The organism is Bifidobacterium sp. A11 (assembly GCF_000499185.1).
Taxonomy (GTDB): Bacteria; Actinomycetota; Actinomycetes; order Actinomycetales; family Bifidobacteriaceae; genus Bombiscardovia; species Bombiscardovia mizhiensis.
In genome coordinates this window covers 1-57,671 of record NZ_AWUO01000007.1, presented here as the reverse complement: position 1 = coordinate 57,671, position 57,671 = coordinate 1, and the positions used below count along the sequence as shown (strand labels likewise).

Here is a 57,671-nt window from a genome sequence, read left to right as displayed (position 1 = left end):
TGATAGGACCATGAACATCCAGGGTGCTCAGCCCCATGGTCAGACCGGTCAGGAAAATACCTAGAAGAAGGAACTGGAGCCAGGCGAAGGGTCCGACATGGGCGCTCTCCCTGTCTACTGAGATGATTGCTATGACCCCGAAGATCAGCTCTATAGGCAGCACGATCAGAAAGATGGCTCGCCAGGATAAGGCCTGGATAACAGATCCACCAAAGGTCGGGCCCAGGGAGGGCGCCAGAGCCACCGCCATGCCGGCGCTGCCCACGTATCGACCCTGGATGTGAAGAGGAACCTTCCTCATAATCAGAGAGAACACTAAAGGAAGGGCGATACCAGTGCTGATGCCCTGCAGGAGGCGTCCCGCCATAAGGACAGGAAAGCTTGGAGCAAGAATGCACATCAGGTCGCTGCCCAGGAATATTCCCACGCTGGCCAGAATCAATGTACGAGTCGTAAATGAGTGCTCCAGCCAGGCGGCGGCCAGAACCGTCAGAGCCACTACCAGCAGATAGCCGGTGGTCAGCCATTGGACCGTGCCCAGCCCGGTGCTGAAGTACCGGGTCATCTCCGGAAAGGTGACGTTCAGCGAGGTCTCCAAAAGGACCCCGCAGAAGGCGAGCCCGGCAGTGCCGGTAATCAACAGTTTTGTTCTCTTATCAACATGGTCGACCATGGACCGTCCGCTCCTCATACATCAGACTGTTCGCATAGCCATCACCACGGATCCGTACGGCATGGCATCGTCCGATGCCGCTCTCATTGCTGTTTGCGCAACGGTTATAGCTCTCTGGCTGCGTTGATGACATCTTCGAGGGTGGCGCCGGGCTGACAGCCACATGCTACGGCGAGCCGGTTCGCCTCCACAACTTTTGAAGACCCAGCCAGTGTAGCACCCGCAGACGCACCAATCCGTGTCCACTCCGAACCTAAACCAGTTTCGGTAAAGTTAGTGACATGCAAATCGATATCGTCTCCGTCTTCCCCGAGTATTTTGACGTAACTGGGCTCAGCCTGCTAGGCAAGGCCCAGGAGAAAGGCCTGGTGACCATACGCTCCCACAATCTGCGCGATTGGACCCATGACGTGCATCACTCCGTGGACGATACGCCGGTGGGCGGCGGAGCAGGCATGGTGATGAAACCCGAAGTCTGGGGCCAGTGCCTGGACGACCTGCTGCACATGCCAGACGGATCGACTCAGGAACAACCGTCTACGGACCAGACAGCCGACACCGCTGATGTTATAGAACACAAAGAAGCAATGAAAAGTTCCGACGACACAAGCAACGGCATAGCATCCGAGGCAGATTCATCTGCGGACAGCCACGAGACTGGCGTGACCGAACCAGTCCTGATCTTCCCCAACCCATCTGCCCCCCTGTTCACCCAGGCCGATGCGACTAAGCTGTCACAGGCGAAGAGGTTGGTATTCGGCTGCGGCCGCTACGAGGGCTACGACGCACGTATCCCCGATTACTACCGAAGCAAAGGGGTCGATGTCCGGGAGTACTCCATCGGCGACTACGTGCTCAACGGGGGCGAGGTGGCCGTCTCGGTCATGCTGGAGGCGATCACCCGACTTTTGCCCGGCTTCATGGGCAATCCTGAATCCATTGTGCAAGAGTCCTACACCGGGGATGAGCCGCTGCTGGAATATCGCCAGTACACACGTCCCACCACCTGGCGTGGCATGGCCGTGCCCGAGATACTCACCAGCGGCGACCACGGAAAGGTGGACAGATTCCGACGCGATGAGGCCATCAGGCGAACCAGTCGGATCCGTCCCGACCTGATTGCCCGATTGGACTGCTCAACCCTCGATAAGCATGACCGCCGTCTCTTGGAGGATCTGGGTTGGCGAGCTTCAGCAGCCCATCCGGTCCGACAGGATACGAATGAATAGGAAGACGTTCAGCTGATACAGCAAACTCACACACAGACAATTGCCTTAAAAAAAGATTCATGATCTCGGTAAAAAATCCGTGAGGCAACTTACCCGTAGGTTCCAGGAAGCATAAAACATACAAATTAACATATTTGCTAGGCTGTCTTAGCCCTTTTTCCATCCTGCCTCTGATACCAGTCTGTTTCCAACTCAGAATCATTATCTAGTAAGGCTGATGGTAACCTCGCAACTTGAATTAGTGATCTGCCAGACTAAGACAGCTGTGTATCCGATTGCAGTTACCAGCCCTTGAACTGTTGACAGTCAGGCAGGACAGTCTCTGTCAAAGACGCTATAATAATGTTAAAAATTGTTCTTTTTTGGGTTCCCTCGATACTTGTTGTGAGCCGTAAAAAGCAATGCCCGCCCTCAGGAACAGCGTAAAGCCAATGCAGTCAAGGCCTTAGAGAGAGCCTTATAGCATCCGCTGTCGAAGAAGTCCTTCCAGATATTGTTGCTCTGTCAGACAGCTTCCTTTTCTTTCCCTTGCAACATCATGGCGTGCAGACCTGTTATCTGCACATACATGCACACGTTAACCAAGTCGCCGACTATCATTTCGACATTATCGTATATTTTGATCGCATTCTAGCGAGTTGCTGCCTCTTTGGTGGATATAGCGGTACAACCTGGACTTGGTGCATTTGCTCGCAGACCATACCCCCCCTGTATAAGGTCCGCAAGTCGGCTTTATGACAACGATAATTACTTAACTCTACTATCCCTATCTGCACCCCATGCGTAAGCACCCCTAGAAGTGTTCATTTTCAAATACCGATCTCCTCCCCCCCCTGGTGTCCAATCAACATCAGCCGAGACTCTATTACGGTAATGTCGCCAGGTCTGGAAACCTGACTATTCAACCGAAATTAGGACCATCGCCTTACCAGCGATACATCAACCAGCGATACATCAAAAGGCTTCGTCTTATATTCTGTTTCGATTTCAGAACCTCCGTTATTAGCTACGGCTACGGAAATGACTGACCCCTCTCCTCAAAGGCGCTTTCCCTTCGCGCACGAGATTAAAGGAACAGAGTATCGTGTTGTGAAAGATTGTGATATCTTTAACAAGTAATCACAGTAAAGGAGCTGTAATGGATATAAAGCAACATAGAATTTCTGACATCGAAGCCGTCGGAGCTTTTCTCATTGTGCGGAAATCATCTGCGGAGTCAGCTTATGCGATTGCAAGCACCGCTATCGACAGTGGCTTACGAGCAGTTGAAATCGCCTACGGGACACCCGATGCCTTAGGAGTAATCGAAAAGTTAGCGAATAAGTACCCGTCCGAGGATGTGCTGATTGGAGCAGGGACAGTTATTGACCACCATGGTGCCGCTGCGGCTGTTGATCACGGAGCAAAACTCCTGGTGAGCCCGTATTCGGTTCCTGAAGTCATGGAAGTGGCTGAACGGTTCCAATGTGTGTCGATAGGAGGAGCCTTTACTCCGACGGAAATGATGAAGGTGCTGGCTATGGGCGGGGACATAGTCAAACTTTTCCCTGCAGAATCCTTGGGACCCGCTTATGTCAAATCCATCCATGCCCCACTTCCCCAGATACCAATCTCGCCAACAGGCAAGGTTAACGCGGACAATATCGGGCAATGGCTTGATGCAGGAGCTGTCTGCGCCGGCATAGGGGGGTACATCACCAACGCGGCATCCTTGGACGAAGCTTCACGCGCAACAAAGCGAATCATTACCGCAGTCAAAGAGTGGAGAGCAAAAGAGGAAGAGCAGAACAGCCAACAATAGCCATCGATGCGTATGGAACTTGCGATCACTGATGACTGTAATGTTCCAACACCAATGAAGGAATAGATGGATCCGCGGGGGAATTCCACATTGCTAATTTCATAAGGAAGTGAAAGAAAGCATGCAAAACCAAAATCACCAGCCTGCCGCACTAGCAACAGACAAAATATCCGGTGCGCAGATAGATGTTCAAGCAAAACGCAGAAAACTCGAAACCTACGGATGGTGGATGGTGGCCATCATTACCCTGGGCGGAGTCATCAACTACCTTGATCGTTCCACTCTATCCATCGGCAACACAACCATTCAGGGCCAGCTAGGTTTCACAACCATCCAGATGGGCCTGCTCCTATCGGCATTTTCATGGCCATACGCCTTGGCCAACCTACCTGGAGGTTTCCTTATTGATAGATTCGGCCCCAAAAAGGTATTTCTTGGGTGCCTTGCTGGATGGTCAATCGTTGCTATTTTGACTGGATTCGTCTCTAATTTCGTTTCCTTCTATATCGCTAGGGTCTTCCTAGGTATTGCCGAGGCTCCCTTCTTCGCCGCGGGGCTGAAAGCGGCTCAGTATTGGTTCAATGCCAAGGACAGATCCATGCCAGTTAGTGTGATCAATACTGGCTCTCAGATCGGCAACGCAATCGGCCCGCCCTTGCTGACCGCCCTTCTAGTCACTTTCAGCTGGAGAACCATGTTCATCATCGTAGGCGTGGCAGGACTGGTGGTTGCCATACTTTGGTGGTTTTTCTATCGGGACCCCTCCGAAGCAGAAGAGAAAATCATCATGTCAGGTTCAGAGGAAGAGGATGAGGCAGAGACACCCGCAAAGAGCAAGCATGCCGTCAGGGAGTGGCTATCCCTGTGGAAACTGCCCAATACCTGGTATATGACCATTGGCTGCTTCATGATTTTCTACACAGTATGGGTCTATATAACTTGGCTTCCTGGCTATCTGGAAAAGGCCCGTGGTCTCTCTCTAAAGGGTACCGGATGGGCTGCCGCTGTTCCTTATATCTTTGGCATTCTTGGCGTTCTCTTTGGCGGCTGGATAAGCAAACGATTCATCACAAGAGGGATGAAACCCATTGTCGCAAGGAAAATTCCCATTGTTGGCGGAGCCGTGCTTTCAGCTTGCGCCGTGGCACCAATCGCATACGTTGATTCCTTCGGGCTATCAATGGTTCTTCTCTGCATCGGATACTTCGGAGCCCAGGTTCCCATCGGGTGCATCTGGACTCTCGCGGCTGACGTGGCGGACAGCAACCAGGTTGCCTCTTTGGGATCTATACAGAATTTCGGCGGCTTCCTAGGAGCTGCTGTTGCACCAATCGTAACTAGCTACATACTGACTAAAACTGGCGGCAGCTTTAACCTTGTCTTCGTTGTAGGAGCCATCGCATTGATTCTCGGAGCCTTCTTCTACGGGGTTATGGTCAAAGACCGTCGCACAGCATCTGTTGCAGGAAAGTGAAGCGACGATGACCAAGGCCGTTTTCATTCTCGGGAGAGCTTGTTCAGGTAAGACAACTCTGGCTCTTGCTATGGCTCGTAAAGCCAGAGCTGTTTACCTGGACAAGGACACTATGGTGAGCGAATTCACCCGACGCATAATGATCCTGGCCGGCGAGCCCGAATACGCCCGAGACGAGAGCCATTACTATACCAATGTGGTCAGGCCACTCGAATACTCGTCTCTGTTGGCAGTGGGCTCATCCAACCTTCAAATTGGCCAAGATGTCATATTTGACGCACCGTTCACACCATATTTGAAAGACAGAGAGTTTCTCGACAAAGTCATAAAGAAATATAAATGGCCCGGACAGGTGGAGTCCTACGTCATCTACGTAGAAACCACTAAATCCGAACTCCAAAAAAGGATGAGAGCCAGAAATCTTGACAGGGATTCCTGGAAACTCGAAAATTGGGATCGATATTGGGAAGGTAGCGCGCTCCCGCCACCGGAATGGACAGGATCACAACTCATTCGCTACATCAACGATGCAGAGGCCAGGCCTGAAACCCTCATTTCCTGCATATTCCCAGATTCCCTTTAAAACTCAAAGGAGAGCAATATGAATAAAAAGGCAGCAGTGCTGTGTTTGGATGCTGGTCAAACCGGGGTAAGAGCCTGTATCGATATTCCCAAGCCCGATGGTGGCGAGGAGCGAATAGACCTACCCGAAAAGCCAGGCGTAAAAAACAGTCACCCGCTGATTCCTCAGCTGATTGAACGGACCCACGATGCTTTCCGCATGTTTTCGAGGTATCAGAATGAACCTATGAACATCGGCAGAGACACCACAATTGGCTCAATCTGCGTAGGATCCTCCGGCCTTTCCAAAGACTGCCGCGCAGAGGACTTCCTGGATGGTGTATCGGATTTGGGCATATCCGAAGTTTTCCTGGCACATGATTCAGTGACGGGTTATCTAGCAGCTCTGGGACATGAGCGTTATGGAGCCGTCGTCAGCGCCGGAACCGGCGTGGTCACTCGTGGGGTCGGCCCCCACCTGACCAAACGTGTGGACGGCTGGGGGTGGATGATTGGAAATGCCGGCGCCGCTAGCTGGATGGGTAAACTCGCTTTGGAAGCGGCCATGCGTGCTTATGACGGTCGCGGACCGCAGACCAGGCTAACTAAAGTAGCTGAAGAGCACTTTGGACGGCTTGACAAAATATATTTGAAGCTGTACTCGGATGACCAAAGTACCAAGCATCTGGGAAGCATGGCCGAAGACGTGACCAGGCTGGCCGGTGAAGATGCCGTTGCTTTTGAAATCTGCTCAAAAGCTTCAAAGGAGCTGGCAATATCAGCATATACAGCTTTGAGAAAAGCAGATGTGGATAAATATGCTGACATTGCAGTCAGCGGTCGCGGCAGTGTCTTTAATTCACGATTCATCTCAGATCACTTCACCATGTATATTCATTCCATGGTGCCTCATGCCGCCATCATCGATCCGATTGGAGACCCACTGTCCGGAGCCAGGCAACTTGGCTATATTGAGCCAGACAATCCCCTGCACAGCCTGATAGCGCACGCGATCAAGTAAGCAGAAAGTGCCGGGGATAGAAAGACTCTCCGGCACTTCTATCACTCATATTCATAATTAGAAGCAGTCGAACACCTCGAAAGGGCAATCGAATTCAATCCTGATAATCACAACGAATCACTATTTTTTACAAAATAGTATATTTGTTGACAATAAATAGAAGCTGACCCGTATTATTGGAAATATGCGAAAGAAGAAAAGTGAAGCGCTGATTCCGGCAGAGCGTCACAAAAAAATAACTCGATTATCTCTCGCATGAAAACATCCTCAGCATTAAAAAACTCACAGAATTACTCAATGTTTCACATATGACTGTCCGCAGAGACATTGCGACGTTGATCGAAGAAGGCAAGGTTGCTCCTATACGCGGCGGGGTGACCTTGTCCGAAAACGGAAAACCAGTTCCAGCTCCTTTGAAGCGATCTAATAGATCAAACATCAACATACACCTGAAAAAAGGCATCGCAGAAGTCGCCGCACGCTTTATCAATGATAATTCGATCATCTATCTGGATCCTGGTACAACCACTTATGAATTGATCCCTTATATAAAGCGTAAAAAGAACCTGACAGTAGTGTCCAACGATCTCATTATCGTCAACGACCTCATTTCCAGTGACTTCCATCTAATCCATACGGGTGGCGAAATCGATAATCAGACCATGAGCTCAGTCGGCCCCATAGCCATCTCCGCAGTGCAGAACATCAATTTCGACATTTATTTCATGTCAACACCGGGATGGTCTCTTGAATATGGGGTGACTTCGCCTGACATCGAACGTTCGCAGCTCAAGCAGGCTGTACTCAACAACGCCTTTCAAACAATATTGATGGCCGATTCAACCAAATACAACTCAATTTCTTTGGCCAAAGTATGCAGTCTCGATCAAATCGACCATATAGTCACCGACCAAGGGTTAGAGAATGCAGTCGCTGAGAAAATCAAGCAAACAGGCATCCCACTCCATCTCGCAGCCCCAAACGATGGGGAAATAAAGGGAACAGCTCCTCAGGCTGATTCGATGTAGTAAACCGTAGTTTCACCGTAGGACCTGGATTGGGATATAACCCAGGCAACAGGCGGCTCAGGGGGATTCGAACGCCCGGAACGTTCCAGGACCATCACTGAATTGGAGCCAACGAATTGCCCTTCAACTAGACCATTCATGATCTCCTGACAGTCTTCTGTAGGTAGATCGTAAGGTGGATCCATAAATATAAGGTCGTAAGGTTCTTTCATTGGGCACGACTGGCCAGCGGAGAAATCAGTATTCATGTTGGTCTCAAAGGGCCTGACAAAGCGCTCCACTTTGGTTCTGCTCACATGTATATCCATGTCTGAATTCCAAGCGGGATGATGGGCCAGCTTGGCTGCCGATCTGGACAAAAGCCCAGCGGCACGTCCGGATGACTCAACAGACTCCAAGGAGGAAGCTCCACGTGACAAGGCTTCAAACCCTAGGGCTCCAGTGCCTGCATATAGGTCTAGCACCTTGGCTCCATCCAAGGCACCGAGCGCCTCCAGATGGGAGAAAATGGCCTCCTTGGTGCGATCGGTGGTGGGCCGGGTGCCCTTGAGAGCTGCAGGAATAGGGAATCCCTTGAAGCGGCCGGCGATGATGTGCATATGGTCTGTTGTCCTTTCAGCTTGAGACCAGGAAGCCTTCGTTGCCCCTCATGAAGTCCAGAACGGCGCCAGCCAGTTCGGGCTGCCCGGCCAGAGCGGGGTCGGATTCCAGGAGTTGGTCTGCCTGGGTTCGGGCACGGGCGATCATGGGCGCGTCGGTGACCACCCGCAGAAGCTTCAGAGAAGAATGACCGCCGGACTGGGCATCACCCAACACATCGCCGGCTCCTCTGATGCGGATATCCTCCTCGGCGATTTTGGCCCCGTCCGTAGTGTCACGAATGACCTCAAGCCGCTCGGCAGCTGGAGAATCCTCAGGGGCGCGCGAAATCAGGAAAGCCCAAGAGTCAGTGCCGCCGCGTCCCACCCTGCCACGCAGCTGATGAAGCTGGGAGAGCCCGAACCGATCGGCATCAAAGATGACAATGCAGGAGGCTTGAGACACATCCACCCCCACCTCCACCACAGTGGTGGCTACCAGCAGGGGCGCGCGACCCGAGGCGAAGTCCGCCATAACAGCATTCTTGGTGGCGTCATCATCCCGACCAGTCAGCGTGGCCATGGCAATGCCTTGGAATTGCGGCAGGGCAGCCAGTCGCTGACTCATTTCAGCCACCGAGTGCAGAGGCGGACGCTGGCCATCACCTTGGCCTTCCTCAACCAGCAGTTCAGGTTGGGAGTCAGACGCACTGGATTGGCCGGAGCGGTCTGAGGAGACCGAAGGGTCATCCTCATCGTCAATGCGGGCACAGATGACATAGGCCCGCTCCCCAGCCTCGATCCGTCGACGTAGATGCAGGAACATAGCACCCATGGTCGCTCCGTCAGACTCGGCGATGACGTGGGTACGGACTGGTTTGCGGTTGCTGGGCAGCTCGGTCAGGGCGGAGATGTCCAGATCACCGAACCAGGTCATGGCGGCTGTACGCGGGATGGGCGTGGCAGTCATGATCAACAGGTGGGGAACGCGATCGGATTTGCGACGCAGCTCCTCACGTTGCTCAACCCCGAAACGATGCTGCTCGTCGATGACGGTCAGGGCCAGATTGGGAGCCTGGAAGGTCTTGGAGAAGGCCGCGTGAGTGGCGATGACGATGCAGGGACGGCCCGAGGCCGAGACAGCCAGGGCAGAGCGGCGCTGGGCCAATCTCATGCCGCCGGTCAGCAACACCAGAGGCAGAACCAGCTGATCCGTCATGCGGATCATGGTGACGTTGTCCACGGGCTTATGGCGGCCTTCTACGGCAGTGGCGGTAACATCGGTGCCCATGGCTTTGAGCATGCCGCCGATGGAGGCATAGTGCTGCTCGGCCAACACCTGGGTCGGAGCCACCAGGACGGCCTGATGACCGGCCTGGACCGCCTGGAGCATGGCTGCAAGGGCCACTACAGTCTTGCCAGAGCCGACCTCGCCCTGCAGAAGCCGCTGCATGGGCTGATCCTTGGCCATGTCGACACCGATATCATTGATGACCTGACGCTGGCCATCGGTTAGCTGGAACGGCAGGGAGTCGATGAAACGGGCAGGCAGGGTGTCTGGATGGTCGGCACCCGAATCCACACACGGATAAGTGGGCTGCTGCTGGGTCTGGCGACGGGTCTGCAGGAGTGCCGTCTGCGAGACGAAGGCCTCCTCGTAGCGCAGGGTCTTGCGCGCCGCAGCGAAGTCTTCAGGGCTTTCGGGCGCATGCATGCCTAAGAGGGCACGGGCACGATGCATCAGCCTTTGGTCGACACGGACCTGCTCGGGCAGCACATCAGGTATGGCTCGGCCCAGCGCTTCCGGATCAATGCGGACCTCGGCACTGGGCTGCTCCTCTTCGACCCCATCGGCCTGCGCCAGCAGACGCAGAAAACCCAGAATGACATCGTGAATATGGTCCGAGGAGATGCGGGAGCTGGCATGATAGACCGGCCGGGGGCGACGGACACGCTCCAAGGCCTCATCAAGGCTGGCTACATCGGGTCGAGTTGCGTCCGCCAAAACCTCTCGATCCGCATCGGCAACAACCAGGGTCTCCGGATGGGTGAACTGGAGCTGGTCCATGTAGATGCCGGGCTCACCGGCCACGACCAGATCCGCCCCTACCTGCAACCGACGGACCATCCAGTCCATATAGGGCTTCTTGTGAGAGAAGAAAACCAGTCTGACCGCCAGTGGAGTACCGCCTTGGCTACTGACGAAGGCTGCATCGTCCACCATCACGTCCAGCCGAAAACCCCGGTGCCCGCTCAGTGGCACCAGACGCACCTGATCAACCCGGGCGGCGAATGCACAGGGCTCACCCAGCCGAATGCCGGCAATAGTGGTGACCTGCATGGGATCGGTAATGCGGAAAGGATAGTAGGTCAGCGCGTCCCCCACCGTGACCACACCCAGAGCCTTGAGGGCGCTCACCCGACGCCTGTTGGCCACCAGCGAGGCCACGGTACTGTGCAGACCTACACGAGCCACTGCCGACATACCCGATCACCTCCCGCAAGCGCCGACCATCATCCCTCAGGATGACAAGAACCCCCGGAGCTTATGCCCCCGGGGGTCCATATACGACCGACGAACCGCACTCAGGCGGCGATGCGCTGCACCTTGCCGGCCTTGAGGCACTTGACGCAGACGCGCAGACGCACATTCTGACCATCAACGGTGGTGTGCACCGACTGCAGGTTGGGGCGGAAGATGCGCTTGTTCCGGATATGCGAATGAGAAACACTGTAACCGGTCTGCGGGCCCTTGCCGCACACCGCGCAACGAGCTGCCATGATGACTTCCTTTACGTTGTTTTCCAAGTCGTCCCAGGTGTCCTTGCCCGCAACGCAAGGCTACGGATGAACACACAACTTTGTTAGACTACTACATTCCGTCAAGTAAGGCAAATCAGCGGCCTCAAGCACGAGGAGGCTTGCGGAAGATGCCAATCAGTGATTGGAGCACTCCGCAGAACACCCCGCCGATGATCCAAATGGCCCAGAATGGGATGCGCCACCCGAAGAGGTTGTCATAATTGCCCGAGAAGAGCATGGTCAGGGCCACCAGCGTACAAAGACCCATGATGGTTCCGCTGATGGCATTGCTTATCCGGTGCTCATACCGGTAGGTATCCCAGCGACCGTCCTCGACGGAATCAATCTGCCTGTTGTAGGCCCGGAGGTTCATCATCCTATGGCTTGTTCCCGCATGGACCAGCAGAAAGACCCCCAGAGCCAGGAGAAGGAAGAAAACGAACCCTCTGACCTGATCGGACCAGCCCCAGATCAGGAATCCAGCAGAGTTGATCCCCACATCCAAGAGCACGACAGCCAGACCGCAGACCAGCTCCCAGGTAGTCTGCCGATAAACCCGCGAGCGCTCCTCATCGGTATAGAAATCCGCTACATAGGGATGTCGGCGGCGAAAATCCCTTCTGGCGGAAACCGCCGGTATCAAACAGGCCAGGCCCAGGACGATGCCGATCATCAGAGCAAGAAAGGCCAGACCATTCTGTGCGTCGGTCGGCTGACTGACTGCGGCGAAGAGACCACTGAAAGCCAGTCCCAGCATGATAAGGGCGATGCCGAAAGCCATCCGCAGGCTGTAGGCATTGCTGAAGGAGGCGTAGCCGGTCACGTCTTCCGCAGCAGACTGAACAGGTATAGTCGTGTGCGTTGTCGAAGTCGTCTGCGCGGCATCCTGATGGTCAGGCTTGGACGCACGCTGCCCGGAACCCGGATGCCGAACATCGCCTAGAACCAGGTCATCGAGAGTGCAGCCGAAGAGGTCACAGATGGCCAGGAGCTTGTCCATCTCAGGGTATGCCTTGTCCGACTCCCACTTGGACACCGCCTGACGGGATACCCCCACCAGCATGGCCAGCTGCTCCTGAGTCATGTTGCGCTGCGAACGCAGATATTGCACATTGGTTCTGAAACTCATAATGTTCTTTCTCCAGATCGGCAGATTGCCGATTCAACCAGCAACGAGACCATGATGAAACGTGCAGGGCTCCGACCGCCACCAGCTTTGGGTTGCACCCGACAAAGACACCAATATTTTCTGTCAACCAACGGTTGCATCCTTGCAATTCAAAGGAAGCAGGTGGTCGCTGAATCCCTATCATCCCCCCTCCCGCAAGCAATACGTCCCCTCTATGTTCACGATACATACCCTTCAGGAGGGAATGCGAATCCTGCAGACCACAACCCTGAATCGTCCCCGATTCGACCCTGAAAACACCCTGACAGGAGCTCTGTCCATGGTCTTATAGAGGTAGGAACCAGGCAGATGATGACTGAAAGGAAGGCAACGATGCAGCATCGGGCGATCAAGGATCCATACGCGCAACCGCTCATTCTGGACAAGATCTGCTACGACTACGGAACGCGGCAGAAGCAGGGCGCCCGGGTGCTGGACGAGATCAGCCTGGAATGTCAGGCGGGAACCTGGACGGCCATCATGGGTCCTTCGGGCGCCGGCAAATCGACCCTCCTCTATTGCGCCGCGGGACTGCTCCAGGTCAGACAGGGCAGGGTGGCCATCGCCGGGGAGGACCTGACCCGGATGAAAGAGAAGGAATTGACCAGACTCCGGCGCGACCATATCGGCTTCGTTTTCCAGGACTACAACCTGGTCAACGCCTTCACCTGCTTGCAGAACACCATGCTGTCCAGCCTTTTCGGCGGCAGGAAAATCTCCGCCCAAGCAGCCCTGTCTGCCCTGTCGAACGTCGGATTGGAGGGGTACGCCAATACCTATCCAGCTGACATGAGCGGAGGCCAGCAGCAGCGCGTAGCCATCGCCAGATCCCTGGCCGCCAGCCCGGAGATCATCATGGCCGACGAGCCCACCGGCGCCCTGGACACCCATAGCTCGCGGGAGGTCATGGACCTCTTTGACCTGGCCGTCCGCAGCGGCCAGACCATCCTCATGGTGACCCACGACCCCAACGTCGCCGCCCGCGCCCACCGGGTCATCTTCCTCCAGGACGGGCGCATTCAGGCTGCTTGCCCGGGCGGCGACCCACAGACCATAGCCCAGCAGCTGGCCAGCATGGATGCTGCGCCAAACCAGGAGGCCTTCAGCCCTCCTCTGGCAGTTCCATCCGATCAGCCTCGGTGATGGTACGAATTACCCGGCAGGGCACACCCACGGCCAGGGAGTCAGGTGCGATGTCATGGGTGACTACGGATCCAGCCCCGATAACCGCACCATCGCCGATGGTCACTCCTCCGGCCACGGTTACGTTTGATGCCAGCCAGCAGTTGGATCCGATGGTTATTGGAGCACCCAACTCGTAGTCATAGAGGGAGCCACCCGTATGGCGCCTCAGATTCCGCTCCTGCCACCGCAAGGGATGCAGAGGGGTGGCCAGGGTGACGTTGGGGCCGATCATCACATCGTCGCCAATCTGCACAGGGCAGGTATCCAGAACGGTGAAGTTGAAATTGGCGAAGATGCGCGAGCCAAGCTTGGTAAAGCACCCATAGTCGAAGTAGATAGGCCCCATACAGTCGACGTCCTGACCATGCTCGGGCACCAGCTCGTCCAAGAGCCGGCTGCGCAGGTCCCGCTCCTGCTCAGAAGACGCGTTAAAAAGGCGGCAAAGTTCGTGGGCCCTGACTCGCAACTGACCCAGTTCGGGATCCGAGGCGTCATAGAGCTCGCCGGCAAGCATCCGTTCCCTCTGCGAGCGCCAAGCCGCTTTACCAGCTCCGCCTGTCGCACCCGTCAGTTTTGAGTCCTTATCCATGGCCATCCCATCGTTCCCGCGTCACTTCAATGTCACTGCTACAAGTTTGCACTGCTTGCATATTCCCCACCCATGTAATCGTCTGGGTCAGACAGCCGACAGCCACACGTACATTCGTCATCCTGCTGCGGAGATCCGTTCACGCCAAGGATCAAGCTTGGTAGATTGGAGACAGCGGAGGACCATGGCGAGGAGGAAACATGCGGTATAAGGTGAGTGAAGCCATTTCCGAGGATGCCAAATCCATCCGTACGGCCGTATTCGTGGAGGAGCAGGGCTTTCACAACGAATTCGACCAAACCGACGATGTCAGCCTCCATATCGTGGCCTATGACGGGAATAAACCCGTTGGGGTATGCCGAATCTTCCCTGACCGTGGCAAGACATGGACACTTGGCCGGTTGGCGGTTCTGAAGCCCTACCGCGGCCAGCACCTGGGCGCCAATTTGGTAACCAAGGCTGAGGAAACCACTCGGAGCCGCGGGGCCGACCGGATCACACTTCACGCCCAGGAGCGGGTGGCGGGCTTCTATAGGTCTTTAGGCTATAGGGACATGGGCATTCACGACCAGGACGAGGGATGCCCGCACATGTGGATGGAAAAGCCTCTAACGAACAATGCTGGCAGCGAGTCAGAGGACGAGGCCTGATGAACCAGACCGTCAACTTTGCCAGCACAAGCGTCAATCCGGACAAGGATCCCATGGGAAGATCCGAACAGGCCATCTCCAGCTTCAGCGATGCCGTCATCTACTGGTTCCGCCAGAATTTCGGAAAGATCATCCTGCTGATCGTCGTGGCTGTCTGCGCTGCATTGATCTCCAAGATCGTAGCGGCGGCCATGCGACGTGCCCTGGAACGGACCAACCTGCCCAGTGCCTCCATCTTCGTCAACATCGTCCGCGCCCTGATCTGGATCTTCGCCGCCGCCACAGTCCTGCAACCTGTCTTCGGAATCAATCCATCCACAGTGGTCGCCGCCCTGGGCGTCAGCGGCCTGGCGCTCTCCTTCGGATTGAAGGACACGATCGCCAATATCGTCGGCGGCTTCGGACTCATGGTCAGCAAGGTGGTCCAACCCGGAGACATCATCACCATCCAGGGCACCACCGGAACGGTCCGCGATGTGACCTGGCGCCATACCATCGTCATCGACAGGACCGGTAACCAGCTGCTGATTCCCAACTCCATCCTCAACACCACGGCGCTTGAGAAGATCACCGAGGCCGGCGAGGCCGCCACCACGGTTCCCTTCACCCTGCGGGGGGATGCCGATATAGCCAGGTCCTCCCATTCCATTGCACAGGTGGTGGCCCAGGCAACCAAGGGCATGGCCATGCCAGCCAACCCACCCATCGTTCAGCTTCAGGGCTTCACCCCTTACGGCATCAAGGGCCAGGTAGTCATGTTCGCTAAGCAGGGCGTCATCGCCGCCGATATGCAGGATGCCGCCACCCGCGCTCTGGCCGGCCAGGACTACCTGGTCCAGGAAGCCGAAATCCAAACAAACGACATTGAGCACTAACCAGACGGCCTTTACATCCTGCCAGGGAAATACAAAAGCGTGGTCTCTTCTCTTATGGAGATGCCGCATGCTCCGAGAACAACTCCGCTTTAGGCCGATATACCTTCAATCAGATCGGTGATCAGATCGGTGTAGGTGATCCCAGTTGCTTCCCAGGCCTTGGCATACATGGAGATAGGCGTGAAGCCAGGCATGGTGTTGATCTCGTTGACGATGACCCTGCCCTCGGGGGTCACAAAGCAGTCGACACGGCTCAGACCGGCACCGTCCACGGTTCTGAAGGCCTTGGCAGCCAGGTTGCGAACCTTCTGAAGGGTCTCCTCTGGCAGATCCGCGGGGACCTCCACGTGGGAGGCGGAGGAGTCCACATACTTGCTGTCAAAATCGTAGAAGGCCTCGTCCTGATCGGTCTTGTCCAGCACCACCTCGCCAGGCCAGGCTGTACGGGGTTTTGTGTCCTCGCTTGAGGCGAGCACGGCGCATTCGATCTCCCGCCCTTCGATCCCCTCCTCTATCAGGACCCGCCAATCGTGCCTTGCAGCCTCGGCAACCGCAGCATCCAGGGCTTCGACTTCAGGCTCTTCTACCTTGACCACACCAAAGCTGGATCCTGCGCGAGAAGGCTTGACGAAAAGCGGGTAATGCAGCTCCGCCTTCTCCACAGCGGCCAGCAGGTCGGCTCCGGATCGCTGTTCACGGGAGTCAATGGTGATGCCGGGAGCCACAGGTATGCCAGCTTGGCTGAGCAGAATTTTGGTGTAGTGCTTGTCCATGCATGCGGCAGAGGCGAAGACCCCGCATCCGACGTAGGGCAGCCCCATCATTTCAAGCAGGCCCTGCAGTGTGCCGTCCTCACCGTATGGGCCGTGGAGCACCGGAAAGACCGCGTCAACATGCCCCAAAGGCTCCAGGGACCCAACTGTCCGGGAAGGTTGGGCTCCAGAGACCAGGTCGTCATGATCGCCGATTAGAAACCCATCCCTGCCGCGGGCCATGTCGAGAATGACCGGACGGCTGCTTTCCGTTATCTGCACCGTAGGCAGACTGGCATCGCCCAGACCCCACTGCTTGGGATCCTGGCCACCTATGGTCCATCGGCCGTCCTTGGTGATGCCAATGGGAATGGGCTCGTATCGGTCGGTATCGATGGCACTGAGCACACCGGCCGCCGACACACAGGATATGGAATGTTCGTCAGCACGCCCGCCATAGAGCACCACAACACGTTTTCTGACCATCATCCCTCGGCTTTCCTCATCCTGGACATGCATTCGAGCCTCACGCATCTGCGCGGGCAGATACACCACTCAAAACAGCAGAATATCCCCTTGGCGGGCAACGGGGCCTGGTCAGGGTCGCTCATCCACAAGCTTGGCACGAACAGGCATAGTCGAGCTGACGCAAGCACCGGACAAGTCAGACACGCGATTGATCCGGAAAACCATATATCGTCAAGCACAATGCTGGTAGCGTCGGCTTCAAAGCCTTCGCACCCTCGATAGCCTTCAGAATGTTCTGATGGCCACCAGACTCACTCTGTGGTGATCTGCCCGCCAAAGAGCTCGTCGATCATGCCCCGGCAGCTCAGACCCTGACCCAGCACATTGCTCATGGCCGTAGCCAGCGGGGTCGCCACCTGGTAACGCCTGCCCAGGGCGACGACAGCATCGGTGGTGGGCACGCCCTCGGCGACACCCTTGCTGACGCGGGTAGCCTCCTCAATGCTTTTGCCCTGACCCAGATTAAAGCCAAAAGTATAGTTTCTGCTCAAGGACGACCCACATGTGGCCACCAAGTCACCGACCCCGGCAAGACCGGCGAAGGTCTTGGACTTGGCCCCGCAGGCCTCCCCTAAGGCAGTGAGTTCAGCCAGACCCCTGGCCTGAATCATGGCGGCCGTATTCTCCCCGAATCCAGCCCCCCGTGACATCCCGACAGCCAGTGCAGTCACGTTTTTCAGCGACCCACACATTTCCAGACCGATCACATCGTCCGAGATGAAGGCCTTGAAATAGTCGGTCGTACAGGCACGGGCCACTCTCATGGCAGCATCGGCATCAGCGCTGGCGACCACGGTAGCGCTGGGCTCGCGGGCGGCCACTTCCTTGCTCAGGTTGGGGCCTGATACGGCCGCAAACCTGACCGGGTCCAGATCCAGCGTCTGACAGACCACCTGATCCATCCGCCTGTCAGTACCCCGTTCAATCCCCTTCATCAGGGAAACCACAATGGCATCATGACCCAGCAGACCCTTGAATTCCGTCAAGGCCTCACAGGCATGCTGAGCAGCTATGGCGACGACCACAATTTTAGCCCCCGAAACGGCCTTGGCCCGATCACCCTCAGCGCTGATGGCGTCAGGCAACCTCTTCACGGTCGGCAGGCGGCGAGCATTCGAATGCTGACTGTTGATTTCGTCCACGACATCCGGGTCGATGTCCCACATGACCACCTGATTGCCTGCGTCAGCCAATACCTGGGCAAAAGCGGTTCCCCATGCGCCTGCTCCCAATACCGCGATCTTCGTCATCATTCTCCTTTGCATAATGCCGTGCGCACGGGAACGCCGACCAGCAGCCTCAATCTTGTCTCTACCATCCTATGACACCACCGCCAGGCAGGGGGAATTAGAGGCGGGTTCCGGCCTTACTGCTCGTTTCTGGGCCGACGGGTCATGGTCACGTAATCGAAGTATCCAGCCGTTGGGGGTTCTTCGCCGCGAATCTCGGCCATGACCTCCTCCATCCGGTTGCGCAGGCGGACACAGAGGGCATGCACGGACTGCTTGGGAGGTTCCGCTCCCCACTGATCCACGTCTTCCAGAAGGTCGGTATAGTCAAGGAGCCGGTCATAGCACATGACCACGTTCTTTCGAGGCCAGGGCCACTTGTGATTGATCGAAGCCGCCCCCCAGGTGATGCTGGGATACAGAGGAACCATGCGACCCAGCTGCCGCGAAGCCTCCAGGGCGATGAATCCGACACCAGGCTTGAGCGACATGGGCCACTTCAGAGGGTCACGGGTCACGGTTCCCTCGGGCCAAATGGTCAGGGGCCTACCCGAGGTGATGATGCTGATCGACTCCTCCTCAATCGACCTGGCCTTGCCGGACTTACGCTCCACCGGCTGCATGCCCACCATGCGAAACCAGCTGCCGATCAGGGGCCAATGGGCCATCTCGGCCTTGGCCATATATCGAGGACGACGACCCAGGTGGAAGAGCGCCATCATAGGAATGAAAACGTCGAACTGGGTCACATGGGTGGCTGCAGTGATAAAGGGGCCGCTCTGCGGCACCCGCTCCAGGCCCCAGGCATAGACCCGGCAGGAGTCCCGCACCACCTGGGAGACTCCGCGCAGCAGACGGGTAGTCCCCACAGGGTGTTGACCGTCTATCTCGTCCAAGGCCGGCGTGCGGTGTCCAGTGGGATAGTAGCGGGTCGGATCCACCAACCTGTGCCGCTGGGCCAGCAGAGCCACCTGCTGGTCAGACAGCGCTGGCACCGCAGACCGTGGGGAGGGTTTGCCTTTGGAAGCCATCTATGCCTGCCGGATCAGTCGATCTGCGCGTCCAGGGCCAGCAACTTGTCGCGGAAGTCTTCGTAGCCGCGGTCGATCAGGGAGATGCCATGGACGGTGGAGGGACCGGATGCCGCCAGTGCAGCGATCAGGTGGCTGAAGCCGCCACGCAGGTCGGGCACGTCGATGTCCTGGCCGGTCAACGGGGTAGGCCCGAAGATGACCGCCGAATGGTTGAAGTTGCGCTGCTGGAAGCGGCAGGGCAGGGATCCCAGGCACTCCTTGTAAAGCTGGATGGTGGCGCCCATCTGAATCAGCGGCTCGGTGAAGCCGAAACGGTTCTCATAGACGGTCTCGTGAACGATGGAAAGACCCTTGGCCTGGGTCAAAGCGACCACCAGAGGCTGTTGCCAGTCGGTCATAAACCCAGGGTGCACATCGGTCTCAATAGCCACGGGCCTCAGGTCGCCGCCCGGATGCCAGAAGCGGATGCCGTCGTCGCGCACGTCGAACTGGCCGCCGATCTTGCGGAAGACATTCAGGTAGGTCATCATATCGGGCTGGTGGGCGCCCTTGACCATGATGTCGCCATGGGTGGCCAGGGCGGCGGAGGCCCAGGAAGCGGCCTCAATCCGGTCGGGCAGGGAGGTATGGGTGAATCCCTTGAGGGACGGCACCCCCTCAATGCGGATGGTCCGATCCACATCCACGGAAATCTGCGCACCCATCTTCTGCAGGACCGCTACCAAGTCCATGATTTCGGGCTCGGTAGCCGCCCCGGACAGCTCGGTGCGTCCTTCGGCCATGACGGCTGCCAGCAGGGTCTGCTCCGTAGCGCCCACCGAAGGGTAGGGCAGGTGAATCTTGGCCCCATGCAGACCGTTGGGCGCTGTGATGTGTATGCCGGCCTCATGCTCCTTGTCGACATTGGCCCCCAGCTTGCGCAGGGTCTCCAGATGGAAATCGATGGGCCGGCTGCCGATGCGGCATCCGCCCAGAACGGGGATGAACGCCTCCCCCATCCGATGCAGAAGTGGTCCGGAGAAGAGGATGGGAATGCGGGAAGAGCCCGACAGAGTGTCTACATCAGCCACGTCGGCCAGCTCCACATGACTGGCATCGATGGTGACCACGCCCTCCTTGGGACGGACATCCACCTTGACCCCGTGCAGCCTGAGCAGGTCCGAGACCACATGGACATCGCGGATCTCAGGAACGTTCTTGAGCACTGAAACGCCAGGAGCCAGAAGGGCCGCCACCATGGCCTTGCTGACGAAGTTCTTGGCCCCGCGGACCTGGATGGTACCGTGCAGGGGTCTGCCGCCCACCACATGCAGTACATCATTCTGTGTATTCACCTTGGGCATATATCGGCTTCCTTCTCGTATCTGCTCAGAGCCGGGCTTTGGCACATCATCGGCCCTATCTGCAAGTCTGCCACAAGGGGTGTGGGGACACCGTGAATTGTCGCCTCCGGCATAGAGCGTCCACCCGGTCAGGTACTGGTCAGGCACCGGCTGAAACGAAGGGGGTCAGCATCGTGAAGCCCATGATCAGCAGCAGCATGATGAAAAACGGGCAGGCCCAGGCGCCATAGACGTTCGTATAGGTGCGGTTTTCCCGCAGAAAAGCGACAATCCGATGACGGCCCAAATAGAGAACCAGGACGGCTGCCAGCAAACCCGCCAGCATCATGAGCACGTTGATATAGGAGGACATGTTGTCGCTCATAAACCTGAGAAGGAGTTCCAGCCCGTCGCTGACGACCAGGTTGTTGAACACATGCAGGGCTATGGACCAGAAGATGGAGTATTCGCAGGCCAGATAGCCCAGGAGCAGACCCATAATGAAAGCGAAGAACCCCTGGCCAAGGTCGCCGTGGAAGAAGCCGAACATGACCGCGGAGGTGACGATGGCGAAGACGTGGCCGTAGGGCTTCAACGCATGCAGGATGGCCCCTCTGAAGACCAGCTCTTCAATGACGGGGGCCAGCAGGCTGACGTAGATGAACATGGGAATGGTACCCGAGGCCTGTTGGATCTGCTCGGTCGTGGTCCAGGACTGCTGCACTCCCAGCCGCGCCGTGGTCCAGTCCATGCCTGACTGATACCAGTCGGCCAGGGTCTGCCCGGTCAGCGTCAGCGCAAAACACCCCAGCAACACCTGCCAGGTCATGGGGTGCAGATCAGTGTGGAAGATACCCGAAGGACCGGAATCGCAGATCTGCCTACGTCGTGTGAAAACCAGGAAGCAGAGACCTGTGCAGGCGGCGATCAGATTGATGATGCCCCCATACTCCTTGTCGGCATGGCTCATCACATAGATAAATCCCGAGTGGGCAGGCACTGGATCAAACACGGCATTCCACTCCATCTGAGCCAGAACACCGAACAAAAGGCCAACACTGTTGATGATAAGCAGGTAGACCAGCAGCAGGGCGGCCTGACGGTTGAGCATTCCCCTGGCCGCACTCATCCATGCGCGATTCGCCGTGCCTCGTCTGGGCTTTTGAGTCCGCCCAGTCCCTGACGCGTCGGACGCCGTTGCTGTCTGCCCCATGTCACCATGCCCTTTCATGATCCTCTGCAGGTTTGGCCATCCGGCATTGACCTCCAGCTGGTCCAAGTTTACGCCACCACTGGCGGCATCAATGCGTCATGCTCTAGAGCAGGCCGGGCACGAACTTGAAGACTGTCAGTAGCAGGCAGAGCAACAAATAGAGCAGGAACCAGGGCTGCCTCCAGGAAACGTATGTGCCCTTAGGGGCCCGATAGCGCCGCCGGTAGTCCAAGAGGCTGGCGCGGTGCAGGAAGAACATGAGCAATCCAGCCAGAACCAAGACCAGCGCCACTACCAAAATCGACAGACGAGCGGTTCTCGGAGCGCTCATCAAATACCGGTTGGGCAGGCCGCTGAAGAGCAGATCACCGACCACACGGGCCCCGATGGCCCAGATCAGACCATACTCCAAGGAGCAGTATCCCAGTGCCAGCCCCAGCAGGAAGATCCAAAGCCCGGAGACCGGGTCACTCTGCAGCAGGGCGCAGAGCAGGGATGCGGTCAGGATGGCAAAGACCCGGCCATACCGACGCAGCCCGTTGAGGATGATGCCACGGAAGACCAGCTCCTCAGCCAAGGGAACCGCCAGAAGGGCATACAAAGCCATCATCGGCGAGGAAGCCCCCGTGACCAGCAGGCTGTGCGAGGCCAGGGAGGGAATGTGCAGAAGCAGACAGAAGTGATTGAAGAACTTATTCAGCTCATGAACCATCCCCTGGCCCAGCAGGAGCACCGTTATCAGGGCCAGCAGAGCCGCCAGGGTCATTCTTCTATCGGTTCGCCAGTGGACGGCGTCCTGTCCTCGCTGATCCACACCTCGAATAACGCTCCACTCTGAAATGCAGGCATAGGTCAGCGCCAGCAGGACCGACAGGAGGGTGATCCCATCGGACAGAAAGGCGATGGATCTGGGATCCTTGACCTGCTCCATGATGACTGGCAGGATCATCCCCGAACCGACCATGAGTACCAGAACCGATATGGCCAGATAGACGAAGGCGAAGGCAGCCTGGCCGTTGACGGCGTGGAGGACCCCGGAACTGGCTGTGTAGGAGTTGGACTTGTCGGTGGTGGTCCTGGCCGTCTGTGGTTTCGCCTGAGCCTGAAGCTGGGGCTGAGCCGCAACCTCAGTAGCTGGCGTGACGGCGCCAAGTTCACTGGGAACAGCGATCGGCTGCGAATTGACCGGTCCTGCCGAAGCATTGGAAACGACCCGAGGGGCTGCCGACTCGGCTGAAGGACGGGTACGGTTGCGAGCAGCCCGCCGCTTGGACGACCGACGGACTCCCCTCTTCCTTTCATGACCTCTGGCAGAAAGGCCGAAATGAAGGCCATGCGAAGAACGGGTCGGCCTGGTCGCGTTCGTCGCGGCTTCCTCGGTCTCTGCGGACTCGGCCTTGGCTGCCAAAGCAGCCGCGGCAGCCTCGGCAGCCTTGGCGGCAAGAGCCACAGAAGCACCTGGAGCGGATACGGATGTCGAAGAAGACGCGAACTGGACGACCGACTGCGTGGCCGGGACTGCCTTTACAGCCTGCGGAGATCCAGAGGGGGCAGGCTGAACGGCAATCGCTGCCTGGTCGGTCTGCATGGGCTGGCCGACATGATCCTTCTGCGCGAGCGCCGTCTCCTGTCCGTCAATAGCCTCTGACGAAACGACCCGACCACCGGTACCGTCACCGGAGACTGCGGCAGGCTGGGCAACTACCCGTGGAGTCGAACAGACCCGACGCCCCTGATGATCGGTTCCACTGGACACGGATTGTGCAGCAGCACCGTTGTCCCCAGAAGCCGATGAACCAGTGACCAGGGAATCCCAGTCGGCATCCGAGCGACGGACAACGACTGGCCGGTCGGCGAATACCACAGGGGCCTCAGACGCATGAACAGAGGCTGCGGGTGCAGGAATCTCCGAACCCGGTTTCGCAGACATCGAATCCTCAGCGCCGGAACCCGAGGGCGCCTCGAGCATAGTCGCCGACTTGGGTTCGGCTGTTCTGACTGCGGAAGGAGCGGAAGCCGCAGGTTTGCCTGCACGGGTGCTTGCGGACGGCTTACGACGCTTGGGCATATTCCAAGAGAAGACCGGGCCATTGTTCTTTTCGGGCTTCGTCCAGGACCAGACGACCTTGGCCGCAGGCTGCTGAGGCTGCGCCGGGGTCTCCTTGGCCTTTGCGGCTTCCGGCTCTCGGCGAACCACCACACGCCGCGGAGAAGACTCCTTGTCAGATTCCTTTCCGCCGTGCCCGTCAGCTGGTAGATCTTCAGGAGGAAATGCGGCAACTCCCGGTTGACTGGCCATGGTGACCGAGTCCAAAAAATCATAGGATCCTGGAAGCACTGAAGGTCGTTCACCGACTGGTCTGGCACCCTTGCCGCCAGCTCCTTCATCACCCAGAACTGCGGTCTTCCTATGGGCTATCCGTCCCGGGTAGGCCAAGCCATCATCCACGGCCTCCCCCGGCAGGCTCAAGGGCGGCAGGTCGATGGACCCCTCCTCATAATCCCAGTGACGGGCGTAGTCCTTGCTGGCACTGTGGCTTGCGGTCATGAGGGCAATAGAGGAGCGCGACACCTTCCAGCGCCCCTGATCGCTTTGGGCATCGGCGGACTCGCTGCCGCTGTCGCGATCCTCATCATCCCTCATCCGTCGATGATCCTTCCCCTTCATGCACTACCGTACGACCGTCAAGGGCGTCCAGCGACACGAACTTTTCCCCACGTTCATATCACAACACTACATGTCCGAGTCTAGCCCGACCCCGCCCTTCCTCGACAGAATCCCGACAATGGCCAGGCGCCCGGCGCCATCTACTGTCTGGTCAGGCCAGCCCTGGCACGAATTCGCTCAGGGCCATCAGCAGGCATGCCAGGCAGAAGAGCAGGAACCAAGGCGCCCGCCAGGAAGCGTAGATTCCCTTGGGAGCACGATTGCTGCGGCAGTAATCACGGAGAGTCCTTATCTTGAACAGCAGCCCGACGACGCCAACCAGCAGCACCAGGATCATGAGAAAGCCCAGGCCGATGCGGACCACCTCGGGTGCCAGAGGCATGTACTTGGCCAACAAACCTGAAGAGAAAGCATTGTTGAGCATATGCACCAGCAGGGACCATACCAACCCGTACTCCATGGCCAGATAGCCCAGAACCAGGCCGGAAATGAAACCGAACAGACCCTGGACCAAGGAACCATGCATGAAGCCGAAAAGCAGAGAAGAAGTAATAATGGCGAAGACCCGGCCAAAGCGGCGCAGACCGTTCATGATGACCCCGCGAAAGACCAGCTCCTCGGCAAAGGGCCCCAAAAGAATGCCATAGAAGAGCATGATCGGCGTTTCCATGCCTCCGTCGCCAGGCGCGGACGGTGGATGCAGGCCAGTACTGGACAGAATGGCGCTCAGTCCGGAGTCGGCCGCCCCGGCCACCAGCTGACTGAGGAAGAAGCAGGCCAGGGCGATAATCAAGGCCAACAGGCTGAATCGGCGCGCAGTGACCCACTGCACCTGATCCTGGCCATGGCGTTCATGGCCCACGATGACCGGCCACTGGCTGATCAAGGCAAACAGCAGTGCCAGCACTACGGAGATGGCCACCGTCCAGTCCCCCAGAGGGCCGTTGATCTGTGCCTTGGAAGCATGCGGGAAAAGAGCAGGCAGAACCGCCTTGCCCCCCAAAAGACCTGCCAGGGTCTCTATGGCCACGTAGATGAAGGCAAAAGCACTTAGGGTATTCACTGCCCGTCTAACGCCCCAGTCGTGCACATCGCCGCTGCTGTGCCTCATGATAACCGCTCCTCTTCACTCGCCAACTAGTCACAGGCGATCAATGGCTGTCTCATTCCATGGTAAGCGAAGAGGGAGCAAATGGCTTTCATATGAGGGCTCACGGCCCGTCGGTCAAATGATGCCGCGGTCAGCCAGGGGTCCAGGCCAGTCGATTTGACCCTCCCTGGCTGAAGTGACCGGCTCTTCGGGCATGTGCTGGGCCGGCAGAGTACGCGGCTTGAAGGGGAATCGCTCGGCCCGCATACGCTCATAGGCACGGATGTCATCCTCGTGCTGCAGGGTCAGATCAATGTCGTCGTACCCGTTCATGAGCCGCCACCGCACGTAGTCGTCTACCTGGAAGGGCAGAGTCACATCCGCGCAGGTGACCGTGCGAGCGCCCAGGTCCACGGTCATCTCGGTGCCGGGGTCCTCCTCCAGGAGCTTCCAGAGCAACTCCACTGATTCCTGGGGCATGATGGCGGCCAGAACACCGTTCTTGGCGGTGTTCCCATAGAAGATATCGGCGAAGCGGGGGGCGATGACCACGCGGAAGCCGTAGTCCCGCAGAGCCCAGACCGCATGCTCGCGCGAGGAGCCGATGCCGAAGTCCGGCCCGGCCACCAGAACTCGGGCACCTGAATATTCGGGCCGGTTGAGCACGAAATTCGGATCCCTTCGCCAGGCGTAGAAGAGCGCGTCCTCGAAGCCGGTCTTCTGCACCCGCTTCAGGAATACGGCGGGGATGATCTGATCGGTGTCGACGTTGGAGCGGCGCAAGGGCACCCCGACCCCGGTGACAACGGAAAGTGGCTCCATGATGACCTCCTGCCTGCTGGATGGCGATGACGATGACGAATGATTGATGGGCTTACAGATCGGCCGGGGAGCAGATGGTTCCCCGGATGGCCGTCGCAGCGGCCACCTCGGGCGAGGCCAGATGCGTCCTGCCGCCCTTGCCCTGACGACCCTGGAAGTTGCGGTTGGATGTGGAGATGGAGCGCTCCCCCGGCACCAGCTGGTCGGGGTTCATGCCCAGGCACATGGAGCAGCCGGCGTTGCGCCATTCGGCTCCAAAGTCCTCGAAGATGCGATCCAGCCCCTCCTTTTCGGCCTGAATGCGAACTCGCGAAGAGGCCGGAACCACCAAGACGCGATGCAGGTTCTTGGCCTTGTGGTGTCCCTTCATGATGGCTGCCGCCGCGCGCAGATCCTCGATGCGCCCGTTGGTGCAAGAACCAATGAACACGGTGTCCACGGCGATGTCCCGGATGGGCATCCCCGGCTTCAGACCCATGTAGTCGATGGCCTCCTGGGCTGCCTGTCGCTTGGCCGGGTCGGCGATCTTTTCGGGCACAGGCACATCGGCGCCAATGGGCAGGCCCTGTCCGGGGTTGGTGCCCCAAGTCACGTAGGGGGTCAGCTGGTCGGCATCCAGGATGACCTCCTTGTCGAAGACTGCATCCGGATCGGTGGGCAGGGTCCGCCAGTAGTCCAGGGCCTGATCCCACATGGCCCCCTTGGGAGCGTGCGGCCGGCCCTCCAAGTAAGCGAAGGTGGTCTCGTCCGGCGCGATCATCCCGGCCCTTGCCCCGGCCTCGATGGACATGTTGCAGATGGTCATGCGCGCGTCCATGGACATACGCCGAATGGCCTCGCCCCGGTACTCCAGAACGTGCCCTTGGCCGCCGCCAGTGCCGATCTTGGCGATGACGGCCAGAATGACATCCTTGGCGCCCACGCCCGGCTTGAGCTGCCCGCGGACAGTGATGGCCATGGTCTTGAAAGGCTTCAGGCTCAGGGTCTGGGTGGCCAGAACATGCTCCACCTCGGAGGTGCCGATGCCGAAAGCCAAGGCCCCGAAGGCCCCGTGGGTCGAGGTATGCGAATCGCCGCAGACGATGGTCATGCCGGGCTGCGTCAGTCCCAGGACGGGTGCAAAAGCGTGGACAATGCCCTGATCGGCATCCCCCAAGGGATGCAGACGAACCCCGAACTCCCGGCAGTTGCGCTCCAGGGTGGAGATCTGCAGGGCCGAGACCTTGTCGGCGATGGGCCGATCGATGTCGATGGTGGGGGTGTTGTGATCCTCGGTGGCGATGACCTGGTCCAGGTGACGGATCTTGCGGCCTGCCAGGCGCAGCCCCTCGAATGCCTGTGGGCTGGTCACCTCGTGCATAAGCTGCAGATCGATGTAGATCAGATCGGGCTCGCCTCCCTGGCCCTTTCTGACCAAATGATCGGCCCAGACCTTTTCCGCCATTGTGCGTCCCATATCGCCTCCTGAAAACCTGCGACCAGCCGGAGCGCCAATCTCATCGGCACCCCGCCGGCCTCTTACCACCGAGTATGGAACTGCCCAACCGTTATGAACTTTTGCATTTCATATACTGAGATGGCATAATTCAACCATGGACACACCTTCTATGAACGATGACGACAGATATCCCTCCGCAAATGATCCGAACATGCATCAGGAGGAGATTCATTCGGGCGTCGGCGTTTTGGACAAGACGGTGCGAATTCTGGACACCCTGGAGACTGGACCCATGACCCTGGGCCAGCTGGTCAACGCCACAGGGTTGGCTCGACCCACAGCCCACCGACTGGCCATCGCCTTGGAGCGCCACCGCTTCGTGCTGCGGGACGCGCATGGCCGCTTCGTCCTAGGCTCCCGCTTCGCCGAGCTGGCCGCTGCCGCTGGCGAGGATCGACTGCTGACCGCCTCGGGGCCCATCCTGCATACACTGCTCAACCGTTCGGGCGAGTCAGCCCAGATTTTCCGCCGCCAAGGCGAAGTCCGTGTCTGCATCGCCGCAGTGGAACGCGCATCGGGCCTGCGCGACTCCATCCCCGTAGGCGCCCTGCTGTCCATGGAGGCCGGGTCGGCAGCGCAGATTCTGCTGGCCTGGGAGGAACCCGAGCGCCTCCATCAGGGTCTGCGGCACGCCAAGTTCAACGCAGCGACCCTGGCCACGGTCCGCAAGCGCGGCTGGGCCGAATCCATCAACGAGCGGGAAGAAGGCGTCTGCTCCATCTCGGCCCCCATCCGCAACGGATCCGGGCAGGTCATGGCCGCCATATCCATCTCCGGGCCGGTCAACCGCATGTCCACCACGCCGGGAAGGCGCTACGCCCCCCTGGTCATGGCTGCCGGCAAATATCTGACAGAAGCCCTGCTGCGAGCCTCATCTCCCGCCCGTCGCAGGGTCTGAGCGGGAATTCCTAACGCCTTGGTCCTGACCGCCGCCTGCTGGATCCCCAGGAGGCGATCAGCCCGGCAAGAGCCGTCAGCCCGCCCGCCAAGAACCCGGGCCGACGCAAGAGGTTGACCGCGTCCCCGGTGGAGGTCGGCACATGGCTCATGGCGAAGGTGTAGACCTTGTGGGATCCTGGCCGCCCTACCAATTGCCCGAACTCCAGGAGCTGAGTGCGAGGATGATGGGGATGGCGGATGTCGAACTCGAAGAGCCGGGCAGCCCGCTTGCTGGGCACCGGACCGTATGAGCCGAATCCGCATGTGGGCGTGGCCCCCAGCGTCAGATCTCCGCTACGGCCGACAAAGCCATTGCGATGGTCATGCCCGGCGAAGAGGGCGAAATAGCCCCGGTTCCGGGTCAGCAGGTCATACTCGCCACTGTCCTCATCCGGGCAGGAGACCCCCTCGCCCAGGTAGGAGCCGGGGCAGGTGCGCGATTCGTCCAGGATGTAGCAACGGGAGTCGAAACTTCTGTAGCCCTGGACCGCATAGGCTGTGGTGGCCGGCACCGGCTTGAGCAGATCGTAGAACTGGGGAATGGGCATGTGCTGGAAGACTATGGACCGGTTGCCCAGAAGATCGGGAGCGGCCGCCAGAAAGTCCAGGGCCTGCGCCGACGGTGAGCCATAGCCTCCTGCCCGGGCATAGTCGCCAGAGTCCAGCAGGACCAGGCCCATGACCACCCCGTGACCGTCGCAATCCGCCACAGGCAGCGCGAAGGTGCCCGGAGCGCAGACGAAAGCCGTCTGGGAGGGCAGGGCCGACCCGATCAGCGCATGGACTCGATCAGGATGGGCGACCGTGGCCTCCGGGTTCAGGCAACCGGGCACCTCCCGATAGATGGCGTCCATCTGGTCGGTGTCCAGCCCACACTGGAAGTCGTGGTTGCCGTAGGTGACGACGAAGGGAATCCCGCGTTCAACCAGCGGGCCGGTGATCAGGCCAACGGTTCTGCGGACCAGATCCTCAGTGTGCTTGATGTTCTGCTGGCGTACACGCTCGGCATCCCTGCGGTCTGGTTCCCGGCGGTCCGCAGCAGCCTGACCATCCTGGGACTTGGCAGAGCGTTTCAGAGAGGCTCCCCCAAGCCCCAAGGCGCCGCCCATGCTCAGACCAGCAGAATAGATGCCGTCCAAGGGAGTGCTCCAGCGCCTCTTGCGGAAGGTGCGCTCGTAGGCCGTGTCGTAACCGGCTACCTGGTTGCCTGAGAAGACCACCAGATCGGGCTTTGCCGCATCGCAAGCCGCGCCTATCAGCCTGATTGTGTCCGGAGAGACCTTGGGGCCTTCCTGGACGTCGGCCAGCTGCAGGAGTCTGAACTTGCCTGAGTAATGGAACTGAAGTCGCCCCAGCCGGGCCGAAACGGACAGCGGTCGATCATGCTCTCCCCCGCCACCTTGTGGGGAGACCTGATCCGCGTGGTAATGCTGACTCATACATCCAGCCTACTTCACCCGACTTCGCCTCTAGGCCGATATATGCAGTCCCCTTACGAACCGGATTCAGGCCGCAACGTCATCACCGCTGGCCGGCACCCTGATGTTAGCTTGGCCACAGTGATTACGATGACGGCAAGGACCGGGCCGACAATCTTCAGGCCTGGCCCCGGTCTTGGTATATTGGATACGTTGCGGTTCTTAACGAGATAGAGGGAGCGTACCTCCATGGCAGAAGGACAAGAGCTCCTGTTGCGCAAGGATCTTGAGCGGGTTGTCGACCGCCTGCACCAGGAGCGTACCCATGTGGCCCCCTATCAGGAGGATTACCGTCGACTGCTGGATAACCACGGCAAGATGATTCGCGCCGCTATGGTGGCTCTTTTTGCCCGGGCCGGAGCACGAACCAAAGGACACTTGGACGACACCGTCATCACCGGCGCCGCCGCCATCGAGATGCTTCATTTAGCTACTTTGGTCCACGACGACGTTCTGGACAACGCCCCCATCCGCCGCAACAAGCCCACGGTCCACACCATCCGGGGCAACAAGGCAGCCATCTATCTAGGTGATCTGATCCTCTCCCGCTACATGGAGATCATGGCCTCCATCGCCCCTGACACAGGCTTTATCCGCGAACAGGCCGGCACGGTCTGCGAGATCGTAGGTGGAGAGCTCTACCAGGAGTCCGACCGCCACCACACCCACATAACCATTGACGATTACGACAGAGCCATCTCCGGCAAGACCGCAGCCCTCTTCCGTCTGGCCTGCCTGACCGGGATCCGCCTTGACGGCCAGCCAATTGACCCGGCATTGGAGCGGACCGCCAGAGACTTCGGCGGCAATCTAGGCATGGCTTTCCAGATCATTGACGACATCAACGATTTTGATCTGGATCGTGACACCGGCAAGCCCAAGCTGGAGGATATCCGCGACGGAATCTACACTCTGCCGGTTCTGCTGGGGTTCCAGAAGGATGAGAACTTCAGAGCCCTGGTCCAGCAGGACGATCCCGAACAGGTAGTCGACTACCTTAGAGCACATCCCCAGTTGATGGAAAGCAGCCGTCAAACTGCCAAAGACTATCTGCGGCGGGCTTCAGACAGCCTGGAGGATTCCCCCATGTCTGAGGGCATACGCAGCTTGCTGCAGCGGATTGTAAGCAAGCTGACTGCCCAGGTCTGACCGAATCGGCGCGACGGAACCAGCGCAGCATAGCTAGAGCAAGTGAGACCAGCCTCCTATCAGCCGCGAGCCAAACATCCGTCATATCTGCCACTTCATGCTTGGCATTGCTCTCTTTTCTGAATCTCACCACAGCTGGCAGCCGCTGATGACAAACACCCTATGACAGCAAATCCCCCGTTCCGGACCATACGGTCCGAAGCGGGGGATTTACCGAAGGGGAAGGGAATGTTTAAGGTCAGCCGGCCATTAGGCCAGGGCCACCCGAGCTGGTGCGCCATGCACCTTGGCAGGCTGCGGCCCATTGCCGTCATCCGGCTTGTAGAAGGGTCCCTGGTGCAGGGTCCTCCTGGTATAGAAGACCATGACTCCGCCCAGAACCAGGAAGAGCAGGAAGTAGACAATGCAGGTGAAGAGCAGGTTCGGCACCGTGCTGGTGGGCGAAACGCCATCGGCAATGGTCTGATAACCATAAACCAGCCATGGATAGCGTCCAAGCTCAGTCACCAGCCAGCCACTGGTCGTCGCAGCGAAGGGGGCGAAGGTAAAGATACCCATGATCCAGAGCTTCCAGCGTGTGGTGAAGAGCGTGTTCTTCTTCTTACGTGTGAACCAGAGCACCAAAGCAGATATCAGGGCAAAGGCAAACCCGATCCCAACCATCAGGCGGAAGACCCAGAATAGGGTGGTGACCGGCACGTAGTAGTTCATGTCCTTGCCATACTTGGCATCGTACTTCTCGTGCAACTCCTTGTTGACGGTGTTCATGCCCTTGACGGCGCCTGTCTTCTTGCCGTAAGCCAGCTGTGACATGGCTCCGGGAATCTCGACGGACCCTTCAATCTTATGGTCCTTCTCATTGATCAGAGCCACGGCATTCCAAGGAGCGGGATCGCCGGTGTCCTCGTAGATGCCTTCGGTGGCAGCCAGCTTCATGGGCTGATCGGTCACGATGTACTTGCCCTGCAAATCACCGTAGGTGATCACGCAGATGGAACCGATAAGACCGAGCAGGGCGGCCAGACGAATGGACTTGGTGAACAGGTTGACCTTGGCCTGCTTCTCGGAGTCGGCCTCGACAGCGGCCACGGCCTGATCCTTGTTCCCCATGTGCATTCTCAGCAGGCTGAAGGCGCTGCAGCCCATGACCACGAAGGCCCCTGTGCAGACGGCGGCGAAGAAGACGTGGGGGAACTCGATCCACAGCTGGGGATTGGACATGACATCACCGAAGCTGCGCAGTCGCACATGGCCGGTGGCCTGGTTGATCTCAAATCCGACCGGGTGCTGCATGAAGCTGTTGGCAGCCAGAATCCAGATGGCCGACATGGAGGAGCCCAGGAAGGTCAGCCAGATGAAGACCGCATGCACGGCCGGCTTGAACCGATTCCAAGTGAACATCCACACGCCGATGAAAGTAGACTCCAAGAAGAAGGCCAGCAGGGCCTCAATGGCCAGGGGGGCACCGAAGATGTCACCCATGAACCTGGAGTAGTTGGACCAGTTCATGCCGAACTGGAACTCCTGGATGATGCCGGTGACCACGCCGACCGCGAAGGAAAGCAGGAAGATCTTGGACCAGAACATGGTCATCTTCTTGTAGACATCCTTCTTGGTCACAACATAGGTGGTCTCCATGATGGCGACCGCCAGGGCCAGACCGATGGTCATCGGGACATAGAAGAAGTGGAATATCGTCGTCATGGCGAACTGGAATCTAGACAATCCCAATACAGTGAACATCGTTCCTCCCAATCTCTGCAGGGTTCGTCGGGCGCGGGTACACGGGTCGAATCCGGACGGATTCAGATATGACCAGGCTTGTGCCCACGAGAACCTTCAGCTCTCCCCGACTTCGCCACCTGGTCGCTTCCTCGGGCTCCGGTTTCCAAGCCGTCCAGTCCATGAACCGACGGCGCACGGTGACCGGCCGGGAAGCCATCTGCCAAGATCGGCGACCCGACAACCGTGCAAAATTCATTGCTCGGGAAACAGCCTGATGGTCATTCAACAGGGTTCCGTCCATCTGAATCTGACTGCTTCTTTGAGTATATCCCTTGACCGGCACCCTTGTCCACGTCCGAGACGTCCATGCGATAAAGTTCACGGAAACGGGCGTTTTCATGGTACAAATCAACAGGCCGACCCTGCATGGCTATATGACCATCCTGCATGAAGATTACCTGGTCGGCCTCCTCCAGCCCCTGAAGGTGGTGGGTCACCCAAAGAAGGGTGCGATCCTGGCTGACCTTGAAGATCATGGCCATGAGCCGCCGCTCGGTTATGGGATCCAGACCGATGGTCGGCTCGTCCAGAAGGATAATCGGCGTGCGCTTGAGCACAATCCTGGCCAGGGCCAGACGCTGACGCTGGCCACCTGAAAGTCGGCCACCGGCCTCATCCACCGGCGTGTCGATTCCCTGGGGCATGTCATCCACAACCTGATCCAGCTGCACAGCCTTCAAGGCCTGGCGAACCTGATCGTCATCGGCCTGGGGAGCACCCAGACGCACATTGGAGGCAATGGTGGTGTTGAAGAGGAAAGCCTGCTGGTTCAGGTAGCCAAAGAGTTCTGGACGCTGATCCTGCAGCGCATCGACCGGTATTCCATTGATCAGGATGCGGCCACTGGTGGGGCGCAGGTCGCCCAAAAGCAGCTGAAGGACCGTTGTTTTCCCCTCGCCGCTGGGACCGAGCAGGGCCACACGTTGCCCACCTTCGATCCGCAGGCTGAAGTCGTCCAACAACAGGGGGTCATCAGGACCGTAGGAGAAGCTGACATGGTCGAAGACGATTGACTTGATCGGCCCCTCCAACCTGGTCTGGGCACTCGGTTCAATCCGCCGGGACTCGACGCGCTCGGTCAGATCATTCAGGTGGTCCAGCGAGTCAGTATAGAGGGGAACCTCAGCCACCGCCTGGGAGACCACGATGAAGCAGTCGACCAGGGGGAAAACCGCCAGGACTACGGCTGCCGCGAAATCAGCAATGGAGGTGGAGCTGGTCATGCGTAGATCCGCTCCAACTATCAGAGCCACCACCATGAGGGCGAAAATCATCTGGATGCCGCAGTTGCGCCAGCGTTCGAACCGCTTCTGCTCTCTGCGGCCGGTGGCGATGTCGTTGAAATCACCGGACGCCGTGTCCACGAAGCGGCGCCGACGGCGAGTGATCACCCAATCGCCCAGGCCCATGTAGCTCTCAGTCACAGCCGTGTACTGATCCTGCCGCCTTGCCTTCTCCATGTCGTAGCGCCCATCTGAATAAGCCAGCGAGACCAGCGGTACCAGGATCAGGATCAGGGCGAAAAGCAGGAAGAGCAGGAGCGAAGTCAGCCAGGAGAAGACGCCTACAGCGATGGTGACGACCACCCACATCATGTAGGCCACGACCGTGGGGAAGATGGTGCGCAGGTAGAAGTTCTCCAGATGGTCCAGGTCGTCCGAGAGCATGCCCAGAACCGTGCCCGTGCGCTCATGCTCGTTCAGGAAGGCCGCGTCCTTCGAAAGGGTGCGGTAAAGCTGAACCCGCAGCTTGGAAACCACTCGAAGCACCCAGTCATGGCTCTTGATGCGCTCCAGATACTTGAATGTGGGCCGTCCAATGCCGAAAGCCCTGGTCAGGACCACCGGCACGTACACGGCAAAAATGTTGAAGGGGTGGCGGGCCGACCTACTGATCAGGAAGCCGGAGGTGAACATCAGCCCGGCCGCGCATACGAAGGTGATAGTCCCCAGGAAGAAGATCAGGGCAAGCAGCCCCTTATTCTGACGAAGGTAGGGCCAGAACCAATGATCCCGGTGCCAGATATGCATATAGCCTGACAGCCCCCGACCGCGGCGGGAGGTCTTCGACGATCCCATACCGTCTCTTCCGGCGGTTTCAGTCCTGCTGGTAGTCGGCAATCTGGTTCCCTCCCATCTCATCGATCAGCGCATCCAAGGGCCCGCCCTGACCGATCAGTTCGTGCGGATCGCCCTGGGCCACAATTCGTCCATGCTCCAGCATGATCACCCAGTCCATGTTGGCCAGCCAGTGCAGCCGATGGGTGGCCAGCACTACCAAGTGCCCGTCCATGATAGGCAGCAGGGTCTGCTTCAGGTCGTATTCGGTCTCGATGTCCAGATGGGCTGTGGGCTCGTCAAAGAACAGAATCTCGCGTGAGGGATCCAGAATACCCCTGGCCAAGGCGATTCGCTGGGCCTGGCCGCCGCTGATACCGCGGTTGCCTTCTCCGATTTGGGTGCCCAGACCGTCGGGCAATGTTTTCAGCCAGTCGGTCAGTCCAGCCCGATCAGCTGCACGGACCACTTGGGCATCCTCCGCCTCTTGGTTGTAGAAGCGAATGTTGTCGGCCACAGTACCGTGGAAGATGAAGGGGTTCTGGGGAATGTAGCTGATGTGTCGCTGCCAGGCAGCCACGTTGCAATGCTCCATCTGATGACCATCCAGGTCGATGGTGCCCGCCTTGGGCTGGTCGAAGCCGGCCAGCAGATCCATCAGCGTGGACTTGCCAGCTCCAGAACGACCGACAATGGCCACCTTGGAAAAACCATGCAGGTTGAAGTCCAGACCGCTCAGTGCCAGAGGCTGCTCTTCCGAACCCTCCTCGGACCCATTGATCGGTGAATCCGCGACAGCCTCGACTGCAGCTCCTTGTGGTGCTGTAGAACCGGACTCAGCCGAGACGGCCCCTCCATTACCGCCATGAACCTTGGGTGACTTGGGCCTGCGGCTCTTCTTGCTGGTCTTTTGGCTCTCGGACTTGGCCATGGCATCCATCTGCGCCCCGGCTGAAGCATTGCTCTCTACCGGCTTGGGACCAGGATAGGCGAAGTCGATTCCTTTCAGGTGCAGGTGGCTGTCTTCCTTCCACCCGGACCAGTTCAGCTCCTCCAAGCGCTTGGGCTCTGGCTGGGCCAGCATATCCGCAATATCATCCAAGGCGTTCTTGCCGTTCAGCGTGGCGTGGAAATCATCCCCAAACTGGCGGATGGGCATGAAGTACTCAGGAGCCAGAATCAGGGCCAAGAGGGCTGGAAAGAGCTCCACCTTGGCATTGATCAAATTGTTGCCCAAGAAGACGGCCATGATGGCGATGGCCAAGGTAGCAAAGAAGTCCAGAGCAAAGGTGGAGGTCATGGCCACCCGTATAACGCTCATGGTCCTCTTACGGAAGCGGTCCGAGACCGAATAGATCTCGTCCTCGTACTCCTTGTCAATGCCCAGCATCTTCAGGGTCGGCAGACCAAGCACCGTATCCATGAATCTGGTGTTGAGCTTGCGGAATTGGGCATACTGACGGCTGGAGCGATCCCTGGCCGCCAGACCCAGGATGACCATGAAGAAGATGAGCAGGGGCAGCATGAGAAGGAGGATGAGCCCCGAACCTGCATCCTGAGTCCAAACCACAACCAGGACAATCAATGGAATGAAGATGAGATCCATCATCTTTGGCAGGACCGTCAGTACGTAGGTGCGCACCTCATCAAGCCCATCCACCAACATGGTGACGGCCGAGCCCGTGCCACGCCGAGCCAGAGCCGCTGGCCCCAGCGAGAAGACCTTGTTCTGAATATTGGGTCGCAACTCGGCTACGATGGCGTCGGCACGGTCAGTGGCACAACGATCCTTGGCCACATCGCAGAGCTGTCGACAGGTGTAGGCGGCCAGAAAGATCAGTACCGGCACCACCAACACCTTGAGGTTTTGAAGGTGCCAAATACGCACCAGAGCCAAGGTCAAACCGTAGGCCTGAACCACCACGCCTATTCCCTGGAGCAGGGACAGTGCGGCCAGCAAGCCCAAGGTGGACCGGACTCCGTCGAAACGGAAGAGATTTTTGTCAATCAATGCATTATCCTCCGGATGCGCTCCGGTCCTGCCAGCACTGCCCCCCTGCCTCCTGTGATTTTCAGACGGTCTCAGCCACGGTGGCCGAAGGGGCCACAGGCGAGGTCAAATGGGCACCATCGGTGTCCAGCCGCTTGCGCTGGATGAAGTAGCTCCAGATGAAGTAGGCCAGCATGATGGGCAGGAAGATGCAAAGCACCACGGTCATGATCTTCATGGTCAGCGGCGAGGCCGAGGCATCCTGAATCAGCAGGTTGTGCGCCGGATCATCAGCGATCATCACGCGTGGGAAGAGCCCGTTGAAGATGAAGGCAATGATGGCCATCAGGGTGATGCCTGAGCAGGTGAAGGCATAGCCGCCGTGCTTCTTGAAGACGGCAACGTGGCCTCCAATAACCGATGCCAGGATGATGACGGTGATCAACCAAGTGGACAGCGGACGAGCCTTGTAGAAGTCGGTGTTGAAGATGGCCAGAAGCACGAAGACAACCAGGGCCGGATAGGCGATCCAGTAGGCCTTCTCGCTGACGTTGAGCATCCGGCGGGAATCCATGACGCCCATCTTCAGGCTCAGGAAGTGCAGGCCATGAACGAAGCTGAAGAAGACGACAGCAATGCCACCGACCACGGACAACCAGTTGAACACGTCGAAGAACCCGGGCCAGGCATCGCCGTTCTTATCCATGGGGATGCCCTGGATCAGGCTGGTCAGCATCATGCCCAGGAAGAATGGCGCAAAGAGCGAGCCTATAAAGTTGGCCCACTGCCAGACACCACGCTCACGGCTGGTCAGTGCGTGGGAGGCGAACTCGAATGAAACACCACGCAGAATCAGGGAGACCAGCACCAGGAAGAGCAGAAGGTAATACCCCGAGAAGAGGGAGGCGTACCAAAGCGGGAAAGCGGCGAACATAGCGCCGCCGGCGGTGATCAGCCAGACCTCGTTGCCATCCCAGTGGGGGCCAATGGCCCTCATGAAAGTGGCGCGCTCATCACCGTCGCGGGCCACGAACCTGGTAGCCATGCCAACGCCGAAGTCGAATCCTTCAAGCAGAAGGAATCCCGCAAAAAGCAGACCGATGACAAAGAACCACAAACCTTGTAGAAAACTCATGCTAATGCCACTCTCCTCTCGCTCCTGCCGATCCGCGCACGGGCACGGGGGCCTCCACCGTCCCGACGGAGGCCACAATCGGCCACGGTCTTCGCCGGAATGAGGAGGAGCAGGAGGTAGTCAATGATATCGATGGACGCAGGGCCGATGGCCATCGTCGCCCAGAACGATCCAATCCGAGGCTGGAAAAGGACAAACATGTGCCGCTTCCTCATGACCCGAATCATGTTCGTCCTCCTCTCCCTCGTCGTCTAGCCCCTTGCGTCCCTTGAGACGCTGGTTCAGTTGCTCTCCAACATGGTACGCACGTCAGCCAATTCCAGGACCGACCGCTCGTTCACGATCCACTTCAGAACCGAGACCGCCTTGCCCTTGAGCTTCAGCGTACCCATACGGTCAATTTCGGCAACCCCGGCATGGGGGCCGAGAGAGCACACGGTCCCCAGGCTCCGGAAGGTGAACCGCTGGGGCTCCTGCCCCCGCATTCTGGCGAGGACATTCGCAGCCGCGGTATCAGCCTGGGCCATCGAAATCTGCGCAGTGGTTGGGTAGAGCCGACCCGATTGGGGGTCGGGAACGGCACTGACATCACCCACCAGGAACTCCTCTGGATGCTGCTCCACCGACAGGTCATCCCCGACCACTACACGGTTACGCTTCTGATTATACCCGGAATCAGCAATAACGTGGCTCCCACGCACGCCCGTTGTCCAAATGATCGTGTGGGCCTTGAACTCCTGGTCATTGGAGACCACGGCATCCTGCTTGACCTCGGTGATAGGAGTCGAAGTGTGGAAGTTGACTCCCCGCTTGCGCAGGTAATCCACAGCCCAGTCAACCAAGTCCTTGCTGAACATGGGCAGAATCTTGGGCGAGGCCTCTATGCAGTCCACCTTGACCTGATCCATGGGGAAGCCCAGGCGCTTTGAGAGCTGAGGCAGACGGTAGACCAGCTCGCCCAGGTACTCGATGCTGGTGAAGCCAGCGCCACAGACCACGATGCTCAGATCCAGCGGATCATGGCTGGTCTGGTAGCGGGCCAACGTTTGCTCGAGCTTCTTGCGGGCCGCCAGAGCGGTGTCCACATCAACAAGAGGCCATCCATACTCATCGGCCCCCTTGATGCCGAAGGTTTCGGACTCGAAGCCCAGGGCGTTGACCAGGTAATCATAGGACAGAGGATCGTGATGCTCCAGGCTGACCTTGCGGTTGTCCTGATCGATGCCGACCACCTTGTCAATAATCAGCTCCACCGAATCAGGCAGGGACTTGCGCAGGTCGAAGACCACATCCGCCGGCTCCTTGGTTCCTGCCGCCACCTGGTGCAGCTGGGTGGACTCGTAGTGGTACTCGTTCTTATTGACCAGGACTATATGGGCATCGGTCTTTGCATGAGCCAGCTTCTTGACCACGCGAAGACCCGCATAACCAGCTCCCAACACCATGATTGTCGTCATAATCACACACCTTTACCGAAAAAATCGTACAATGATTCATATACCGGGTGATGTTGCCCGATCAGCCGATGATTGGGTTCCTCACTCAAGCTTCTATGCTCAAAGTATCAGATTCCATCATCGGAAACTCTGACATAGCGGTCTGCCGGGCCTCCTCTTTTTGTTTGCTTGCTCACACCGTGAGCAACTCTCGTGGATACCGCTGGCCGCCGCTTTGCAAACCAGAGGCATTCCTAGAACCCATGGTAATCCGTAAACAAAAGGAGCGGAACACCGTGTCGATGTTCCGCTCCTGAGGATCTCATATCGCTATCGCTCGCTGGGGTACCTGGACTCGAACCAAGAATGGATGAACCAGAATCACCTGTGTTGCCAATTACACCATACCCCAATTGGCTGTGCGACAACCGCTTGGACGGTTGCCACATGTCGTACCCCCGACCGGATTTGGACCGGTGTTGGCGCCGTGAGAGGGCGTAGTCCTAGACCGCTAGACGACGGGGGCTTCACTTTTCGCCGCGTACGAACCCGGTTCAGCAGGTCAGTAGCACAACAAAAAAAATATACCCGCTCAGAGGTTTTGGCGCAAGTTAGACATCCTTCGGAGTGTTGTACTCTTACCCAGGATCTCCAGGGACTCGAACAGAGGCGGCGAGACCCGCCTTCCCGAGACCGCCACCCTGACCGGGCCGAAGGCCAGACGGGGCTTGTATCCGCCCTCATCCACCAGCGCCTGAGTGAGCAAGTCGTGCAGGTGATCGGTCTTCCAGTCCTGGTCGGGCACCTCCTGTAAAGCGGCGATAGCCAGGTCCAGAACCTGCCCAGCCGAGTCCTTGAGCTGTTTGCGGGCATCCGGCTCAGGCTCCAGGTACTCATCCTGGCTGAGCAGACTGCCCACCATGCCGGAGACCTCGCCCAGCAGCCGCACGCGAGGCTGGACCAGAGGGGCGGCAGCACTCAGAATCCGCTGCTCCCGACCACTCAGGTCCTGCCAGCGCTCGGCACTCACCAGCCCATCGCGCTTGAGGTAGGGCAGGGAACGGTTCAGGAAGTCCTGTGGCTCCAGCATACGGATGTGCTCGGCGTTGATGGCTACGGCCTTGTCAATGTCGAAGTGGGCCGGATTGGCCTTGACGTCGCGTATGTCGAAGTGCTCAACCATCTCATCCATGGAGAAGACATCCCGGTCTGGGCCGATGGACCAGCCCAGCAGGGCCAGGTAGTTGAGCAGACCCTCGGGAATGAAGCCATGCTCCCGGTGCAGGAAGAGGTTGGACTCAGGGTCACGCTTGGACAACTTTTTCTTTCCCTGACCCATGACGTAGGGCAGGTGCCCGAACAGGGGCATAGCCCGGGCAATGCCCAGCTTCATCAGGTACCGGTAGAGGACAATCTGCCGGGGGGTGGAGCTGAGCAGATCCTCGCCGCGCAGGACTACATTGATGCGCATCAGGGCATCATCGACCGGATTGGTCAGGGTGTAGAGAGGATCGCCGTTGGGACGCACGATCACATAATCGGGCACGGACCCGGCCTTGAACTCGATATGCCCCCGAATCAGATCGTCGAAGGCGATGTCCTCGTCAGGCATACGGATACGCAGGGCGGGTCGCCGACCCTGATCACGAAAGGCCTGGCGCTGCTCCTCGCTCAGGTCGCGGTCATAGCCGTCGTAGCCGAAAGCGGCAGGACGGCCGGCGGCCAGGTTGCGCTCCTTGATCTCTTCGGCGGTGGAGTAGGACTCGTAGGCGTAGCCGGCATCCAGCAACTGCCGGGCCACATCGCGGTAGATATCGCCGCGCTCGGACTGCCGGTAGGGGCCATCCGGGCCGCCGACTTCCACACCCTCATCCCAGTCCAGCCCCAGCCACTTGAGTGCCTCCAGGATCTGCTGGTAGCTCTCCTCGCTGTCCCGCTGGGCATCGGTGTCCTCGATGCGGAAGACGAAGGTGCCGTGCGAGTGCCGGGCCTGGGCCCAGTTGAAGAGGGCGGTTCGAACCATGCCCACATGCGGGGTGCCGGTCGGCGAAGGGCAGAAGCGGACCCTCAGATCCTTGGGCAGGTCGGGTTTGGCGTCATGATCATGCTCATCAGTCATGACACCCATTGTGCCCCGGCAAGGCGACGTAGACCAATTCAGAGCAGGAGCCGGTATCAGCCCCGTTGCTGCTCCTGCTGCCGGTCCTTGCTGTAGGTCTCCGGGATGAACCTGGTCTGGTCATGCAGTTTGGGCCAGATGACCACCTGGCCCTGCTCCAGGGATCGCGGTACGTCAATGATCCGCTGGTTGTCCGAGCCCCGGAACTGGAGCAGACTGTTCTTCCGATTCTCCAAATAGCGCCCATCCACCAACACGTCAAGGTAGGAGATCAGCTGGGCCTTGTCCGGGGTCTCCCCCGGCCGGTTCAGTTCCTCCCAGGTGTAGCCAGTCCAGCACCAGATGTCCTTCTCGTGGCCGAACTCACGCCGTATCCGCTCCGAAAGGCTGAGCAGTATGGGGGTGTTGAGCAGGGGCTCCCCGCCCAGGTAGGTGATGCCCTGTACATAGGACAGCGACAGGTCCTTGATGATCTGGTCTTCAAGCTGCTGGGTATAGGGGTGCCCAGCGCCGAAGTCCCAGATGGATGCGTTGTAGCACCCCTGGCAGCGGAAGGGGCACCCGCTGACGTAAAGGGAGCAACGGATCCCCTCGCCGTCGGTCATGACCAGTCGCTTGTAATCCGCCACAATTCCCCGGCTGAGCCGACGACCGTCCCACTGGCCGGCCCTGGGATTGTTGGTCAGCACAGAGGGGACCCCAGGACCGCGCCCCTGTTCATCAGCTGCGAAGTCACGGTGGCCGCCTGTCTTTCTCATGGCCCCCTGTTTGTCCGTCATACGGTCCTCCTCATGACAATGGCGGGCCGCAAACTGCCCGGCCCGCCATTGGTTGCGTCTTTTCAGAGCCTATTCGGCCTTGTCGTCGAACCACTCCTTGGTGGATCCGTCCTTGAGGACCACGTGGCCGGTCTCGCCTTCCATGTGCTTGACACGGTGGGCGATCTCCTCGTGCCTGCCGTGGACCATGGGCCGCTGGACGGGGTTGCCCAGATAGCCGCAGGTGCGCTTGGTCACGTTGCACTTGTCGGGGTCATCGTTGCCGCACTCAGGGCACTTGAAGCCCTCTTCGGTGGGCTCGAAATCGCCTTCATAACCGCAGACGAAGCAGTGGTCGATGGGGGTGTTGGTGCCCAGGTAGCCGATGCCGATGTCATAGGCGTAATCCCAGACCGCCTCCAGGGCCTTGGGGTTCTGCTGCATGGAGGGGAACTCGCAGTAGTTGATGAACCCGCCCGAGGCCAGGTAGGGGAAGTCGCGCTCGTAGCTGAGCTTCTCCATGGGGGTGGGCCGCAGCCAGACCGGGTAGTGGAAGCTGTTGGTGTAGAAGTCGTGGTCGGTCACGCCGTCGACTACGCCGAACTTCTCCTTGTCCATCCGGGCGAAGCGGTCGGTCAGCGACTCGGCCGGGGTGGAGTAAACCGAATAGTGGTACCCCTCAGCCTTCTCCCACTGCTTGCAGAGCTGGTTCATCCGGCGCACGATGCTCAGAGCGAATTCCTTGCCTTCCGGATCCCAGGAATGATCCTTCATCCAGTCCTTGCCGTAGAAGACGCTAGTGGCCTCGTAAAGGCCGATGTAGCCCAGCGAGACGGTGGCGCGGCTGTTGCGGAAGAGGGTGTCAACGCTGTCGGTTGGCTTCAGCCTGCCAAAGGCGCCGTACTCGTAGAGGGTGGGAGCATTGATGGGCGTGGCCTGCTTGCAGCGCATGATGCGGAACTGCAGAGCGTGGTGGGCCACCTCCATACGCTGGTCGAAGATCTTCCAGAAGCGATCCTTGTCGCCGCGGGATTCCAGGGCAATGCGAGGGATGTTGACGGTGACGACACCCAGGTTCATGCGGCCGTCCTCTTCGTCCTCGCCCGTCTCGGGATTGGTCCAGGCCTGCAGGAAGGAGCGGCAGCCCATGGGGGCCTTGAAGGAGCCGGTGATCTTGATCAGGTTCTCGTAGAAGACCACGTCAGGGTACATACGCTTGGTCGAGCACTCCAAAGCCAGCTGCTTCATGTCGTAGTTGGGATCGCCCTCGTCCGCGTTGAGGCCGTGCTTGATGGTGAAGACCAGCTTGGGGAAGATGGCGGTGTGGCGATCCTTGCCCAGTCCGCGGATGCGGATCAGGAAGATGGCCCGCTGGATCTCCCGGGCGAACCAGGAGGTGCCCAGACCGAAGCCCACGGTGACGAAGGGGGTCTGCCCGTTGGAGACACGGTTGGAGTTGATCTGGTACTCCATGGTCTGCATGGCATCGTAGATGTTCTTGCGGGTCAGAATCTTGGCGTAGACCTGACGCAGCCGAACGATCTGCGGAGCGTCCAGATCGAAGGGGGCGTCCTCGCCGATGGGTGCACGATCATCCAGGTGCAGCCAGTCGGCCTCCCTGGCCTTGAGGCCGCGGACGACCTCCTTGGCCACGTCGATGGGCTCCTCGTCCGGCAGAACGGCCTCAGCCATGGAATAGTTCTTCTTGTAGTCCAGACGCGCATACTTGTCCAGCATCTCGTCGCAACGGTTGACGGTCTGGCCGCCGTACTGGGAGCCAGCGATGTCCTTGATGATCTGGGTGATCTGCGTGGCAGCCGTGCCGATGGACTTGGGCGAATCCATCATGGCGTTGCCCAGCTCGAAACCGTGGGCCAGCATGTCGCCGAAATCAGGCAGGGAGCAGTTGGTTTCGGCCGTAAAGGGCGAATAGTCCGCGTCATGGAAGTGGATGTCACCCTTCATGTGGGCGTTGGAGACATCCTTGGGCAGCATGGCGAAGGCTGAAGCCTTGGAGACTGCGCCGGCCAGCAGGTCACGCTGGGTGGCGTAGACGTTGGCATCCTTGTTGGCGTTTTCACGCACCAGGGTCTCGTCCTTGCTGGTCAGGCGGTGAACGGCCTCATTGACATCGGTGGCCTTGGCCCGCTGAATGTCGCGGTCAAGACGGTAGGAGGTATAGGAGCGAGCGATCTCGTAAAGGTGGGCATTGACCAAGGCATGCTCGACCAAGGTCTGGATGTCCTCGATCTTGACCGGGTTGGTGTAGCGATCGGTGATCTCGGACTGGACGGTCAGGGCCATATCCCGGATCTGCTGGCGATCCTCAGGGCTGACCTCGTGCTTGACATCCTTGAAGGCGGCTTCGATGGCGTTCATGATGTTGACGGGATCAAAATCGACGATCCGGCCGTCGCGCTTCTCGACCAGAATGCCATCGACAGCATCGCGATCCGAAATGCCACGCTCCTTCACGCTATCGGTCATGACCTCAGTATCCATCGTCACTCCTCATAAGACTCATACGGTTACTCATGTGCAGTTGCTTTGGCGTTTCCAAATTCCAGACTGGAAACGGCGAATCACATGGATGTCATTCTTTGATGACAAGACTCACTCTAGCACGCCGTGACCACCATATGTAGTGTCTGAGGATGATTCGTTGCCTACATTTAGTTATTCACGTGTTTTGTGAACTGAGTCACAAATAGAGGGGTCTGGACAAGGGCGGCAAATGGCCGAAAGGCCATTGGAGGTCATTTCCAGGGACGACACAGCCGCCCGACACGCACATATTTTGTCGAGCCCCGACCCCTGCATCAGGCAGGAACCGACCTAAGCCAACAGACCCCGGGGCACAAAGAGGGTTTGGGTGCGCAGACGGCGATCCACGCTCATGCCCTCAGGAGCCTGCCGCCCCGGCTCGATCATGGACAGGAGCATGTCAACACCCTGGCGACCCATGCGATCCACCTGCTGGGAGATGACCGACACCTGAGGACTGATCAGTTGAAAGACCTCCAGGTCGTCGAAAGAGACCAAGGGCACTCGCGAGCGCTGGTCGCCGTCCCACTCCATGGCAACGGCCTTGATGGCATCGGCAGAGTAGCCGAAGATGACGGCATCCACCCCCTGACCGAGCAGGTGGCGCATGGTCGCGGCCGCGCGGGGGCGATCCTCGAACCCTTGGCGAACCACCAATCCCGTCAGCCCCTGACGGGTCTCTACGCCAGACAGGAAGGCCTGCTCGCGCTCGCGGAAGGTATAGGAGCGGCTCTCTGGGCCCGGAACAAAGGCCACTCGTCTGCATCCCTTCGCTACCAGAGCGTTCAGGGCCGCCTCCAAGCCGGGCACAGGATCGGAATCGACCAAAGGGACACCGGACAGGGTCCGGTCGGGACGATCCACAAAAACCACAGGGAATCCTCGCGACAGCATGGTGCGCAGCATGGGCGACGTGGGCCCATCAGGCACGACCAGAACACCATCCATATGCCGAGATAGAAGGATGCGGTAATAGTCCTCCTGCCTGCTGGCCTGGCACGAGGACACGCCAATCAGGGGCGCGTAGCCCGCCGAGTAGAGCTGGTCCTGGACGGCGTAGACCAGCTCAGAGAAATACGGATTGCGGATATCGGGGACCAGCAGGCCAACGGCATGCGAGCGCGAGGAACGCATGGAACGGGCTCGGCTGTCGGGGATATAGCCCAGCTCCATGGCCGCCCTGCGAACCCTGTCCTTGGTGGGCGGCGAAATGCGCCCCTTGTCGTTGAGCGCCTGGGAGACCGTGGACACGGACATACCCGCCTGCTTGGCCACATCACTGATGGTCACCGACATGGGAACCTCCGTCGACCCCTACCGAGATCGGTTGTCTTGCTCCGAACGAGACCGACAGCGGCCGGCCCGCGCGGACCTCTCGTGATTTTCCAGTATAGAGGCATACGATGCAACCTTTCATCACGGCGAGGCAGGACTGGCGGTCTTGGACTAGAGTGGTCTTGTTCGCGCGGCTGGTGGCAGCAGCCGTGGCACATATCGCAGAATTCCATCGGTCAAGACCGTACCGGATCGTCGCGCGGGCTCCTCACCTTCCCGTAGCGGCCCCGATGCGGATGGGCACCAAGGGTGCCGGAGAGGCAAGGTGACAGTGATGAGCATGTCGAGGAACAGTAGCTTCCGGAGAGTTCCCGGCCACAAACTGATCGTGCGGGCGCTCGCCCTGGCAGCGGCGCTCTGCATGGCGGCTACGAGCGCAGCCTGCGGGGCCAAGGGGGCAGACGACAAGGCCGACGACGGCTCCAAACTGTCCTTCATGCTGGATTGGACGCCCAACACCAATCATGTGGGCATCTACGTGGCCCGGCACCTGGGCTACTTCGACAAGGCCGGCCTGAAGCTGACCATCCTGCCGACGGCCCAGGCAGGAGCCGAGACCTCCGTCCAGAACGGGGTCGCCGACGTAGGCTTCTCCAAGCTGAGCAACCTGGCCACCTTCAACTCCCAGGGAGCCGACCTGCGGCAGGTTTTCAACATAGGCCAGCATTCCGTGGCGCGTTGGTGCTCGCTGGCCTCGCGCACCGACATCCAGACCCCCAAAGACTTCGACGGCAAGACCTTCGTCAGTTTCGGCTCGGCCGAGCAGACGGCCGTAGTCAAGCAGATGATCCGCTATGCAGGCGGCAAGGGCGACTTCAAGCGGGTGACCAGCGGCACCAACACCTTCGCGACCCTGACCAGCGGCAAGGGCGACTTCGCGGGTTTCTACGCCAACTGGGAGGGCGTGGAGAGCGAGCTCAAGGGCCCAGCCCTGCACTGCTTCACCCAGGCCGACTGGGGCGTGCCCGGCAACCCCGACCAGCTGGGCTTCGTGGTCAAGAATTCCTGGCTGCAGCAGGCCGGCCACCGTCGCGCCCTGACGGCATTCGTCAAGGCCTGCCTGAAGGGCTATAACTACGCCCTGAGCCATCCCGACCAGGCGGCGGACATCCTGGTCAAGGAGACCAAGGGGTCGGCCATCGACCCAACCCTGGCCAAGCGCTCCATGGAGAGCATCGTCAAGGAGGGGTACTGGGTTGACAGCCCGAATCAAAAGAGCATCAGCGGACTGATCAATGTCAAGGATGCCCAGGACTATCTGGACTTCCAGTTCAAGGCGGGCACCTACAAGGGTGCCAAGAAGGGCGATCCCAATAAAGCCCCTCAGGCCACTGACCTGTGGACCGATCGCTACGTTCGAGAAGCAGCCGGTCGATGAAGGTAGGGAAGCAGAGCAGAACTCGGGCGCTGCCTCCGACCCTCACTCTGCTGGCGCTCTTGATCATCTGGGAACTGGCATCCCGCCTGGGCGGAGTCAGCGAACAGGCCCTGCCGGCGCCCAGCCGAATCCTGGTTGCCACAGTGCAGTCCCGAGAGGATCTGCTGCCCGCCACCGCCATCACCGCCCTTGAAGGCCTGCTGGGCTTCCTCCTGGCCTCGGTCCTGGGAATAGTGGTCGGTCTGGCTCTCTACAGCTGGCGTACCCTGCATGATGCCCTCTACCCCCTGATCGCCGGCGCTCAGATGATCCCGCTGATCACCATCGCCCCCCTGTTCGTGATCTGGTTCGGGTTCGAGCCCCTGGGCAAGGTGGTCATCGTGGCCGTCTTCGCGCTCTTCCCCATCGTGGTTCAGACCTACCGGGGGCTCAAGTCCGTGCCCCGCTTCTACCAGGACGTGGCGCTGAACTGCGGAGCAACCCGGACATGGACACTCTGGCACGTCAAGCTAAGGGTGGCAGCCGGGCAGATCTTCGGCGGTCTGCGTATCAGCGCCGCCTATGTCTTCGCCACCGCGGCCACCTCGGAGTATCTGGGCGCCAGGAACGGCCTGGGCATATGGCTGCAGTCGGCCTTCAACTCCTTCAGAACCCCACTGATCTTCTCGGCCACCCTGGTCATCATCCTGCTGACCGCCCTCCTGCTGGGCCTGATCACCCTGACCGAGCGGCTACTGCTGGGCGATGCCGGCGATGATCATATGGTCAATCCGGACGACGAGTGAAGAGTACTGCGACAGCAATTACCTACCGAATCTGACAGCTTGGCCCAAGTAAGTGGGACGAGCCCCACATTCCCTTTACTATCCATGACTGGCCGGCAGAAAAACCGGCCTGCCATAATAGGGATATACGGAAACGTCAGATTCCGGATATCAATCGAAGATGAGAGGGACGACATCCATGAACCATCCAGATGATACGAACAACGGGAACCAGCCCCCCAATGACCAGGGCTTCGCCAACGGCTGGCCCCAGAACAATCACGCAAACGGAACCGATTCGGGACCCGCAGCCTACCCGAACCAGCCGCAACCAGACCAACCCGGCTATGCACAAGCAGCTTCTGACCAGAGCGACGTCTACCATCCAATCAGCGAAGCCCAAACACCTGTCAACGATTATCGCCAGGAACAGCCGCAGGGTCAACAGCCAGGCTACAACCAGCAACAGCCCTATGGTCAGCAATACTACGGACAGCAGCAGGCGCCTTACGGTCAAGGTCCGAATCCCGGCCAGCCCAATGGCACAACCCCGTCGGCTGGCTATGCATCGAACAACTCTTATCAAGCACCCGAGGGTTGGACGCAGGAAGGCTACCAGCCCGGACCCCAAGTCCCGCAGTATCCGGCCTACCCCTATGCGAATGCCGGTTTCAACGGCGAGCCGCCACTGAACGCACCCTGGTACGGCATTGACTTCGTAAACGCCTGCAAGCGTTTCTTCGTCAAATATACCGTCTTCTCCGGGAGGGCCTCCCGTGGGGAATTCTGGTGGGCTTTTCTCATGATCTTCCTCATCAACCTTGCGATTCCGATCATCACCTCAGAATCCATCTTTGCGGGACGGGTCGTGTCCTTCGTGGTCACCCTAGGACTTTTCATACCCAATCTGACCGTGAACATACGGCGACTTCATGACACCAATATGTCTGGCTTCTGGATACTCCTACCCTTCGTAAGCGAGCTCGTAGGCAGCATCCCTATGGTCTTCGCCATCGTGGCGATTGCAGACGGGCATCCAGGATCCGCCCTCTCTCTGCTTGGCTTGGGTGCATTGATCATGATTGCCGGAATTGTCGCCTGGGTCATTCTGCTGGCCCGGCCTAGCGATCCACGAGGAGCCCGCTTCGATCGCTGAATCCACCCTGCCCTTCGCCTTGACCGATGCCAAGACGAAGGGCTGAAGGTCTTAAAGTCCTAAAGCTCCACAGGAGGCTTGTTGGGGTCCTCAGGCACATGGGCGAACTTGGCCTGCAGAGCTTCGCGACTCTTGCGTTCGTCGTCCTCCTTGGCCTTGCGCTTGGCTTCCTCGGGGTCCCAGAGCACCTCCTGACGATGGTGGTTCCACTCAGCGCCCACCAGAGGGGCCAGCAGGTCGGCGAAAGCCTCGGGATCATCCAGTAATCCCAAGGCGCGGATGACATCCTCGTTAGACAGGAAGGCCCGGGGAATGCCCAGTCGCTCGTTGAGCTCGTTGACATAGACCAGAATTGGCGCGGCGGTCGCAGCATGGTCAGGGTCAGCGCCTGCACGCTGAAGCAGATCTCGACAAATCATCAGGCTAGTGGCCAGGGCCCGGGCCACTCCCTCCTTGTCCTGCGGAGATTTGGGGGATGTGCCCTGGTCATCCGCGGATTGCTCGGCCTTGGCCACTCCGGTAGCCACCTCCTGCTGCCGGGTCTGATCCCATCCACTGCCCAAGGTTTCAGCCAAATCCGCAAGCATCTTGGACTGGTCGCCCTGCGCCTGTGCGGCGGCCTCAATGGCATCGTTGGCCGCCATGAGTGCATCCACCAAATCCTGGGGACGGCCAGGGATGTCCTCAGCGCCCTCATAGACGTATTCAGCGTCGGGGATGGTCACATCCTCTCCCGTCATCAGTTGCGCCAGCACCATGCTGATGCGCACCTGCAGGTCCTCCGCATATTTGGCGTCGTTGGCCATATGCTCGGCATTCGTCAAGGGCCAAAGGTCCACCAGCCCGGCCCCCTGCTCAGCCGCCTGGGCCACGGCCGGCCGCCCGGCTATCGCCTCCGTGCTTGCCTGTACATCCACCATGATCATCACGCTCCTTCATCGGGTTCTCGGACAGTCATCCACGACAGCATCCTCAGCCATCCTAGGACGCTCAAGCGGTCTTCACACGCCTGCCGCCGGATCCGCATAGGTGATTCCCAGCACTTTACCGGTATCACAGTCCAGGGTAATGGAAGTCACCGATGCCAGGGCGGTGGCTCGAAGGAGCATATTGTGCTCGGGGTGACCGGTCTCCAAAAGATGACGGTACGACCAGATGGGCGACTCATGCGAGACAGCCAGGACCTGTGCGTCAGGATGGCTGCGGACCACCTGCCGGACGAAATCCCCCACTCGTCGGGCGATCTGCCGATAGGACTCCCCCCAGCTGGGACGGCGCAGATCCAGAATCAGCCGCAGGTTGGAGGGTCGCCAGAGGGCCCCCTGCCCGTGACCGATGCGCTTGCCGCGGAATTCGTTGCCGGCCTCGATCAGACGACGGTCGTAAATAGGCTCCAATGGTTTCAAGCCGTGATGGACACGAGCGGGGTTGATCTGCTCAAGCAGGATGGCCGTGGTCTCCCTGGTCCTGTCCAGCGGAGAGGAATAGACGGCTTCCAGATCACGCATGCCAGGAGCTTCGGCCATAAAGCGTGCCGTCGCCTCGACCATGGCCCTGCCCCTGTCGGATAAATGGAATCCTGGCAATCGCTCATAGAGAATATGATCGGGATTATCAACCTGGCCATGACGGACGAAATGAATGGTCGTCGCAGGCACAACCCACCTCCCATGCTCCCCGGCGGGCCCCATAAGTGACCATAGCGGAGGATAGAATTACTACTATCCGAATGGCACCGATCAGGCGCCGATATGGTTACCACTGTAGCAGTCCCCCCAGTAGCCCCACATCCCTTCATGCGTCTGGAAGGCCCTGCGGAAAAACATGCTTCGGGACCGTGAAAACACCCAAGGAAAGCGAGACGAACAGCCCATGCCACGGCAATTGAAGGCGGCTTTGATCGAAGCCGGTCACAGGGTCTTCGGAGGTTACTCGGCGCTCCTGCGGCTGCCTCATACGGCGCGGTTCGCGGTGGGGTCGGTCATCGCCTCCATGCCCTTCCCCATGGTGGGCATGACCATCACCATCTCGGTGCAGCACTACTACGGCAGCTATTCCCTGGCCGGCGCCCTGACCGCCATCCAGGCCGTGGCTCTGGCCCTGGTCAGCCCCATGCTGGGCAAGATGGTCGATAAGTTCGGTCAGCGGCAGGTCTCCATTCCCACGGTTCTGGTCTGGATCGTGGCCGCCACGGTCCTGATCACAGCCATCACCGCCCACGCTCCCACCTGGGTGCTCTACCTGGTCACCCCCTTCATGGCAGCCATTCCGCCCTGGGGAGCCATGAGCCGTAGCCGGTGGACACATCTGCTGCGCGGCGACCACCGAGCCACCAACCAGGCCCTATCCCTGTCAGGGGTTTTCGACGAGGCCATGTGGGTAATCGGCAATCCCCTGGCCTCCATCCTGGCGGTCATCTCAGGCGTGCTGGCTTTCTCCTTCACCGGAATCTGCGTGCTGGTGGGAGCCTTTATGTTTCTCTCCTGCCGGGAAACCGAGCCGCCTTCGCAGACGGACATGGCCCGCGCCCAGGGCATCACCCGTAAGGAATACCGGGAGCGGCAGGCTCAGCAGGTGGCACGTCTGCGGGACCAGGAGGGCGGCAACGGCCGTAGTGGCGCCTTCTGGAGTGCCGGCATGATCGCCGTCTGCGCCACCTGGTTCGGCCTGGGAGCCTTCCAGAGCGCCGCATCCATCTCCATCATCGCCTTCGCCACCGAGCAGGGGATGAAACAGATGACCGGGTTCGTCTTTGCCTGCTTCTCCTTCAGCTCCCTGGTCGGCGCCCTGCTTTACGGGGCTAAGAACTGGACCATCCCCCTCTGGAAGCGTTTCTACTTCTGCCTGCTGGTGGTCAACCTGGGCATCGGAACCTTCATGTTCGCCAGGAACCTATGGACCATCATGATCATCTACCTGATCATCGGCGTCTGCCAGGCACCCACCTGGATCAACGGCAACCAGCTCATGCTCCACCTGGTGCCGCCCATCCGCTTCACCGAAGGCATGGCCTGGCTGAGCGCCATGAATTCGATCGGATCCTCGGCGGGTTCGGCTGTGGCCGGGCAGTTCATCGACCGTTACGGATCCCAAGGCGGGTTCGGGGTGGTCACTACTCTGGCTCTGACCTCGCTGGCCATCGCCTTTGTAGGCTTCCGTCAAATCCGCAACAGCACCGAGGACCCCATACTGACCGAGCTGCCTGCCTGAGGGCGCAACGTAAGGCTTTTGCGCACAAGCGGCTCCCGCTACCCCGTGAGCACAGGATGAATGATTGAATGGGCTATCGTGCGTAGATTAATCGGACAGCTGCTCAAGTTCGGCATCGTGGGCGTCATCGCCTTCCTGATTGACATCGGCATCATGAACCTGCTGATCATGGGGCCGCACCTGAACAACGTCCTGGCAGGGGCCATCTCTTTCCTGATCTCCCTGGTCTTCAACTATCTGGCCAGCATGCGCTATGTCTTCAAACACCGGGAGGACATGGCCCGGTGGATGGAGATGGTAGTCTTTCTGGTCTCCTCGGTGATCGGCCTGGGGATCAACGAGGTGATCCTGTGGATGGGCACTGCCATGCTGCCGCCGGACGCCATCACCACCATGCACGCCCGTTACCTGCTCTACGCCAACATCGCCAAGATCACAGCCACCGTGGTGGTGGCCATCTGGAACTTCCTGATCCGCAAGTGGCTGCTGGACGCGCCAGCACCCGACAAGCCGGTCAACCCCCGTTCTGTGGCCCACCGTCTGGGGGCATGGTCCCTGAGTCATCGTCCCTTCGGCTGGCGCTAAGCCACCCTGCCCGGTCGAGGCTACTATGGGACGGGAATAGTCAGCCATCCGGCATACGGACCGAGTTCATCCTGATTGGTCATACCGGACGGATCGGAAAGGAAGCGCCATGCCCGTCATCCACACCCATGTAAGCACACCCATCACCGCCGAACAGCGCGAACGGATCAAGACCGCCTACGGCAAGGCCATCACCGCCGTCCCCGGCAAGTCCGAGGGCTGGCTCATGTGCCCCTTCGAGTCGGACATGCCCATCTACTTCGGGGGTAATGACAGCAAGCCTGCCGCCTATGTGGAGGTCAACGTCTTCGGCAGTGAGGTACCCAAGTCTGCCTGGGAAAGCCTGACCAAGACCATCATGGACACGCTGGAATCCGAGCTGTCCATTCCCAAGGACCGCACCTACATCCGCTATACGGCCACTACCGACTGGGGTTGGAACGGCGGCAATTTCTAGGCGAGTAGTCCCTTGTAACGCATAAGGAGGCCTTCCCGCGCATATACCTGCTGCGGGAAGGCCTCCTGCTTAAGCCCAGATCCCTATTTCAAAAAGGATCGTTATGGGATAGGTCAGATTTACTACTCTGCGACGACCTTGACTGTGAAAGCGGCCGAGATCTCGGGGTGCAGGGCCACGGTGGCCGGGAACTCTCCGGTGGTCTTGATGGTCTCCACGGAGATGGAGCGGGGATCCACATCGGCCAAGGGGCGAAGAGCCTGGGCGATGGCATCATTGGAGATGCCGCCGAAGAGCTTGCCCGAATCGGACACCTTGGCTGCGATCTCGACGGTCTGGCCATCGATGGCGGTCTTGGCCGCCACGGCATCCTCACGGGTGGCCATGGACTTGGCCCGACGTGCCCGCTGCAGGGATTCAATCTGCGCAGCGGCGCCCTTGGACCAGGCGAAAGCCAGACCCTGGGGAATCAGAAAGTTGCGTGCATAGCCGGGCTTGACCCCGACAACGTCGCCCTTATGACCCAGATCGGTCACGGTATCGGTCAGAATTACCTTGGTTTCCTTTGCCATAATCCGAACCTCCCTCAGCGACCGTTGGTGGCGTAGGGCAGCAGAGCCATCTCGCGGGCGTTCTTGATAGCCTTGGAGATCTCGCGCTGCTCCTGGACGGTGACACCGGTGATGCGGCGGGAACGGATCTTGCCGCGGTCAGAGATGAACTTGCGCAGCAGAGCCACATCCTTGTAATCGATGGTATGAATCTTGGCAGCCCTCAGAGGATTCGGCTTCTTCTTGAAGGGCTTGACCGGTGGTTGCGGCCTTTTACGTGACATTGGTACTCCTTAAATGAATGATGACGCTATGAAACTTCAGAACTCGGGATCGTCTCCAGAACCACCGAACTCGCCGGTGGACCCAAAGGATCCGAAGGAATCGCCGGATCCGGTCGATGACCAAGGATCCTGGGCCGGGGCCTGCTGGCTCTGCACTGGCTGCTGACGACCCATAGGGGCCGATGCCGCGCTGGCGCCGCCCTGGTAGGATGCCCCACCCTGGTAGCCGCCGTTGTTGGATCCAGCGAAACCGCCGCGAGATCCTCCGCCACCGGTGTTGGCGTTCCTGGTGACCTGAGCGGTGTTCCGTGTCAGTGCAGGTCCGATTTCGTCCAGACGCAGCTCCACAACCGTGCGGTTGTTGCCCTCACGATCCTGATAGGAGCGCTGCACCAGACGACCCTGGGCGATTACCCTCATGCCCTTGGTCAGGCTGGCCTGAATGTTGGAGGCCATGGGACTGTAGGTGGAATCCCAGGCCGAGCAACGCATGAAGAGCGAGTCGCCGTCCTCCCACTGCCCAGAGTTCCTGTTGAACTGCCTGGGCGTGGACGCGATGGTCAGGTTGGCCACCGTGCCTCCGTTGGAGGTCGTACGCACCTCCGGATCCGCAGTGAGATTACCCACCACGGTGATGTATGTATCTCCCGCCATGTCACGACCTTTCCTCGGAATGAGGACTTGGGAATGGGCCTACTGGGGCGAATCCCGCACCCTTGGACCTTCGACGCGAGAACTGGAGGTCAGCCGACGCTTCGATGTCCTTTTGCTGTTTGCTTACTTGTCATCCTTGCGAAGAATCTTGGTGCGGATGACGGACTCGTTCAGGTTGAGCACACGATCGAGCTCAGCGCTGGCGGCAGGCTCGCAGGTGTATTCGACCACCACGTAGTTGCCTTCCTTGTGCTTGTCGATCTCATAGGCCAGCTTGCGACGGCCCCAGACGTCGATGTTGTCGACAGAGCCGCCTTCCTTGGTGACCACCTCGAGATACTGGTCGGTCAGCTTCTTCAGCGAGCGCTCATCCATGGCCGGATCGGCAATGAACATCAATTCATACTTATGCGCAGACATCACCCACCTCCTTTGGACTTACAGGTCACGGACCTTCCGTGACAGGAGGGTGTTTAAAGCCGGCGGACCGGCTTGTATGTAACACCGGAACCACCAAACAATGTTTCTATAATATACTGCTAGCCGGACTGAACCACGGCAGGGATGCTGAACAAACAATCATTTACTTCACATCCCATTAGAAACCATCTGTCTACGATTTGCCGTTGCCGCTGTAAAGCACAGACAAATCGGTATGGAGAAGGAGGAGACTTACAAGCATTAAATACCGCTCGGTTCTCCGCACAGTACAAGATCATGAGAAGGCTCCACTAGACTGGCTGCTATGACAGTTAGCCAAGACCTGGTATCCATCATCATCCCTGTGTACAACTCGGCCCAGTACTTGCCATACTGCCTTGATTCCATCTGCGGGCAGACCTACCAACACCTGCAGATTATTCTCGTGGACGATGGATCCACAGACGGATCCAGCGACATTTGTAACCGATACGCGGCCCGAGATCATCGCATCCAGGTGATACACCAGGAAAACCAAGGCATCTCCATAGCCCAAAACGCAGGGCTTGATGCCAGCAAGGGCCGCTATTTGGCTTTCGCTGACAACGACGATGTCCTTGACAGGAGAAACATCGAGCTACTTCTCCACGCCCTGAAATCTACTGATGCCGACATGAGCAAAGCCAGATGGCAGCAATTTGGCTCTTCCCAAATGGGATTTATCGCCAATGAAGCCGCTCACGGTGCTGCCACACCCAGGAGCATCAAGGTTTTCACCAACCCCCTCAAGGCCTATCAAACCTACTTCTGCAAGAGTCTTCGGATCTTTATGGACATGACGGACAAATCTGGTGAGGCAAGGTATTTCAACGAGGCCAATTGGTGCAGACTCTACAAAGCTGGGCTGTGGGAAGGCATTCGCTTCCCCCCCGGCCGCTATGCGCAGGACATCATGGTGGCTGGCCCGCTATACCGACGAATGTCTAAGGTAGCAGACATTGATACGGTTCTGTACTACTGGCTGCAGTCTCCCTCGTCCGTAACGCATGCCCTCCGCAGTATGAACTTCTACCGAGATAACGTCGCTGCAGGCCTGACAAATTTCAAACTAGCTCTTGAAAATGGGATCACTCCTATGCGTAGCTACTACTCTATTTGGGATGGGCTCCGGTCGGAAACCGCTGCAGCAGGGTCAGACCCGGAAAACCAGCAGAAGCTGCGTCTAGACCGGAAGCGAGCCGGTGCCCTCTTCCAGAGCATGGGGCTTTCCCAGAGAATCCGTTGCACCATCTCGACCTGGGTCAGGCATCTAGAAAAGCTGGTCTATGACGCCCGGATCAAAAATATGGCCTAGCCGGCTGGATGTTCAGTCCTCTCGGATCCAAAAGTTACCTGAAGTTCTGGAGAGATTGGGGTTGTAGTAGGGATCGTTTTCAACCGCCTCGACGTGTTTGCATCGGAAAACCTCCGACTCTCTTTCCAACCTCGCCCTTTTCTGCTTGTCCTTGGCATCGCTTCCCCGGGTCACCGATTCGAAATGGTAGAGCTCAGCCTCATGGGCCCAGACATTGTCCTTGCCCAGCTGATCATGAATACGCGCACACAAATCAACGTCGTTGTATGCAATCGCCAGATCCTCATCAAAACCGGACACAGCTTGGAAATCCTTGGCCTTGACCATACAACATGCCGCCGTT

At 58.9% G+C, this 57,671-nt stretch carries 50 protein-coding genes, 2 tRNA genes and 1 pseudogene (1 of these 53 running past the window's edge); 19 read left to right on the top strand and 34 right to left on the bottom strand.

Annotated features, from left to right (window positions below; all coding sequences use genetic code 11):
- Positions 1 to 673, bottom strand: partial view of an MFS transporter gene (locus P273_RS0106370; protein WP_034524927.1) — the 5' portion only. 731 nt of this gene lie to the left of the window's left edge; the window shows 673 of its 1,404 coding nt (coding positions 1–673); the start codon lies at positions 671 to 673; its stop codon lies off the left edge, out of view.
- Positions 674 to 954: 281 nt separating this feature from the next.
- On the opposite strand from P273_RS0106370, the gene trmD reads away from it, so the two are divergent.
- The 7 genes and pseudogenes from trmD (at position 955) to P273_RS09295 (ending at position 7,787) form a co-directional block, all read left to right on the top strand.
- Complete coding sequence (gene trmD, locus P273_RS0106365) at positions 955 to 1,902, top strand: tRNA (guanosine(37)-N1)-methyltransferase TrmD (protein ID WP_024627625.1); 948 nt, start codon at positions 955 to 957, stop codon at positions 1,900 to 1,902.
- Positions 1,903 to 3,040: 1,138 nt separating this feature from the next.
- Positions 3,041 to 3,703 (top strand): bifunctional 4-hydroxy-2-oxoglutarate aldolase/2-dehydro-3-deoxy-phosphogluconate aldolase, encoded by a 663-nt coding sequence (locus P273_RS0106355; protein ID WP_024627624.1) that lies wholly within the window; start codon positions 3,041 to 3,043, stop codon positions 3,701 to 3,703.
- Positions 3,704 to 3,824: 121 nt separating this feature from the next.
- The gene (locus P273_RS0106350) at positions 3,825 to 5,177 is read left to right on the top strand and encodes an MFS transporter (protein ID WP_024627623.1); all 1,353 of its coding nucleotides are present in this window, start codon (positions 3,825 to 3,827) and stop codon (positions 5,175 to 5,177) included.
- Positions 5,178 to 5,184: 7 nt separating this feature from the next.
- A complete protein-coding gene (locus P273_RS0106345; RefSeq protein WP_024627622.1) occupies positions 5,185 to 5,760 on the top strand; it encodes an AAA family ATPase in 576 nt (191 codons plus the stop codon).
- Positions 5,761 to 5,778: 18 nt separating this feature from the next.
- Positions 5,779 to 6,759 (top strand): N-acetylglucosamine kinase, encoded by a 981-nt coding sequence (locus P273_RS0106340; protein ID WP_024627621.1) that lies wholly within the window; start codon positions 5,779 to 5,781, stop codon positions 6,757 to 6,759.
- Positions 6,760 to 7,010: 251 nt separating this feature from the next.
- Positions 7,011 to 7,133: pseudogene (locus P273_RS10215) on the top strand (DeoR family transcriptional regulator); the annotation flags it as partial.
- The gene (locus P273_RS09295) at positions 7,134 to 7,787 is read left to right on the top strand and encodes a DeoR/GlpR family DNA-binding transcription regulator (protein ID WP_301280165.1); all 654 of its coding nucleotides are present in this window, start codon (positions 7,134 to 7,136) and stop codon (positions 7,785 to 7,787) included. It begins immediately after the preceding pseudogene.
- On the opposite strand, the gene P273_RS0106330 is transcribed toward P273_RS09295, so the two are convergent.
- The 4 genes from P273_RS0106330 to P273_RS0106315 all read right to left on the bottom strand — a co-directional run bounded on the left by P273_RS0106330 (position 7,769) and on the right by P273_RS0106315 (position 12,296).
- Positions 7,769 to 8,386, bottom strand: a complete 618-nt coding sequence (locus P273_RS0106330; protein WP_024627620.1) for an RsmD family RNA methyltransferase — start codon at positions 8,384 to 8,386, stop codon at positions 7,769 to 7,771. The two genes, P273_RS09295 and P273_RS0106330, sit on opposite strands and share 19 nt — an antisense overlap.
- A 16-nt stretch (positions 8,387 to 8,402) precedes the next feature.
- Positions 8,403 to 10,850: an ATP-dependent DNA helicase RecG gene (locus tag P273_RS0106325; protein ID WP_024627619.1), complete on the bottom strand. Its 2,448-nt coding sequence runs from the start codon at positions 10,848 to 10,850 to the stop codon at positions 8,403 to 8,405.
- 101 nt (positions 10,851 to 10,951) lie between these two features.
- Complete coding sequence (gene rpmB / locus P273_RS0106320; protein ID WP_015021347.1) at positions 10,952 to 11,146, bottom strand: 50S ribosomal protein L28; 195 nt, start codon at positions 11,144 to 11,146, stop codon at positions 10,952 to 10,954.
- A gap of 124 nt (positions 11,147 to 11,270) precedes the next feature.
- Positions 11,271 to 12,296, bottom strand: coding sequence for a helix-turn-helix transcriptional regulator (locus P273_RS0106315; protein ID WP_024627618.1), 1,026 nt, complete (start codon positions 12,294 to 12,296; stop codon positions 11,271 to 11,273).
- Positions 12,297 to 12,668: 372 nt separating this feature from the next.
- On the opposite strand from P273_RS0106315, the gene P273_RS0106305 reads away from it, so the two are divergent.
- Entirely contained in the window at positions 12,669 to 13,478 is an 810-nt protein-coding gene (locus P273_RS0106305; protein WP_024627617.1) for an ABC transporter ATP-binding protein, read from the top strand.
- Here the strand turns inward: P273_RS0106305 and P273_RS0106300 are convergent.
- A complete protein-coding gene (locus tag P273_RS0106300; RefSeq protein ID WP_253269588.1) occupies positions 13,438 to 14,109 on the bottom strand; it encodes a sugar O-acetyltransferase in 672 nt (223 codons plus the stop codon). The two genes, P273_RS0106305 and P273_RS0106300, sit on opposite strands and share 41 nt — an antisense overlap.
- 200 nt (positions 14,110 to 14,309) lie before the next feature.
- On the opposite strand from P273_RS0106300, the gene P273_RS0106295 reads away from it, so the two are divergent.
- Positions 14,310 to 14,759 carry a GNAT family N-acetyltransferase gene (locus P273_RS0106295; RefSeq protein WP_024627615.1) on the top strand — a complete coding sequence of 150 codons (450 nt, stop codon included), beginning with the start codon at positions 14,310 to 14,312 and terminating at the stop codon, positions 14,757 to 14,759.
- The gene (locus P273_RS0106290) at positions 14,759 to 15,634 is read left to right on the top strand and encodes a mechanosensitive ion channel family protein (protein ID WP_253269587.1); all 876 of its coding nucleotides are present in this window, start codon (positions 14,759 to 14,761) and stop codon (positions 15,632 to 15,634) included. The genes P273_RS0106295 and P273_RS0106290 overlap by 1 nt, the downstream gene beginning before the upstream one ends.
- 89 nt (positions 15,635 to 15,723) lie before the next feature.
- On the opposite strand, the gene P273_RS0106285 is transcribed toward P273_RS0106290, so the two are convergent.
- The 9 genes from P273_RS0106285 to leuC all read right to left on the bottom strand — a co-directional run bounded on the left by P273_RS0106285 (position 15,724) and on the right by leuC (position 27,748).
- On the bottom strand, positions 15,724 to 16,872 hold the full coding sequence (locus P273_RS0106285; RefSeq protein ID WP_029676235.1) for a D-alanine--D-alanine ligase family protein: 1,149 nt from the start codon (positions 16,870 to 16,872) through the stop codon (positions 15,724 to 15,726).
- Positions 16,873 to 17,165: 293 nt separating this feature from the next.
- On the bottom strand, positions 17,166 to 18,167 hold the full coding sequence (locus tag P273_RS0106280; RefSeq protein ID WP_172637254.1) for an NAD(P)H-dependent glycerol-3-phosphate dehydrogenase: 1,002 nt from the start codon (positions 18,165 to 18,167) through the stop codon (positions 17,166 to 17,168).
- A 113-nt stretch (positions 18,168 to 18,280) separates the two neighbouring features.
- The gene (locus P273_RS0106275; protein ID WP_024627610.1) at positions 18,281 to 19,174 is read right to left on the bottom strand and encodes a 1-acyl-sn-glycerol-3-phosphate acyltransferase; all 894 of its coding nucleotides are present in this window, start codon (positions 19,172 to 19,174) and stop codon (positions 18,281 to 18,283) included.
- A gap of 14 nt (positions 19,175 to 19,188) precedes the next feature.
- A complete protein-coding gene (murA, locus tag P273_RS0106270) occupies positions 19,189 to 20,520 on the bottom strand; it encodes a UDP-N-acetylglucosamine 1-carboxyvinyltransferase (RefSeq protein ID WP_024627609.1) in 1,332 nt (443 codons plus the stop codon).
- Positions 20,521 to 20,659: 139 nt separating this feature from the next.
- On the bottom strand, positions 20,660 to 21,712 hold the full coding sequence (locus tag P273_RS0106265) for a CPBP family intramembrane glutamic endopeptidase (RefSeq protein ID WP_172637253.1): 1,053 nt from the start codon (positions 21,710 to 21,712) through the stop codon (positions 20,660 to 20,662).
- Positions 21,713 to 21,815: 103 nt separating this feature from the next.
- Positions 21,816 to 24,356, bottom strand: coding sequence for a type II CAAX prenyl endopeptidase Rce1 family protein (locus P273_RS0106260; RefSeq protein WP_024627607.1), 2,541 nt, complete (start codon positions 24,354 to 24,356; stop codon positions 21,816 to 21,818).
- Positions 24,357 to 24,531: 175 nt separating this feature from the next.
- Complete coding sequence (locus P273_RS09570; RefSeq protein WP_024627606.1) at positions 24,532 to 25,491, bottom strand: CPBP family intramembrane glutamic endopeptidase; 960 nt, start codon at positions 25,489 to 25,491, stop codon at positions 24,532 to 24,534.
- A gap of 114 nt (positions 25,492 to 25,605) precedes the next feature.
- Positions 25,606 to 26,292 (bottom strand): 3-isopropylmalate dehydratase small subunit, encoded by a 687-nt coding sequence (gene leuD, locus P273_RS0106250; RefSeq protein WP_024627605.1) that lies wholly within the window; start codon positions 26,290 to 26,292, stop codon positions 25,606 to 25,608.
- 52 nt (positions 26,293 to 26,344) lie between these two features.
- Positions 26,345 to 27,748, bottom strand: coding sequence for a 3-isopropylmalate dehydratase large subunit (gene leuC / locus P273_RS0106245; RefSeq protein ID WP_024627604.1), 1,404 nt, complete (start codon positions 27,746 to 27,748; stop codon positions 26,345 to 26,347).
- Between the two features lie 193 nt (positions 27,749 to 27,941).
- On the opposite strand from leuC, the gene P273_RS0106240 reads away from it, so the two are divergent.
- Entirely contained in the window at positions 27,942 to 28,688 is a 747-nt protein-coding gene (locus tag P273_RS0106240) for an IclR family transcriptional regulator (protein ID WP_172636696.1), read from the top strand.
- Positions 28,689 to 28,698: 10 nt separating this feature from the next.
- Here P273_RS0106240 and P273_RS0106235 read toward each other — a convergent pair whose 3' ends face one another.
- Positions 28,699 to 30,168 (bottom strand): serine/threonine protein phosphatase, encoded by a 1,470-nt coding sequence (locus P273_RS0106235; RefSeq protein WP_024627602.1) that lies wholly within the window; start codon positions 30,166 to 30,168, stop codon positions 28,699 to 28,701.
- A gap of 228 nt (positions 30,169 to 30,396) precedes the next feature.
- Between P273_RS0106235 and P273_RS0106230 the strand changes: the two genes are divergently transcribed.
- Positions 30,397 to 31,356 carry a polyprenyl synthetase family protein gene (locus tag P273_RS0106230; protein WP_024627601.1) on the top strand — a complete coding sequence of 320 codons (960 nt, stop codon included), beginning with the start codon at positions 30,397 to 30,399 and terminating at the stop codon, positions 31,354 to 31,356.
- Between the two features lie 249 nt (positions 31,357 to 31,605).
- Here the strand turns inward: P273_RS0106230 and P273_RS0106225 are convergent, their stop codons facing one another.
- From P273_RS0106225 to P273_RS0106165, 11 genes are all read right to left on the bottom strand, one after another.
- Positions 31,606 to 33,099: a cytochrome ubiquinol oxidase subunit I gene (locus tag P273_RS0106225; protein ID WP_024627600.1), complete on the bottom strand. Its 1,494-nt coding sequence runs from the start codon at positions 33,097 to 33,099 to the stop codon at positions 31,606 to 31,608.
- A gap of 260 nt (positions 33,100 to 33,359) precedes the next feature.
- Positions 33,360 to 35,219: a thiol reductant ABC exporter subunit CydC gene (gene cydC, locus P273_RS0106220; protein WP_051354156.1), complete on the bottom strand. Its 1,860-nt coding sequence runs from the start codon at positions 35,217 to 35,219 to the stop codon at positions 33,360 to 33,362.
- A 19-nt stretch (positions 35,220 to 35,238) separates the two neighbouring features.
- Positions 35,239 to 37,209 carry an ABC transporter ATP-binding protein/permease gene (locus P273_RS09565; RefSeq protein ID WP_024627598.1) on the bottom strand — a complete coding sequence of 657 codons (1,971 nt, stop codon included), beginning with the start codon at positions 37,207 to 37,209 and terminating at the stop codon, positions 35,239 to 35,241.
- Positions 37,210 to 37,270: 61 nt separating this feature from the next.
- A complete protein-coding gene (gene cydB, locus P273_RS0106205) occupies positions 37,271 to 38,323 on the bottom strand; it encodes a cytochrome d ubiquinol oxidase subunit II (RefSeq protein ID WP_024627597.1) in 1,053 nt (350 codons plus the stop codon).
- Between the two features lie 281 nt (positions 38,324 to 38,604).
- Positions 38,605 to 39,780, bottom strand: coding sequence for an NAD(P)/FAD-dependent oxidoreductase (locus tag P273_RS0106195; RefSeq protein WP_024627595.1), 1,176 nt, complete (start codon positions 39,778 to 39,780; stop codon positions 38,605 to 38,607).
- Positions 39,781 to 40,099: 319 nt separating this feature from the next.
- Positions 40,100 to 40,171: transfer RNA gene (locus P273_RS0106190), tRNA-Gln, on the bottom strand.
- A gap of 41 nt (positions 40,172 to 40,212) precedes the next feature.
- Positions 40,213 to 40,285 (bottom strand) — tRNA-Glu (locus P273_RS0106185).
- A gap of 66 nt (positions 40,286 to 40,351) precedes the next feature.
- Positions 40,352 to 41,878 (bottom strand): glutamate--tRNA ligase, encoded by a 1,527-nt coding sequence (gene gltX / locus P273_RS0106180; RefSeq protein ID WP_024627594.1) that lies wholly within the window; start codon positions 41,876 to 41,878, stop codon positions 40,352 to 40,354.
- Positions 41,879 to 41,934: 56 nt separating this feature from the next.
- A complete protein-coding gene (gene nrdG / locus P273_RS0106175; RefSeq protein WP_081709293.1) occupies positions 41,935 to 42,657 on the bottom strand; it encodes an anaerobic ribonucleoside-triphosphate reductase activating protein in 723 nt (240 codons plus the stop codon).
- 69 nt (positions 42,658 to 42,726) lie between these two features.
- Entirely contained in the window at positions 42,727 to 45,123 is a 2,397-nt protein-coding gene (nrdD, locus tag P273_RS0106170; RefSeq protein ID WP_034524928.1) for an anaerobic ribonucleoside-triphosphate reductase, read from the bottom strand.
- A 348-nt stretch (positions 45,124 to 45,471) separates the two neighbouring features.
- Entirely contained in the window at positions 45,472 to 46,476 is a 1,005-nt protein-coding gene (locus tag P273_RS0106165; protein WP_024627591.1) for a LacI family DNA-binding transcriptional regulator, read from the bottom strand.
- A 319-nt stretch (positions 46,477 to 46,795) separates the two neighbouring features.
- On the opposite strand from P273_RS0106165, the gene P273_RS0106160 reads away from it, so the two are divergent.
- From P273_RS0106160 to P273_RS0106150, 3 genes are all read left to right on the top strand, one after another.
- Positions 46,796 to 47,893, top strand: a complete 1,098-nt coding sequence (locus P273_RS0106160) for an ABC transporter substrate-binding protein (RefSeq protein WP_172637252.1) — start codon at positions 46,796 to 46,798, stop codon at positions 47,891 to 47,893.
- Positions 47,890 to 48,678, top strand: a complete 789-nt coding sequence (locus P273_RS0106155; protein WP_024627590.1) for an ABC transporter permease — start codon at positions 47,890 to 47,892, stop codon at positions 48,676 to 48,678. Before P273_RS0106160 ends, P273_RS0106155 begins: the two co-directional genes overlap by 4 nt.
- A gap of 178 nt (positions 48,679 to 48,856) precedes the next feature.
- Entirely contained in the window at positions 48,857 to 49,813 is a 957-nt protein-coding gene (locus P273_RS0106150) for a DUF805 domain-containing protein (protein WP_024627589.1), read from the top strand.
- A 59-nt stretch (positions 49,814 to 49,872) separates the two neighbouring features.
- Here P273_RS0106150 and P273_RS0106145 read toward each other — a convergent pair whose 3' ends face one another.
- Positions 49,873 to 50,733 (bottom strand): hypothetical protein, encoded by an 861-nt coding sequence (locus tag P273_RS0106145; RefSeq protein ID WP_155804710.1) that lies wholly within the window; start codon positions 50,731 to 50,733, stop codon positions 49,873 to 49,875.
- 81 nt (positions 50,734 to 50,814) lie between these two features.
- Positions 50,815 to 51,471: a histidine phosphatase family protein gene (locus P273_RS0106140; protein WP_024627587.1), complete on the bottom strand. Its 657-nt coding sequence runs from the start codon at positions 51,469 to 51,471 to the stop codon at positions 50,815 to 50,817.
- Positions 51,472 to 51,685: 214 nt separating this feature from the next.
- Here P273_RS0106140 and P273_RS0106135 point away from each other — a divergent pair, with 214 nt between their 5' ends.
- The 3 genes from P273_RS0106135 to P273_RS0106125 all read left to right on the top strand — a co-directional run bounded on the left by P273_RS0106135 (position 51,686) and on the right by P273_RS0106125 (position 54,065).
- On the top strand, positions 51,686 to 53,023 hold the full coding sequence (locus P273_RS0106135; RefSeq protein WP_024627586.1) for an MFS transporter: 1,338 nt from the start codon (positions 51,686 to 51,688) through the stop codon (positions 53,021 to 53,023).
- A 78-nt stretch (positions 53,024 to 53,101) separates the two neighbouring features.
- Complete coding sequence (locus tag P273_RS0106130) at positions 53,102 to 53,608, top strand: GtrA family protein (protein ID WP_024627585.1); 507 nt, start codon at positions 53,102 to 53,104, stop codon at positions 53,606 to 53,608.
- A gap of 109 nt (positions 53,609 to 53,717) precedes the next feature.
- The gene (locus tag P273_RS0106125; RefSeq protein WP_024627584.1) at positions 53,718 to 54,065 is read left to right on the top strand and encodes a phenylpyruvate tautomerase MIF-related protein; all 348 of its coding nucleotides are present in this window, start codon (positions 53,718 to 53,720) and stop codon (positions 54,063 to 54,065) included.
- Between the two features lie 122 nt (positions 54,066 to 54,187).
- Here the strand turns inward: P273_RS0106125 and rplI are convergent, their stop codons facing one another.
- From rplI to rpsF, 4 genes are all read right to left on the bottom strand, one after another.
- The gene (gene rplI / locus P273_RS0106120; protein WP_024627583.1) at positions 54,188 to 54,637 is read right to left on the bottom strand and encodes a 50S ribosomal protein L9; all 450 of its coding nucleotides are present in this window, start codon (positions 54,635 to 54,637) and stop codon (positions 54,188 to 54,190) included.
- Positions 54,638 to 54,651: 14 nt separating this feature from the next.
- Entirely contained in the window at positions 54,652 to 54,900 is a 249-nt protein-coding gene (rpsR, locus tag P273_RS0106115; protein ID WP_015021310.1) for a 30S ribosomal protein S18, read from the bottom strand.
- A gap of 36 nt (positions 54,901 to 54,936) precedes the next feature.
- Positions 54,937 to 55,554 carry a single-stranded DNA-binding protein gene (locus tag P273_RS0106110; protein ID WP_024627582.1) on the bottom strand — a complete coding sequence of 206 codons (618 nt, stop codon included), beginning with the start codon at positions 55,552 to 55,554 and terminating at the stop codon, positions 54,937 to 54,939.
- A 123-nt stretch (positions 55,555 to 55,677) separates the two neighbouring features.
- A complete protein-coding gene (rpsF, locus tag P273_RS0106105; protein ID WP_024627581.1) occupies positions 55,678 to 55,974 on the bottom strand; it encodes a 30S ribosomal protein S6 in 297 nt (98 codons plus the stop codon).
- A 325-nt stretch (positions 55,975 to 56,299) separates the two neighbouring features.
- On the opposite strand from rpsF, the gene P273_RS0106100 reads away from it, so the two are divergent.
- Entirely contained in the window at positions 56,300 to 57,328 is a 1,029-nt protein-coding gene (locus P273_RS0106100) for a glycosyltransferase (protein ID WP_024627580.1), read from the top strand.
- Between the two features lie 12 nt (positions 57,329 to 57,340).
- Here P273_RS0106100 and P273_RS0106095 read toward each other — a convergent pair.
- Positions 57,341 to 57,671, bottom strand: a 331-nt coding sequence (locus P273_RS0106095) for a glycosyltransferase family 2 protein (RefSeq protein WP_216476360.1), incomplete at its 5' end; no start/stop codon positions are given.

What these genes read in the sequence shown, in the direction of transcription:
- rplI (WP_024627583.1), bottom strand. Translation starts at nt 54,637, where the DNA reads ATGGCAAAGGAAACCAAGGTAATTCTGACCGATACCGTGACCGATCTG.
- P273_RS0106225 (WP_024627600.1), bottom strand. Translation starts at nt 33,099, where the DNA reads ATGTTCACTGTATTGGGATTGTCTAGATTCCAGTTCGCCATGACGACG.
- P273_RS0106195 (WP_024627595.1), bottom strand. Translation starts at nt 39,780, where the DNA reads ATGACGACAATCATGGTGTTGGGAGCTGGTTATGCGGGTCTTCGCGTG.
- nrdG (WP_081709293.1), bottom strand. Translation starts at nt 42,657, where the DNA reads ATGACGGACAAACAGGGGGCCATGAGAAAGACAGGCGGCCACCGTGAC.
- leuD (WP_024627605.1), bottom strand. Translation starts at nt 26,292, where the DNA reads ATGGAGCCACTTTCCGTTGTCACCGGGGTCGGGGTGCCCTTGCGCCGC.
- P273_RS0106230 (WP_024627601.1), top strand. Translation starts at nt 30,397, where the DNA reads ATGGCAGAAGGACAAGAGCTCCTGTTGCGCAAGGATCTTGAGCGGGTT.
- cydC (WP_051354156.1), bottom strand. Translation starts at nt 35,219, where the DNA reads ATGGGATCGTCGAAGACCTCCCGCCGCGGTCGGGGGCTGTCAGGCTAT.
- P273_RS0106355 (WP_024627624.1), top strand. Translation starts at nt 3,041, where the DNA reads ATGGATATAAAGCAACATAGAATTTCTGACATCGAAGCCGTCGGAGCT.
- P273_RS0106325 (WP_024627619.1), bottom strand. Translation starts at nt 10,850, where the DNA reads ATGTCGGCAGTGGCTCGTGTAGGTCTGCACAGTACCGTGGCCTCGCTG.
- nrdD (WP_034524928.1), bottom strand. Translation starts at nt 45,123, where the DNA reads ATGACCGATAGCGTGAAGGAGCGTGGCATTTCGGATCGCGATGCTGTC.
- P273_RS0106265 (WP_172637253.1), bottom strand. Translation starts at nt 21,712, where the DNA reads ATGGGGCAGACAGCAACGGCGTCCGACGCGTCAGGGACTGGGCGGACT.
- rpsF (WP_024627581.1), bottom strand. Translation starts at nt 55,974, where the DNA reads ATGTCTGCGCATAAGTATGAATTGATGTTCATTGCCGATCCGGCCATG.
- P273_RS0106155 (WP_024627590.1), top strand. Translation starts at nt 47,890, where the DNA reads ATGAAGGTAGGGAAGCAGAGCAGAACTCGGGCGCTGCCTCCGACCCTC.
- rpsR (WP_015021310.1), bottom strand. Translation starts at nt 54,900, where the DNA reads ATGTCACGTAAAAGGCCGCAACCACCGGTCAAGCCCTTCAAGAAGAAG.
- P273_RS0106150 (WP_024627589.1), top strand. Translation starts at nt 48,857, where the DNA reads ATGAACCATCCAGATGATACGAACAACGGGAACCAGCCCCCCAATGAC.
- P273_RS0106330 (WP_024627620.1), bottom strand. Translation starts at nt 8,386, where the DNA reads ATGCACATCATCGCCGGCCGCTTCAAGGGATTCCCTATTCCTGCAGCT.
- P273_RS0106165 (WP_024627591.1), bottom strand. Translation starts at nt 46,476, where the DNA reads ATGTCGGTGACCATCAGTGATGTGGCCAAGCAGGCGGGTATGTCCGTG.
- P273_RS0106100 (WP_024627580.1), top strand. Translation starts at nt 56,300, where the DNA reads ATGACAGTTAGCCAAGACCTGGTATCCATCATCATCCCTGTGTACAAC.
- P273_RS0106305 (WP_024627617.1), top strand. Translation starts at nt 12,669, where the DNA reads ATGCAGCATCGGGCGATCAAGGATCCATACGCGCAACCGCTCATTCTG.
- P273_RS0106275 (WP_024627610.1), bottom strand. Translation starts at nt 19,174, where the DNA reads ATGGCTTCCAAAGGCAAACCCTCCCCACGGTCTGCGGTGCCAGCGCTG.
- P273_RS0106125 (WP_024627584.1), top strand. Translation starts at nt 53,718, where the DNA reads ATGCCCGTCATCCACACCCATGTAAGCACACCCATCACCGCCGAACAG.
- leuC (WP_024627604.1), bottom strand. Translation starts at nt 27,748, where the DNA reads ATGGGACGCACAATGGCGGAAAAGGTCTGGGCCGATCATTTGGTCAGA.
- P273_RS0106300 (WP_253269588.1), bottom strand. Translation starts at nt 14,109, where the DNA reads ATGGATAAGGACTCAAAACTGACGGGTGCGACAGGCGGAGCTGGTAAA.
- P273_RS0106340 (WP_024627621.1), top strand. Translation starts at nt 5,779, where the DNA reads ATGAATAAAAAGGCAGCAGTGCTGTGTTTGGATGCTGGTCAAACCGGG.
- P273_RS0106110 (WP_024627582.1), bottom strand. Translation starts at nt 55,554, where the DNA reads ATGGCGGGAGATACATACATCACCGTGGTGGGTAATCTCACTGCGGAT.
- P273_RS0106145 (WP_155804710.1), bottom strand. Translation starts at nt 50,733, where the DNA reads ATGGTGGATGTACAGGCAAGCACGGAGGCGATAGCCGGGCGGCCGGCC.
- P273_RS0106260 (WP_024627607.1), bottom strand. Translation starts at nt 24,356, where the DNA reads ATGAGGGATGATGAGGATCGCGACAGCGGCAGCGAGTCCGCCGATGCC.
- cydB (WP_024627597.1), bottom strand. Translation starts at nt 38,323, where the DNA reads ATGAGTTTTCTACAAGGTTTGTGGTTCTTTGTCATCGGTCTGCTTTTT.
- P273_RS0106240 (WP_172636696.1), top strand. Translation starts at nt 27,942, where the DNA reads ATGCATCAGGAGGAGATTCATTCGGGCGTCGGCGTTTTGGACAAGACG.
- P273_RS0106315 (WP_024627618.1), bottom strand. Translation starts at nt 12,296, where the DNA reads ATGAGTTTCAGAACCAATGTGCAATATCTGCGTTCGCAGCGCAACATG.
- P273_RS0106285 (WP_029676235.1), bottom strand. Translation starts at nt 16,872, where the DNA reads ATGGTCAGAAAACGTGTTGTGGTGCTCTATGGCGGGCGTGCTGACGAA.
- P273_RS0106345 (WP_024627622.1), top strand. Translation starts at nt 5,185, where the DNA reads ATGACCAAGGCCGTTTTCATTCTCGGGAGAGCTTGTTCAGGTAAGACA.
- trmD (WP_024627625.1), top strand. Translation starts at nt 955, where the DNA reads ATGCAAATCGATATCGTCTCCGTCTTCCCCGAGTATTTTGACGTAACT.
- P273_RS0106295 (WP_024627615.1), top strand. Translation starts at nt 14,310, where the DNA reads ATGCGGTATAAGGTGAGTGAAGCCATTTCCGAGGATGCCAAATCCATC.
- P273_RS0106350 (WP_024627623.1), top strand. Translation starts at nt 3,825, where the DNA reads ATGCAAAACCAAAATCACCAGCCTGCCGCACTAGCAACAGACAAAATA.
- murA (WP_024627609.1), bottom strand. Translation starts at nt 20,520, where the DNA reads ATGCCCAAGGTGAATACACAGAATGATGTACTGCATGTGGTGGGCGGC.
- P273_RS09570 (WP_024627606.1), bottom strand. Translation starts at nt 25,491, where the DNA reads ATGAGGCACAGCAGCGGCGATGTGCACGACTGGGGCGTTAGACGGGCA.
- P273_RS0106280 (WP_172637254.1), bottom strand. Translation starts at nt 18,167, where the DNA reads ATGATGACGAAGATCGCGGTATTGGGAGCAGGCGCATGGGGAACCGCT.
- P273_RS0106235 (WP_024627602.1), bottom strand. Translation starts at nt 30,168, where the DNA reads ATGAGTCAGCATTACCACGCGGATCAGGTCTCCCCACAAGGTGGCGGG.
- rpmB (WP_015021347.1), bottom strand. Translation starts at nt 11,146, where the DNA reads ATGGCAGCTCGTTGCGCGGTGTGCGGCAAGGGCCCGCAGACCGGTTAC.
- P273_RS0106135 (WP_024627586.1), top strand. Translation starts at nt 51,686, where the DNA reads ATGCCACGGCAATTGAAGGCGGCTTTGATCGAAGCCGGTCACAGGGTC.
- P273_RS0106160 (WP_172637252.1), top strand. Translation starts at nt 46,796, where the DNA reads ATGTCGAGGAACAGTAGCTTCCGGAGAGTTCCCGGCCACAAACTGATC.
- P273_RS0106290 (WP_253269587.1), top strand. Translation starts at nt 14,759, where the DNA reads ATGAACCAGACCGTCAACTTTGCCAGCACAAGCGTCAATCCGGACAAG.
- gltX (WP_024627594.1), bottom strand. Translation starts at nt 41,878, where the DNA reads ATGACTGATGAGCATGATCATGACGCCAAACCCGACCTGCCCAAGGAT.